Below are 56010 nucleotides of genomic sequence, written 5' to 3' on the forward strand. Positions count from 1 at the left end.
GCTATCCGGAGCGGCGCATGCGCGCCGCTCCGGATGAGTCGATCTGACTACTTGTTGTTCGATCCGGTCTTCTTGGGTCCGGTGTTGCCCGGGCCGGTGTTCTTCGGGCCGGTGTTTGTCGGTGCCGACTTCGTCGCCGAGTCCTGTTTAGGTGGCTTCGCTTTCGTGGATGCGGCCGGCGCCACGGCGTCCCTCTCGGTCGTCGCGGATACGGGCGGCAATGCCTTTGGTGTCAATGCCTTTGGTGTTGTCGAGGCTGAAATCGGCGTGACGGGGGCGGCGGGGGTGGCGGGGGTCGCCCGAGTTGCCGGAGTGGCCGGGGTACCCGTGGTGGCCGGGGTAGCGGCGGTCGCGGGGGTTGCCGGCGTGGCCGGCGTCGCCGGGGCGGCTTTGACCGCGGCTTCGACGGCGGCTTCGACCGGCACGGTGGCCGCAACGGGTGTTGCCGTCGCGGTGGGCGTGGCAGTCACCGGGTCTGCCGTGCCAGCGGTCTCCGACATGCCGGCCAGCGACATCACGGTCGCCTGTGCCGCCGACAAGGTCTGTGTGGCAACGGTTTTGGTCGTGGCGCTGAGTGTCGTGAACGCTGTCGTCGGACTCGGAACTGCCGTTGGCGCCGGCGGGTCGAGTGGCGTCTGCGGATGCGTCGCGGTCCACTGGGCGATGACGTTCGCGGCGGGCTTCGGTGTCCAATCTGTTTGGAAGACACCGAGAGTGTCCTGATCGCTGGTGCTTCCGGTGTTGCGGTCACGGGTGGTGTAGATGAACATCGGCCCGGTGTAGTTGAAGCTGCTCCATGAGTTCAGGAAGTTCGAGATGAACGCCGCCTGCGTGTTGTTGTCGACGACCGAGGTCGGTTCTCCGTATTCCGTCGCCCAGATCTGCTTGCTGCCATCACCTGCCGCGACCATCTCCTGATGGATCGTCGCGAGCTGGTTGATCGGCGCCACCGGTCCGTATGGTGTGCCGTTTCCGAACGGCACCTGGTACTGGTACGGATGGAACGAGAGTGCGTCGAAATAGCCCTGGGCGCCGTTGTCGTACATGCCCTGGACGTATGAGGCCGCGTTGATGGCCAGACCAGGGGTGTCGGTCACCCAGCCGACCACACCACCGACCACCGTCGCGTTCGGATCCGCCGCCTTGATCGCCGGATAGGCCGCCTGCAGCAACTTCGTGTATGCCGCCGGATCGGGTGTCGGGTACCAGGAAGGTGCCGCGTTGGGCTCGTTCCAAACCTCGTAGGCCGATACCTTGCCGGCGTAGCGCTGCGCTACCGCGCTGGCAAACTGCGCATACTGCGCGTTGTCCGCCGGGGGCGTGGCCACGGCCGGATCACCTGCCGGTACCGCCCACGCCGGCGTGGCGTTGAGCACGCCGAGGATGCCCATGTTGCGGTCCGCGGCAGCGTTGACCAGGGTGTCGACGGTGCTCCAGTTCCAATAGCCCTGAACTGGTTCGATGTTGTTCCACGGGATCAGGATTCGCACGTTCTGCACACCCAACGCCTGCATTTCGTCGAGCGTCTTGTTGATGTCGGCCGTCGACATCCCGATGATGTCCGAATCCGCGAACCCGACCGTCGTGTTCGAGTCGGTAATCGCCGCAGAGAGCAAATAAGGCACCGGTCCAGGACTGGTGCCTAAGCTGGTAAATATCAATCCTGCAACCCCAACGGGCAATGCCGCCGAGATTGCCACTGTCGCAGCGGTCTTGATCACCGGCCTCTTGGATTGGCCTCTCTTCTGTCTGTGCCACATCGAATTTCCCCTAGTCACAATTGATTTCGCGCCCGGCTAACTCCAACCGGGCGTCAAAGACAAGGTTTGGGTGCCCCGCGGGACGCGCGGGCAAACCCCGCTGATGTCAAAAAGCTTGGTGCGCTTGGCCGTAGGCTGGCCCCATGCGGTCCATCGGTTACACGTCAGCGCTCTTCCTGCTATCGGCATCGGCCCTGCTCACGGGGGGTTGTGGCTGGAGTCCGAAGGGGCCGGACCCGGTGCCGCAGGCCGATAAGTGCACACCAGCCGACGGGCCGGCGCAGAACGTGGTGACCGCAGCCATTTTCGCGCTGCCGGCGCCGCCGTCGGGCAAGTGGACGCAGATGAGCAGCGGCCACACCGCGAATTGTGCGCTGTACTGGGTGCAGGTCGGCCAGAACAATTCGACGCCGGACAGTCCGCAACAAGTCGTGTTCTTCAACAAGAACACGATGATCGGTACGCCGACGCCCGACGCGCGGCCGTACATCACCGTGACCGCGAGTGCGCCGGACAGCGTGACGGTTCAGTACCAGTGGCAGCAGGGCAAGGATCAGCCGGGGATGCCGACAGGTATCGGCAGTGTGCGGTTCACCGTCGACGGCGGTGCGCTCAAGGCACTCGATCCGATTCCGGGCCCGCGGTAACCACCGCGTCAGCGTGTGGCGAGCAGTCCGCGCATGATCTCGACGGCGGCGGCCAGAGTGTCCCGGTCGGTGCTGTCGAGTTCCGCCAGGAATGGGTCGATGGCGTTGCCGCGGTCGGTGCGAACCTGGGCCAGGGTGGTGACGCCCTGCGGGGTGATGCTGATGAGGACGGCGCGGGCGTCGTCGGGGTCGACCGTGCGGGACACCAGTCCGGCGTCCTCGAGACGACGGACCTGGGTCGTCATCGTCGGTTGTGAGCAGTGGTCGATCGCCGCGAGATCGGAGATTCGGGCGCGGCCCTCGGCTTCGATGGTGGAGAGCAGTCGCGCCTGGGCGAAGGGCAGCGGGAGCCGGACGCGCTGATTGGCCAAGCGGTTGATGCGTGCAACGACGGCGAGAAGATCCGAGGCGAGGGTCGTTTCGGTCGCCGGTGCAACTGTCATGTTCAACATGGTTCCATAGATTCTCTATGTAGTCGAACTGCCGCCTCGAGTGGTGACGGTCACAACACCGTCGAGTTTACTCGTCAAAACGCCTGGCAGAATTGTGCAATGACTGCAGCCGGCGCCCGAGACAAAGCCGGTCCCCTCAATCCGGGCGAGTACGCCCAGGCCGCCGTGATGGCGGCGCTGAGCGCCGCCACCGCCATCATCGCCGTCGTCGTCCCGTTCGCCGCGGGCCTCGGCATGTTGGGCACGGTCCCGATGGGACTGCTCGCTTACCGCTACCGACTTCGGGTGCTGGTGGCCGCGACCGTCGCCGGCGGCACGATCGCGTTCCTCATCGCGGGGATGGGTGGCCTGATGACGGTGGTGTTCTGCGCCTACATCGGCGGCCTGACGGGCATCGTCAAGCGCACGGGCCGCGGCATCGTCACGGTCCTGTGTGCGTCGGTGGCCGCGGGCGCCGCGTTCGGCGCGTACGTCATCGGTGTCCTGCTGTTGGTGGGACGGCTGCGGGAGCTGATCTTCGCGTCGATGACCTCGAACATCAACGGCATTGCCAACATCATCGGGGCGGTTCCCGGCGGGGAGCGGGCTGCCGAGGATCTACGTACCGGGTTCGCCGCGTTCCTGCACTACTGGCCGGTGCCGGTGATGCTCTCGATGATCATGCACATCCTGTTCGTCACCTTGCTGGGCTGGTGGGCGCTGTCGCGGGTGCTGAAGCGGCTCTTCGGGATTCCCGATGTGCACAAGCTCGACACCGTCGAGTCCGCCGGCGTGGTGGCGCCGGTCCCGGCACGCCTGCGCGATGTCCGGTTCCGGTACCCCGGTACCAATCGCGACGCGCTCGGCCCGGTCAGCATGGACATCAACGAGGGCGAGCACGTCGCCGTCACCGGTGCCAACGGATCGGGCAAGACCACGCTGATGCTGACGCTCGCGGGCCGCGCGCCGACCGCAGGCACCATCGACCGTCCGGGTGCGGTCGGCCTCGGCCGGGCCGGTGGCACCGCGGTCGTCATGCAGCATCCGGAGAGCCAGGTGCTCGGCACCCGCGTGGCCGACGACGTGGTCTGGGGTCTGCCGTCAGGGACGACCATCGACGTCGAACAGCTGTTGAGAGAGGTCGGCCTGAGCGGCATGGCCGACCGCGACACTGGCGGGCTGTCGGGTGGCGAGCTGCAGCGCCTTGCGGTGGCGGCTGCGCTGGCGCGTGAACCGGCGCTGTTGATCGCCGACGAGGTCACCAGCATGGTCGACCAGGAGGGCCGCGATGTACTGCTCTCGGTATTGTCCGACCTGACCCGTCACCACCGAACTTCACTGGTGCACATCACGCATTACAACGATGAAGCGGACTCGGCCGACCGGGTGGTCCGGCTGGACGGCGCCAGCGACAACATCGAGATGGTCACGACCGCGCCGGTGCCGATCGTGGCGGAGGACATCGAACCCGACGGTCCGGCGGTACTCGAGGTCCGTGGCATCGGTCACCAGTACGGCAGCGGAACACCTTGGGAATCAACGGCATTGCGCGATATCAGCTTCACCGTCCACGAGGGCGAAGGTGTGCTGATCCACGGGCTCAACGGCTCCGGCAAGTCCACGCTCGCCTGGATTCTGGCCGGACTCACCGTGCCGACCACCGGCAGTTGCCTGCTCGACGGCAAGCCGGTCTCCGATCAGGTTGGTGCCGTGGCCATTTCATTCCAGGCGGCGCGGCTGCAGTTGATGCGGTCCCGCGTCGGCGCCGAAATCGCCTCGGCCGCAGGATTCTCGAAGCGCGACACCACCCGCATCACCGAGGCACTCGCGATGGTCGGGCTCGACCCCGAGCTGGCCGACCGCCGGATCGACCAGCTCAGCGGCGGCCAGATGCGCCGGGTGGTGTTGGCCGGGTTGCTGTCTCGTCGTCCGCGCGCCCTGATCCTCGACGAACCGCTGGCCGGGCTGGACGCCGCCAGCCAGCGGGGTCTGGTGGCGTTGCTCGTCGAACTGCGCCGGACCACCGGCCTGACGGTGGTCGTCATCTCGCACGACTTCGCGGGGCTCGACGAGTTGTGTCCGCGCATCCTGCACCTGCATCGCGGCGAGCTCGCCGAACAGTCGGCGGAAGCGCCGCTCACGGCGGGAGGACGATCATGACGGCTCCAGCCGCCCAGCGCCGGTCGATGGTGTTACTGCGTCCCGTGCCGGGGACGTCACCCGTTCACGAACTGTGGGCCGGCACCAAACTCATCGTGGTGGCGCTGATCGGCGTCGTCCTGACGATCTATCCCGGCTGGGTGCCGATCGGCTTGGTCGCATTGCTGGTGATGCTGACGGCGTGGCTGGCGCGCATCCCGCGCAGCGTGCTGCCGTCGGTGCCGCGCCTGGTGTGGGTGCTGCTGTTGCTCGGCGGTGGAACGGCTGCCATGGCCGGTGGCGAACCGTTCGTAGACATCGCGTCGGCGCATCTGGGGCTGGGCGGCCTGCTGAAATTCCTGCAGGTCACGGTGCTGTCCATCGTGCTGCTGGGGCTGGGCGGGCTGGTCTCCTGGACCACCAACGTCGCTGAAATCGCCCCGGCGGTGGCCACTTTGGGCCGGCCACTGAAGTGGCTGCGGGTACCGGTCGACGAGTGGGCCGTCACGCTGGCCCTGGCGCTGCGCGCCTTCCCGATGCTGATCGACGAGTATCGCGTGCTGTTCGCGGCGCGCCGGTTGCGCCCCAAGGTGCGGCCGGAGACCCGCCGGGAGCGCAGTCGCCAACGTCGCGCCGAGATCGTCGACCTGCTGGCGGCCGCGATCACGGTGGCGCTGCGCCGCGGCGACGAGATGGGCGACGCCATCACCGCGCGCGGCGGAGTGGGACAGATCGTGGCGAGTCCGGCACGGCCGGGACTCAAGGACGCGGTGGCGCTGCTCCTCGTCGTCGTGATGTGCGCGCTGTCGGTGTGGATCGAGGCGTTCACCACACTGGCGACCAGCAAGCTTTAACGGGCGGCGGCGGCGTTGGCCGCCCGCTGGGCGTCGGCCAAGGTCGATGCGACGGGCGCGCGGCCGAGGAACATCTCGTCGAAAAGCGGCCTGATGGCGAGGAATCCGGCCGGGAAGCCCGCGCCGCCGGGAGCCGGGATGCGCGGGCCGTCCAGCACGCGAAAGAACGGCTGCACGTCGATACCGCGCCGTTCCCAGTAGTCGAAGTAGACCCGCTGGGCAGCCAGCACCGCGGGCACCGCCGCGCCCGTCGTGCCCAGGAACGCATTGCCGTCGGGGCTGCCCATCCACTGCAGTACGGCCCCCACCGCATCGGGATGACGCGTGGCCGAATTGGCCGCGGCGGCAATGCCGTTGGTGACGCTGACCCGGCCGGCGGGGCCGCTGGGCAGCATCGCCACACCCCACCGGAAGCGGGCTTGATCGGCGATGGCGGCCAGGCTGTAGGTGCCCGACTGGAACAGCGCCATGCGGCCCTGCAGGAACTGGTTTCGGGAGAAGTCGCCGTTGCCGTTGGTGTCGGCGGCCGAGGGGGATACGTGATCGGTGTTGATCAGTCGCACCAGGTACTCGAAAGCCTGTCGTGCGCCGGGATTGTCGAACGTGAACCGGTCGCCGTCGCTGAATTGCCCGCCGGCCGAGCCGATGTAGTTGAGGTAGATGCCCTGCAGATCGTTGGCCGCGTTGTAGCCCCACTGCCGTACCTGCTCGGCGTCGAATCCCGCTGTCCCGGCGTGTCGTCCGTTTCGATCCAGGGTCAGCCGGGCCAGCAGTGGCCGGAGCGTGTCATCGGTGCCGGGGGACCAGTGCAGCGCATCCAGGTCGGCGGGGTCGATTCCGGCGGCCGCCAGCAGGTCCGCGTTGTAGTACACGGCGATGCCGCCGTCGGTCAGTTGCGGTACCGCCCACAGCGTCCCGTTGCGGGTGAACTGCTGGTTCGCCGACGGGTCCCACGCGTCGGCGGCGCCGTCGCCCAACAGCTTTCCGATGTCGAGCAGGCGGTCGGTGTCGGCGTAACCGGCGAGGTAGGCGTTGGACAGCCAGAAGATGTCGTCGGCGCCACCGCCCGCGACATCGGTGCGCAGCGAGTCGAAGTACGACGCGTAGGCGACGACGTCGACCCGGACCTCGATGTCCGGATGCCGGCGCGTGAACTCCGAGAATGACGACCGGTACGCGGCCGCGACTTGCGCGTCCCACAGCCGAACGGTGACAACGGTTTTCCCGGTCTCCTGCGTCTGGCCCATGAGTACGGCGGTCACCAGCAGCACCACCATGGTGGCGGCGAGGGCCGTGACGAACCGCGTCGAGAACTTCATTTCATGCCGGTGACGACGATGGAGCGCACGATGTGCCGGCCCAGCACGCTGAACAGCAGGATCAGTGGCACGATCGCGACGGTGGTCGCGGCCAGCACGACCGTCCACTGCGCGTCGAACTGGGACTGCAGGCCCGCGGTGGCGACGGTCAGCACCCGCCAGGATGAACCGCTGGTGATCACCAGCGGCCACATGAAGCTGTTCCATTGCGAGACAACGGTGATCAGCCCCAGCGTGACGAGGATCGATCGGCTGGCCGGCAGCACCACATGCACGATGACGTCGAGGGTGCTGGCGCCGTCGATGCGGGCAGCGTGGATCAGGTCGGCCGGGATGGACCGGAAGTACTCGCGCAGCAGGAAGATCGCGTAGGGCGAGCCGAACATGAACGGCAGCACCAACGCCCAGAAGGTGTTACGGAGGCCGGCCTCGGCCATCATGAGGTACAGCGGTACGACGGTCACCGTTGCGGGCACCATCAGGGTGGCCAGGTACACCCAGAACAGGGTGTCGCGCCCCGGAAATTCGAGCCGGGCGAAGGCGTAGGCGGCCGTCACCGAAAAGGTCAACTGGCCCACCAGGATCACCCCGGTCATCAGGGCGGTCACCAGCGCGGCCCGGCCGAAGCCGGCGTCGGTCAGGGCGGTGTAGTTGGCCAGCGTCGGCGGGTTGGGCAGGGACAGCGGCGATTCGGTGTTGAACTGGCGGGCCGAGGTGAACGACGTCAGCAGGCCCAGGCCGAACGGCAGCAACGTGATCGCGGCGGCGAGCACCAGCACCGCATAGATGAGCGCGTTACGTGAGGTCATAGCTGACCCGCCGGCGGAAGTAGGTGTGCTGCACCAGCGTGACGCAGAGCAGCAGGACGAACAGGATCAAGGCCATCACCGCGGCGCGGCCCACCGCCGCCGAGCCGAACGCTTCGGCGTAGATGCGGTGCGCGATCAGATCGGTGCGACCGTCGGGGCCGCCGCCGGTCAGCGCGTAGACGGTGTCGAAAACCTGTGCCGCGCTCACGATTCCCGTCACCAGGACGAAGAACATCGTGGGCCGCAGCATGGGGAGGGTGATGCGACGGAACCGCTGCCACGCTGTCGCACCGTCGATCCGTGCGGCATCGTGAACGTCGCCGGGGATGGCCAGGATTCCGGCGAGGAAGAACAGTGTCACGTAACCGACGTTGGTCCACACGGTGACCGCCGAAACGAGCGGCAGCGCCAGGCTCGGGTCCGTCAGCCACTCGATGCGGTGTCCGAGCACGGTGCTGACGGCGCCGTCGGTGGGGCTGAGAATCCAGCGCCACAACACCGCGATGGCCAGCGGCGAACAGATCCACGGCAAGACGTACAGCGTGCGGAAGAATCCGGTGCCCGGCAGTCCGCGGGCCAGCAGCGTGGCCGCGACCAGGCCCAGAACTGTTTGGATGGGGACCACGAGCGCGATGAAACCGAACGTCACAGCCATCGAGCGGCCGAACGTCGGGTCGGTCAGGACGGCGTGCCAGTTGTCGAACCCGACGAAGCGGATGGCTCCCAGGAGATCCCATCGCTGCAGGCTGAGCCAGCCGACCACCAGCATGGGCAGCAGCAGGAACATGACGACGCCGAACAGGCTGGGGGCAAGCAGCGCGTAGCCGGTCAGGGTGTCCCGAAACCTGCGGCGTGCCACCGGATCATTAAAGCGTGTGGTGCCACTACGGTGTAGCCGTGACTGCGCTGCGACGGGTTGACGCCGACTTCCTTGCCTTGCCGCGCCATTTGCTGGCCGAGGCAGCGGTGTCGGCCGCGCTGGCCGCCGGTGCGAGCTACGCCGACCTCCGGGTTCACCGGATCACCACCGAGCACATCCAACTACGCGATGGCGAGTTGGAGACGTCGGTGGTGACGCGGGAGATCGGGCTGGCGGTACGGGTGATCGTGGACGGCACGTGGGGTTTCGCGTCGCACGCCGAGCTGAACCCCGAGGTCGCGGCCGAGACCGCCCGACGGGCCGTGCAGGTGGCCGTGGCCCTGGCGCCGCTGAATGCCGAACGCATCGAGCTGGCGCCCGAGCCGGTCTACGCCGACGTGTCATGGGTGTCGCCGTACCGCATCGACCCGTTCGAGATCACCGCTGCCGACAAGATCGCGCTGCTGGGCGAGTACTCCGGCCGGTTGCTCGCGGCCGACGGGGTGGATCACGTGTCAGCCGGTCTGCAAGCGGTCAAGGAGCAGGTGTTCTACGCAGACGCATTCGGCTCGTCGATCACGCAGCAGCGGGTGCGGGTGCAACCGATGCTGGAAGCCGTCGCCGTCGACAGCGCTGCCGGCTCGTTCGAGAGCATGCGCACGCTGGCTCCGCCGACCGCCCGCGGCTGGGAGGCCGTCGCCGGTGACGAGGTCTGGGACTGGACAACCGAATTGACCGAGCTGCCGTCGCTGCTGGCCGAAAAGGTCAAGGCACCCAGCGTGACAGCCGGTCCCACCGACCTGGTGATCGATCCGACCAACCTGTGGTTGACCATTCACGAATCCATCGGTCACGCCACCGAATACGACCGCGCCATCGGCTACGAAGCGGCCTACGCCGGCACGTCCTTCGCCACCCCGGACAAGCTGGGCACCATGCAGTACGGGTCGACGATCATGAACGTCACTGCTGACCGCACCGTCGAACACGGCCTGGCCACCATCGGATTCGACGACGAGGGCGTCCGCGCCCAGAGCTGGGACCTGGTGCGCGACGGCGTCTTCGTCGGGTATCAGTTGGACCGGGTGTTCGCGCCGAAACTCGGCGTGGCGCGGTCCAACGGCTGCTCGTACGCCGACTCACCACATCACGTGCCCATCCAGCGGATGGCCAACGTCTCACTGCAACCCGGTACCGAGGACCTGAGCACCGACGACCTGATCAGCCGGGTCGAGAATGGCATCTACATCGTCGGCGACAAGTCGTGGTCAATCGACATGCAGCGGTACAACTTCCAGTTCACCGGCCAGCGGTTCTTCAAGATTCGCGACGGCAAGCTGGACGGCCAGGTGCGGGACGTCGCCTACCAGTCCACCACCACCGACTTCTGGGGCTCGATGGAAGCTGTTGGCGGACAGTCGACCTGGCGCCTCGGCGGCGCTTTCAACTGCGGCAAGGCCCAGCCCGGCCAGGTGGCCGCCGTCAGCCACGGCTGCCCGTCCGCGCTGTTCCGCGGAATCAATGTGCTCAACACGCGAACTGAATCGGGGCGTTGATGCTGAATAATCCTCCCGGTCGCTACGCTCACCCCGGTGCACCGCAGGTTGTCGACCTGGTGCTGACCGAGGCCGCCCGCCGGGGCCGGGCCGACGAGACCATCGTTCTGGTGACCGACCGCTCCACCGCATCGCTGCGTTGGGCCCGCAACACCATGACCACCAACGGCGAATCGGTGAGCCGCGACACCACTGTCATTTCGATTGTCCGACAAGGGGATAAGGCCCGGGTCGGTGCAGTGAAGTCCAGTGAGGTCGATCCGTCGACCATCGCCGGTCTGGTGGCGGCATCGCAGGATGCCGCACAGGCGGCGCCAGAGGCACGCGATAGCGCACCGGCATTGAGCGGGCTTGAGGTTCCGGACGACTGGGAGACGCCCTCGCCGCTGACCGGTGCCGCGGTGTTCGGCAACGTCGCCGCCCGTCTGGTCGACGGCTTCCACCGCAGCGACGCGCTGTACGGGTTCGCCCGGCATGAACTCGACACCACCTATCTAGCCACCTCGGGCGGTATCCGTCGGCGGTTCACCCAACCGACCGGCTCGGTGGAGATCAACGCCAAACGCGCCGGCGCCAGCGCCTGGGCCGGGGTCAGCACTGCCGATTTCGTCGACGTGCCAGTGGATTCCATGCTCGACGACCTCTGCCTGCGTCTCGGCTGGGCATCCAGGACGGTCGAGTTACCTGCCGGCCGGTACGAGACGCTGATGCCGCCGTCGACCGTCGCGGACATGATGATCTACCTCGGCTGGAGTATGGACGGCCGCGGCGCGCAGGAGGGACGTACCGCGCTTTCGGCGCCGGGCGGTACCAGGGTGGGGGAGAAGCTGACCGACCTCGGTCTGACGCTGTACTCGGATCCTTTTGCCGCGGGGCTGAAGTGCCTACCGTTCGTGGCGACGTCGAGTTCGTCGGAACGGGTATCGGTGTTCGACAACGGGCTCGACATCGGCCGCGTCGACTGGATTCGCGACGGTGCGGTGAACGCCTTGGCCTATCCACGTTCTGCCGCAGCGGAATTCGACGCGCCCGTGGCCGTGCCTGCCGACAACCTGCTTATGACGGGCGGCACCGCGAGCCTGGCCGAGATGATCGCCGGGACCGAGCGCGGCTTGCTGCTGACCACGCTCTGGTACATGCGCGAGGTCGACCCGACCGTGCTGCTGTTGACCGGCCTGACGCGCGACGGCGTCTACCTCGTCGAGGACGGGGAGGTGACGGCCGCGGTGAACAACTTCCGGTTCAACGAGAGCCCGCTGGACCTGCTGCGGCGCGCCACCGAGGCCGGCGTCAGCGAAACCACGCTGCCCCGGGAATGGGGCGACTGGGCGACCCGGGCGCAGATGCCGTCGCTCCGGATTCCGGACTTCCACATGTCGTCGGTCAGTCAGGCGCAATAACTTTCAGGGCCGCGGCGACGTCGTCGTCCGTGGTGGCCCAGGAGCAGACGAACCTGATGACCGGGCGCATCGGGTCCGAGGCGTGGACGGCGAAGTATTCGCGCACGCGGGCGGTGGTCGTCGCGTCGAGGATGACGAACACCTCATTGGCTTCGGTCGGCGCTGCCAGGTCGAGGCCTGCCGCCGTCATCCCGGCGCTCAGGGCGGCGGCCATGCGGTTGGCGTGGGCAGCGGTCTGTAACCAGAGATCGTCGTGCAGCATGGCTTCGAACTGCGCCGAGATGAAGCGGTGCTTGCTCGCAAGGTGGCCGATCTGCTTCTGTACGAAGCGAATTCCCGGGAAATGTTTGGGCCGGCGGATCATTACCGCATCGCCGAACAGCATGCCGTTCTTGGTGCCGCCGACGGTGACGATGTCGGCGTCGCCGATGGCATCTCGTGGATGGACATCAAGGGCTGCAATGGCATTGGCGACCCGGGAGCCGTCCACGTGCACCAGCAGGTCGTGCTGATGGGCGTAGTCGATGAACTCTTTCAGCGCGCCGGGCGACCAGACGCGCCCGTTCTCGGTGGACTGGGTGATCGTGACGATGCGCGGCTGCGAGTGATGCACCGGGCCGCGCCGGGCGATGTGCCGATCAAGTTCGTGTGGCGCGATCAGGCCGTCATTGCTGGGCAGCGCCGTCAGCTGTGCGCCGGAGAGTCGCACCGGTCCGCCGGCTTCATCGAGCAGTGAGTGTGCGATGTCGCTACACAGAATTTCCTGCCACGGCTGCACGGCGGAGACCAGCGCGATGATGTTCGCCGCCGTGCCGGTCAGCGCGAAAAGCACGTCGGCGTCGGGGGCTTCGAAGGCCTTTCTGATGGCCTGCGCCGCGCGTTCGGTGCTGGGGTCGGTGCCGTAGGAGCTGACGGCGCCGTGGTTGGCGTTGACGATGGCCTCGATGACGCGCGGGTGCGCACCAGCAGCGTTGTCGGAGGCGAATGCGGCCGAGACGGTCGAACCCATGCGTCGATCGTCTCATCGCGACGATAATCCGAAGCGTGGAGGATCTACTGACCGCCCTGATCGCATTGTCGCCACCCGCTGATCGCCGGCTCAATGCGGTGATGCGGCAGACGTGTGCCGAGACGTTAGGCCTTGCGCCGTTGCCCTATGAAGCGGTGTTCGGGCCAGTCGTCGACGCCGAACCGCTGGTGGCTGACTTCGCCGAGCAGTTCAGCACCGATGTGTCGGTGATCTCTGAGGCGCAGCGGGGGCAGCTCACTGTCGCGTTGGGCGCCAATAGTTTTCGCATCGTGGCGCTGATGTTCATCGCCGACTTCGTCCCGCGCGTGCGGGCCGGATTCGCCGCTCTGGGGCTGCCGCCGGTCGCCGACCCCGACGGCTGGGACCACGACACCGATCCGGTGGACCTGCTGTTGAACCGCTTCGCAAGCTCGGTCGGGGCGCGCCGCGAGCTGGACCCCGTGATGACCGAGGTGGTGCGGTTACGTGGTGCGGCTGCGCACAACTGCCGGCTGTGCAAGTCACTGCGCGAGGGGACGGCGCTTGATGCCGGCGGCAATGAGTCGCTGTACTCCGAGATCGAGCTGTACGAGTCGTCGTCGTTGCTCGACGAGCGGCAGAAGGCCGCGCTGCGCTACGTCGACGCTCTGGTGTGGACGCCGTCGCGGATACCGGCAGAGGTGGCCGCAGGGATGCGGGCGCACTTCTCCGACGCCGAGGCCACCGAGATCACCCTCGACGTGATGCGCAACGGCATCAACAAGATCGCCGTCGCGCTGGGCGGCGATGCGCCGCGGGTCAGCGAGGGCACCGAGCGCTATCTGCTCGGAGCCGACGGGCAGCCGGTGTTCTCGTAGCGGTTCGCCGGAGCCTCTGAAAAAACTTTGGTCACTTTGTTTGCGCTGGTCACGGTGGACAACTGGGGCCACATTCGGCACAGCGAATTGTCGGTACTTCGAACTAGTGTTCGATGCATGGGTAGTGATCGGGCCGTCATCGAGCAGGCGTACATCGCGTACGAAGCTGCAGCGGTGCGGATCGCGTCCCTGGACCACACCGGCCTGGACGTGCGCACCCTGTTGGAGCTGCAGTCGCGCCGCGAAAAGTTGAAGTGCGCGGCCGAGGCGGTCGATCAGCAGATCCTGGCCGCTGCCCAAACCCAGGCCACCGCCAAAGAGATCGGGGCCAAGGACTGGCCCGAGGTACTGCATGTGCGGCTTCGCATCAGCCGGGAGGAGGCTCGCCGCCGGGTGCGGGACTGCGACAACCTCGGTCCGCGCTCGGCCATCACGGGCGAACCGTTGGGCCCGGTGTGGGAGTTGGTCGCCGCCGCCCTGGCCGAGGGTGCGATCAACACCGAGCACGTCGCGGTGATCACCAACTTCTTCACCAAGGTGCCGCTGTGGGCGGCCGATCCGGTCACCATGGCCCAGTGCGAGGCCGATCTGGTGGCCGACGCGAGGGTCAAGACGCCCGAGGACCTCCGCAAAGTCGCAGCGGATTTGTTGTATCGGCTGGATCAGGACGGGCCCGAACCCAACGACGATGAGCCCGACCCGAAACGCTCGTTCGTCATGGGCAAGCAGCGACCCGACGGCCGCACCGACGTCACCGCCGAACTGGATCCGGAAGGCCGTGCCTACTGGGAAGTGTTGTTCGAGAAGTACGCCGCCCCGGGCATGTGCAACCCCGCCGATCCGCAGCCCTGCTTCGCCGGGACACCGACGCAGGAACAGATCGACAACGACACAAGAACTGTGGCCCAGCGGCAGTACGACGCCTTCAAATTCGTGGGCCGGATGATGCTGGCCACTGGGACCTCCGGGGTGCACAACGGCTTCCCGGTCGCGGTTCTCGGCACCTGCACCGTCACCGACCTGGAGAAGCGCACCGGAATGGCGCTCACGCACACCGGCACGAAACTCCCGGTCAAAGACCTGGTTCAGATGGCCGCCGCCGGAGCCGACCACTACCTCGTCATCTTCGATGACCACACCGAACAACCGCTGTACATGGGCCGAGCACGTCGCACCGCGACCGTCGCTCAACGTTTCGCCCTGTTCGCCCGCGACCTGGGCTGCACCAAACCCAACTGCACTGCCCCCGCATCCCGCTCCCAGGCCCATCACGTCAACACCAACTGGCGTGATGACGGCCCCACCGACATCACCAACCTCACCCTGGCCTGCGGACCCGACAACCGCCTCGCCGACACCGGCGGCTGGACCACCACCATGGGCCCCGACGGCCGCACCCACTGGACCCCACCACCACTACTGGACGTCGGCCAACCCCGCACCAACCGCTACCACCACCCCACGCTCTACCCAGTAGAGCGCGGCGACGCTGATGGCGGCGAAAGTGACAGTGCCGCAAACTGATCCGGCATTCCGCCGCGGCATCCAAAGCCGCGACGGCAGTGCCGCGTGCGCCGCTACGAGTCACCCGTTGGCGAAGGCTTCAGCCCTTGAAGTACACGATCTGGTGGGTGCTGGCGAGCAACGCGCCACCGCGGGACCACACGTGGGCGCTCTGGTCGAAGTATCCGTCCGAGAAGCGGTTTGCGTGCGCACTGCCCAACACGTAATCACCGCCGATGCTCTCGAGCTCCTGCCCGTTGGCATGGAAGTACGTGGTCAGTGAGATGGTCCCGGCCGGAAAGAACCCGCCGCGCCGCAGGAAGACCCGGGGATAGAAGATGTCGGACATCGCAGCCAGGGCGGCGAAGTCGAGGCCACGCTGGTTCGCGTCCCGCACCCACAGCGTCGTCAGGGACGACTCACTGGGCTGGGCATCCTCTGCGGGAAAAGGGTTTTCGACGAAACGCATGTCGTACTGGCTGACCCATGGCAGGGGCGGGCCACTGATTTCGAGCCCGTCGGGTCCGGTCACATTCGGCATGCGGGACTCGTCATCCGACCAGGTGTCGCGGCGGATGCCGAAGACCATGGTGGCCGTGGTCTTGATGTCGCCGTCCTGGCTGAGTTCGGCGATCCAGTGCTGGTTGGTGCGGTTTGTCCGCGCGGCCTTGAGCGCGATGTCGAACTCACCGTCGGCGATGGGTGCCGCGAAGTTGACCGTGAGCGCCAGCGGTTCGCCGATGCGGTCCGGCCGCAGCTCGACGGCATGCAACAGCGCCGCGGCGGTGATCCCGCCGAACGGGCCGACCATGTTCGCCCAGTCCGGCTGAGTCCGGCCACGCATGCGGTCGGCATCGACGGGCTGCAGGTCCAGGGCTTTGTCGAACGAATGAGAGCCGGTCACGCTCAACATGATGCCTGGTGCCCGTTGAGCACCCTCAGTGTGTTGCCGCGCGGCTGGACACCTTGCCTGTCGCATCGCTGCGGAAAAGGGCGTCGTTGTAGTGGCATCCCGCGGGAATCCAGCCGAAGGTCTTCTCCTCGGCGAACTTGTAGTACAGGACTCGGCGCCCGGCATTCGGCGCTGTGGGCGGGGGAGTGCTGTGCATGATGTCGCCGTAATGCAGTGTGAGATCGCCGGGTTCGGTGTCGAGCTTGACGACGGGCAGGTCTCCCTCATGCCCCCACTGGAGCCAGTGCTTGGTGTAACGGTGCGACCCGGCCAACACCATCAACTGGCCGTTGGCCGCGTTGGCGTGATCGAGCTGGATGCCCGCCTGGATGAGGGGGCACATGACGGGGTGCCCGCCGATGCCGTCGTCGACGTGCCAGCCCAGGTCGCCGTCGCCCTTGACCACGGCGGAGTTCTTGATGAAAACCATTGGGCCGTCGAGTCGGTCGTCGCAGACCCTCAGCTCGGGCCCCGCCAGTCGGGCGTACGCCGTGGTTCGTGGTTCTGTGCACAGCGCCTGCAGGACGTCGGAGTAGCGGCCCAGATAGTTGATGCGCGTGACGATTTCGGTTCCGCCGGAGTTCAGTGACCACCACGAGAACGGATCACCGGGAGTGGTCATGGCTCGGACCTTCTCGACTTCTGCGCCCCACGCGGCGATCTCGTCGGGGCTGTAGACGCCGCGGATGTGCAGATAGCCGGCGACGTGGAAGAAGTGGCGCAGGTCGTCGAGGTCGTCGCCGGCGGTGAAGGTCCGGCGCAGATCGAGCGGCCGGCCGTCCCGGTCGACGAGAGTGTCGCGTACCGCGGCGGTGTAGATCGGGGTGCCGGTCAGCAGGGTCTGGATGGCGGGTTCCCAGCGCTGCCAGTCCTGCAGTGTGCCGCGAACCGGCCGTGCGCGGTCGGTTCGGACAGCGCCGGAGGCCGACAGGAGCCGGTTCAGGAACGCCGAGAATGTGGTCTCGTCGAGCTCGACGAGGGTGACGCCGGTGTCACCGCTGGTGGCCTCGACTCCTGTCGGTGTTGTGTGCCAGGTGTAGGTCGTGCCGTCCGGGAGGCGGAACGCGAGCGGCGGGACCCCGGCGAGGTCGTCGACGACGAGGGCCCCGTGCCGGGCGTTGAGGGCGGGGAGGTCGCGGGTGTGGAACTCGAGGAACGGATGCCGCGGAAACGACGCCGCGATGGCGTCGACCCACGGCAGTCCCGTGCCCAACTCGTCGGTCGCCATGCGGTTCCTTCCCTACGACCCGATTATCAGCCCGTGGCGCGTCGTCCCGCGGCGCCATGCGACCATGGTGGCCGCGATCTTCGCGATGGGGCGGTAGCTCAGTTGGTTAGAGCCGGGGACTCATAATCCCTTGGTCGCGGGTTCGAGCCCCGCCCGCCCTACTCAGAGGCTGCATTGTCGGCTGATGGCCGCCACTTCTATGTCGGGTGATGACTGACAGCGTTTCGGCAGATGCTTTACAGCTGCTTCGGTTGATCTTTGACACTCCCTGGTCGAGGGCTTCGAGCGTGCGGCATTGAGCCGTTGTTTGGCGGTTGCGCAACGCGTCGCCGGGAAATGTGTGCAGTGCGACCGTTTCGGCTCCCGGCCGTGAGGGTAGTCACATCCGCAGCCAGCCGTCGGTGCGAGAGGTGGCCACATGCCGGAACGTGGGACACAGGTCCAGATGCCGCGCGTAGCGCGCATGGTGCTGCGCGGTATGGAGTACTTCACCTGGCCACTGAAGCTCGACGACTATCTGGAGCTCATCACCCCACTCTGGTCCACCGAGGAGCTACGTGGCCGGATAGCGCGAGTGCATCGCGAAACCGATGACAGCGTAACGGTATTCATCACACCGGGCTTCCGCTGGCGCGGACATGTTCCCGGGCAGTACCTGCGCATCGGCTTCGATATCCAGGGCAAACGGCACTGGCGCGCATATTCGCTCAGCAGCGACGCAGCGCGGCCCGACGGCCAGCTGACCATCACCGTCAAACAAACGGCGGACGGCGTCGTGTCGCGCTTCTTGAACTCGACTCAGGCACCGGGCTCGGTGGTCACCCTGGGCGAAGTGGAGGGTGAGTTCACGCTCCCCGACCCGCCGCCACCCAAGTTGCTGTTTCTCACGGCGGGCAGTGGCATCACCCCGGTTATGGCCATGCTGCGAGCGCTCGACCGCCGCCGGGAGGTGCCTGACGTCGCTCACGTCCATTCCGCGCGGACGGCAGCCGAAGCGATCTTCGCCGGAGACCTCGCCGGGCTCAACGACCGCTATGACAGTTATCGATACAGCCTGCGCGAGACGAGAACAGCTGGACGCCTGCTGCCCGAGCATCTCGACGAGGCGTGCCCGGATTGGCGGGAACGCGAGACCTACGCGTGTGGCCCTGGAGCCATGCTCGAGGCGCTGAGAGAACACTTCGCCGAAGCGGGCCTGGCTGACCGGCTGCATGTGGAATCGTTCGAGCACTACGTCGGCCTCGCCGTCAGTGGGCGCGGCGGCACCATCGAGTTCACCCGATCCGGGACCACCGCCGACAGCGACGGAACGACGCCGATTCTCGTGGCCGGCGAAGAAGAAGGCCTGGATTTGCCGTACGGCTGTCGAATGGGGATCTGCCACACCTGCACCGGCAAGTTGGCCGCGGGATCGGTGCGTGACCTGCGCACCGGCGAACTGACGCATGCCGGCGTGGAGATCCGTACGTGCATCAACTGCGCCGACGGACCCGTCAAGATCGACCTCTAGAAAGGTTTCCGACACGATGAGCAGCCCGATGATCGAGAGTCCGCTGGCACGACTCACACCGAGTGAGATCGAGGCGATCGGCAAGGAGTTCGATGCCATCCACGACGAAGTGTTCGGCAGCCTCGGCGACCGCGACGCCCACTACATTCGCAGCATCATCGCGCTGCATCGCGAACTGGCACTGCTCTCACGGGCAATCTTGCTCGGCTCTCGATACCGGCCGGCGTGGCTGCTCGGCACGGCCGTGCTCGCCATCGCAAAGATTCTCGAGAACATGGAGATCGGTCACAACGTTCTGCACGGCCAATGGGATTGGATGCAGGACCCGCGGATCAACTCGGCCACGTGGGACTGGGATACCGCGTCGCCTGCCGACGCGTGGAAGCACTCTCACAACTACGTCCACCACACGTACACAAACATCCGGGGCAAGGACAAAGACCTGGGCTACGAGATCATGCGGATCGATCCGCACCAGAACTGGCACCCCATCTATCTGCTGCAACCCTTCTACAACCTGATCCTCGCCGGGTTCTTCGAATGGGGCGTCGCCCTGCACGACCTCGACGCCGAAGCCATACGCAGCGGCACCAAGAGCAAAGAACAGTTGCGAAAAGAGTTGCGCGGCATCGGTTACAAGGGCTGGCGCCAGATCGTCAAGGACTACATCGCATTCCCGGCACTCTCCGGGCCGAAGGGTTTCAAGCGCACCCTGAAGGCAAACTTCACGGCCAACTTGATTCGCAATGTCTGGTCCTACGCGATCATCTTCTGCGGACACTTCCCTGATCAGACGTACACGTTCAGCGAGGAAGAAGTCGAAAACGAGAGTCGCGGCGGCTTCTACCTACGCCAGCTGCTGTCGGCAGCCAACATCGACGGGTCGCCTGTCTTCCACGTGCTGTCGGGGAATTTGGGTTACCAGGTGGAGCATCACCTCTTCCCCGACATGCCGTCGAGTCGGTACGCGGAGATCGCGCCCAAGGTCAAAGACATCTGCGAGCGCTACGGGCTGCCGTACAACACCGGCCGGCTGGGTAAGCAGTTCGGCAGCGTTCAGCGAACGATCCTCCGGCTCGCTTTTCCCGGCGGCAAGCCGGCGCCCAAGCCCGGTCCCTACAAGCCGGTCGACGACGACCAGATCACGCGCCCCCTGGTTGCGGTCTGACTGCTTTTCGGTAGGGAAGACGGCCGCTGACACTGGCACTTTCAGTGCCGGTACCGGTAGGGGTGGCGTGCCGGTACTACTTCGGATCGTCATTCGCGGGAACAACGAACTCGAGTGAGCCGGGGAGCTGATGAGAGTGCGTCGATCAGCCGACACAGGCTGATGCCGCAGAATTGGCCTGTGCAGTTATTGGCGGCGGTGCGGAGAGCGAGTGTCCTCAACGCCGCCGACCCCGGACGCATTCGGTTGCGTAGCGCGGCGGCGACCACCTTCTCGCTGCTGCTGGCGATCGGCGTGATGCTGGCGTTCACCCGCGCCGCCGGGCAACCGGTCACGGTCGCGATGCTCGGCGCCGTGGTCGCGATGCAGGCGTCGGCTGCGGTCAGGGATCGCGACCAGCGCAGCCGCAACATCACCACGGTGCTGCTGTTCTTCCCGGCGATCGTGGCCATGGCCCTGGCCGCATTCCTGGCTCCGCACGGAAAGATCGTCGACGTCGGCTTCATCGCCGTACTCTTCGCCGCGGTGTGGGTCCGGCGGTATGGTCCGCGCGGAAATGCGCTGGGCATGGTCGCGTTCATCTCGTACTTCTTCGTGATGTTCCTGCGGACCCCGGTGCATCAGATTCCGGTGCTGGCAGTCGCGGTGGCGGTGGGAATCGCCTCGTCGCTGCTGGTGCACGTGGTGTTGTTTCCGGAACGGCCACGCGTCGAGGCCCGCCGCCTGCTGTCGGCGCTGCGGGCTGCGTCGCTCTCCACGCTGGATGTCGCCACCAAGCGCGGGCAGGTCAGCATCGAAGTGGCGCGGCACCAACTCGACCTACTGGGTGAGACGGCGCTGCTCATCGATGACTGGCTGGATCGGCATGAGGCCGCGAAATCGCTCAGTGTCACCAGTAAGGACCTGGCGCTGCGGGTGTTCGAGGCGCAGATCATGCTGGAGCAGGCCGCGTCGTTCCTGTGGTGGCTGGACCGGGACGAGCCGTGGCCCGAAGGTCTGGTCGATGCGGTTGCCGCGCTGCGGATCTGCCTGGACAACAACCCCACCGACGACCAGCTGCGGCAGGCCCGCCGCATGGGTGCTGCCGCGGCTGACAAGGCCGACCTGTCCACCTCGGCGGGCGTCGCGACGGTCACCGCGTACCGGGCCATGCAGGCGCACTTGGCAATTCATCACATCACCACCAACGCCCGCGGCATCAGCGACGACGATATCGCCGCCGCCCGGGCCGACGATGACGACGATGACAACGCACCGTCCGGACTGAATCCCAGCACCAAAGCGGCGATTCAAGTCGCGGTGGCGACCAGCGCGGCAACGGTTTTGGGCAACGTCATCTCGCCCGATCGCGGGTATTGGGCCGTGCTGACGGCCTTCCTGGTGTTCACCGGTGTCACCACACGCGGCGAGATTCTTTCGCGCGCGGGCCATCGCATCGTCGGCACCATCGTCGGCGTGGTGGCGGGCGTATTGCTCGCCGCGGAGATCGGGCACAATCCGGCATTGCAGATCGTCGTCCTGGTGGTCTGCGTGTTCTTCGCGTTCTACCTGGCCACCGTCGCCTACTTCTGGTTGACCTTCTTCGTGACGGTGTTGTTGGCGATGTTGTATGGGCTGCTCGGCAATTTCAGTGCCCAAGTGCTCGAAGTGCGCATAGCTGAAACAGCCGTGGGAAGCCTGGTGGGTATCGCGTCCGCGTACTTCGTGTTCTCCACCAAGACCCGCGCCACGTTCGCTGAAAAGGTCACCGACTACCTCGACCGCCTGGAGCAGGTGATCGAGGCCGCCGTCGCGGCGGTACTCGCGGCCGGCGGCGCCGACGACCTCGTTGCCGATACCCGCAAGCTGGACAATGCGTTGAAGGAAGCCGTCACGGCCGGTAAACCGCTTCAGATGGGCCCACTTTCGGAGCTACGGCACGGGGTCCGGCGCCTCATGCGCGGCCTTCAAGTTGCGAACCGTTCTGCCCACGCGTTGGCTCGTGCGGGGGTCACCGCGTCGCATGGTGTGCAGGCCCCCGACGGCTCCGACGACGCCCTCCACCAGGCGGCGGCGCGTGCCGGCGCCGCGGTGGCCGGTATACGGAAACTGGTCGCTGGTGACGACGCGGACCCATCTGACAAGCGCGGCGAGACAGCCCTTTTCGATGTCGGCCTCCCAGAGATGCGGCCGGGCCCGGTACGCGCGGCCGTCCGTGCGCTGAATGTCATCGACCGTGCGCTCAATGAAGTCAGTACCCGGGTGTGACGCCGCCGGTGTTGACGTCCGATGCTGGATTAGCTGAAGCCTTCCATCTCCGACGCAGCCTGGTTCACCCGGTACAGCCGCCAGTTCGGTTGATTGTCACCGTTGTTCGGTATCTCCAATTCGAGGGTTGCAATGTCCGCGCCGGTGTCATACAGCGTCGGGTAGCGGAGGTTGAGTGCATCGACTGCGCCACGCCCAACCGGGGGCACGGCCAACAAGTACTTGATACCGTTTTGGGCTGGCTTGTTGAGGTCCGTAACGAAATCCAAATCTGACGGTACGACAAAGGCTTTCGGGCGGTGTGATGCCGCGACAATGGCAAACCCGTATTCGGTGTCGACGATCACGGAACCCTCGGGTAAAGCCAATTCGTCCAGGTGATGCGCGATTTCACGTTCAGTCGAGAAGGTGGCGGCGATGCTGAGCTCAGTCGCCGCGCGATCGCTGACATCGTCCGGTCGCGGTGAGAGTACAGCTCCGAGTGCGTATTCCTGCGGTGCATACTTCGGCTGGCCCATGCCCCATACCGTCACCGGAATCGACGTCGCGAACACTGCGGCAACCGCGACCGGAACTGCCGCCGAGGACCGCCGGGCAGCCAGGTCTGGTTGGGGCGGCGCCGGGGCGTACTTGCCGCGACGCTTCACGGCGGCGCCGGTCTGATCGGGGACGGCGAGCATCGCCAAGCAAGCGGTGAATGGAATTGCGACGATATAGAACCGCAGAAAAGGAAATGTCGAACCCATTGCGTAGCTGAGGGATTGGAAGCCCAATGCGGCGCCGTAGATGGCGACGGGCGGCAGGATCGCGGTCCAGCTGGGATGCCGCCATCGGCGTGACACGGCGCAGAGCCCGATCGGGATGAGTGCCGGTGCCAGCAGCATGATGCAGGTGGCCGCGAACTCGAGGCCGTGACCGAACGTCGGCCTGGTTTGCCCCGACTGCGCGAGGATTGCGGTGTTGCCGTACTGCGAGGTGAATTGTGCGAAGGCTTCACCGGTGATCAGCCAGCTGATCGTCGCCCATCCGAGGAATGCGACAACGCCGGGTCCGCTGACCATCAGAAGATCGAGGATCGCTCGCCGCGCGCGCGGTGCCGGACGCGCCCGCAGATATGTGGTGGTCCCCACCAATGCGCCCGCCGCGGCGATGCACGCCAGCGCGTCATAGCGCGTCAGGTACGCCAGGCCCATCGCAATGCCCCCAGCTGTCACCAAGTGATGAACGTCGTCGTCGCGCATCCACAGAATCAGGCGCCTGACCGCCCAGGAAATGAAGAAGATGAACGGCGCCTCGCTCATACCGTTGCTGCCGTAGAACAGGATCATCGGATTGACTGCGAAGAGCAGGGTGATCGCCAGCGCATAGGGCCGTGCCAGTCCGCGGTCGGTGCCCATGCTGAAGATTTGGACCGCTGCGCCGGCCATGAAGACCGCCGACATCAAGGAACCGGAAAATGCACGTTCGGTGATATAGGGCCACAACTGGCCGAGCGCAATTGCCGGGATCTGGAGCAAGGCAGACAGCGGCGTGAAGATGAAGCCGATTGCGGCCAGATGCGGATCGCGACTGAACAGCACGGACTGTGCGGCTGAGACCCGCGATAGCGCGTCCCCGAGGATGAAGCCCTGCTGAACCTGCAGCCAATAACCGACTGCTGAGTATGCCGTGAACGTGGTGAAGAAGATCAATGCCTTCAGGCCGCGCCCGGAAGGCGGACGGGTCATGACGTGTCCACCGACACTGCTGAATGCGCGGGCGCGTCAGCGAGCCCGTGAAACGTCTTCTCCCAGTAGGACGGACTGCGAATCAGCTGATACAGCCCCTTGGCTGCGGCGACGCTCATCATCGCCCAGAACACCGGGACGGTCAGCGCGGCCACGAGCAGGTCGGCGCGGTCGTCCTCGCGTAGCGCCACCAAGTTCATGTAGAGAGTGGCCCCGTTGCCGAGGATCAATGCGATGAGGGCGGGAAAGTACACGTACCAAGGGAAGATGTCCTCAACCAGGGCGGGTTGGCCAAGGAACCAGAGGACGGTGATGAGCCAGAAGACCAGGTTCAAGACCGCCACAATGGGTGTGCCGCCCAGCACCAGGTTGAATCTCAGGAAGCTGCGGGGTCCGATGGTTCGGAATAGCCGCACCGGTCGGCGCACCTGCACCAGCCAGGTCTGCAAATAGCCTTTGTACCAACGGGAACGTTGCCGAATCCAATTGATGGCGTCGCTGTTGGCCTCCTCGAGAGTGCTCGAATCGATCACCGCGGTGTGATATCCGCTGGCAGCGATGCGCAGTCCCAGGTCGGCGTCTTCGGTGACGTTGTGGGGATCCCATGCGCCGATCTCGTCGAGCACGGCACGTCGCAGATGGTTTGATGTGCCGCCCAAAGGAATTGGCGACGTGGATACCATCATCCCGGGCAGGAGGTAGCCGAACCATAGTGCGTATTCGGCAGTGAACCATGCGGTGAGCATGTTCTGGTGGCCGTTGTGGTAAGCGAGTTTTGCCTGTACACAAGCGACGTTGTCCGGTAGCTGCCTGAAGGCGGCCGCGACCCGCCGAAGCTGAAGTGGTTCCGGCATGTCTTCAGCGTCGTAGATCGTGATGATGTCGCCGCTGGAGAAATGCAGGCCGTAGTTGCAGGCTTTTGGTTTGGTGCGGGGTTCGGCGGGCGGAACCAGAACGATGGTGATCGCGCTGGAGTCTGCGCAGCCCTGCGCAGCCGCGATGGTCGCTTCATCGTCGGCTTCCAGCAATAGCAGGACCTGAAGTTTGTCGGGCGGGTATTGGAGCGCGGCCATTGACCCGATGAGATCACCCACCACCTCGGGTTCGTGATACGCCGGAACGAGGATGGTGTACCGAGGTAGGTCCTCGGGTGGCAACTCCCGGGCTTCTGCGTCGCTGATGACAATCGCGCGAGATGCGAGCCCCTCGCGAAAGATCAGGACTCGGTCCACCATCGTGAGCAAGTACGCGGCTGTGCAGACGGCGACCAGCACGACGGTGGTGGTCAGGGGTTGCCATATCGCGCAGCCGAGAACGATCACCAGAGCAGACCAGATCAGCATTCGCTGCCATGGCACCACGGACACTGATGCCGACCGAATCGGATCGTCTTCGCGCAGACCGTCTATCGCTCGCCGCAGTGCATACGCACGTTCTTCCGCGTCGTTGAGGTCCGGAACTGATCGATACGTGTCTGGTCTCATGGGACTGGTTCCGCCGTTCCGAGTTGGGTGGCGACCAACGCGCTGCCGAATTCAGAGAGCAGCGTCGCGTCTTTGAAACTCGAGCTGCGTTCATCGAGTACCGCATTGCCCCGGATCAGCATGGTGAAGAGGGTTCCCATCGCGGACAGCAGTGTCTTGGATGGCTCGGGGAATGGCGCATCGGGATCGTGATTGTCGACGGCGAAGATCGAGATACGTTGTGCGATATCCGAATCGCCCCATGCGAGTCGCATCGATGTCCAGGTGATGAGACGCTTCTCGTCGACAATCGTCTGCAGCTGGCCGGCCACGCCATGTCCAAGGTCAACGGTTCGCGGTTGGCTCATTCGCGCTTGGGCCAGCCCGTAGAGCACACGCGCCGGATAGACGTCGAATGCGAACGGCCGCCGGCTGACGAGACTGTACACAACGAGAGTGCGCGGGCGGCCGAACTTGTCGAAGCGCCTCTCGCCGGTCCCCGCAGTCACCTGCTGGCGGACGAGCACCGAGTCGTCGCCGTAGAACCGGTGCACCCATGGGTAGTCGCGGACGTCAGTCGTGCGCCAACCCCGCGGCGTCGCAAGTGGGCGGCCGATCACGAGTTGTGTCGCAGCCCGGCGAGAAATGATCGTCGACGTGGCTTGTGCGGGCAAGGGGATCAGAGCCAGCAACACCGCAGCGGCGACTACCAGAATCGTTGCCCCCCAAACTTGATTCGATGCGACGGGTGCAACCGCGCGATCGAAAAGCTGCTTGGGCTTGCCGCGGCGTCCGCTCAGGAACATGAAGATGCTCGTGCCGACGATCGCGGTCAGCGTCGGCACCAGCTGATACGCGAGTAATGGAGCCTCCGGTAGTTCCGCGGTAAGTGCGCTCAGGACGGCGAGGCCGATGATCCAAGAGGTCACCGAACCGATGAATCCCCGTCGGATCGTGCGCCCCACGGCGATGCCGGTCCCGACCCCCGATACGACGAGTGCTGCTGCGCCGGCCGCGAAATGGCCGCCTCCCAGGATGACAACCAGCAGGAAGTAGGGCAGTGGGAAGACCAAGAACAGCATTCCCCAGACCCACCCGAACCGGGTCACCGGCCGCAGGCCGAAAAGGAGCACGGCCGCACTCAAGGCGAACAACCACATCGCCACCAGATCCAGGCGCAGCAGGTGGTAGTAGAGGTTGAAGCGCGGGAGCAACACCGCTTCGACGAGCACCGCCAGGACGATGCCCATCGTTCCGATGATGATGTCGGTCTGTCGATCGTGGATTGGCAGCTCGCCGCGCCGACGTCGAGACACCCCGATCGCCACCAAGACGGCGGCGATGGGAACGGTCCAGACATAGCCGGCCAGCCCCTGCCGACGGGTGGTCGTGGCGAGAACGTCGACGCTGTCATAGAAGGCGACAGCGATACAGATCGCGATGATTGCCCAGCGCTTGGTCAACCGATAGGCCGGAGGCCGAGAACGCCACCACTGCGTAAGCTTTCGGCGGACCGGCGCAGGGCGCATGGCGGAGTCATCCGCTGTGGTGGCTATGGCAGTCATGGCTCGCAGCGACTTCTCGCGCGACGCCGAACGACCAGGCCGACGGCGAGGAGGACGAGAGCGACCGCCGCGGCGTCGATCAGCCACCGTGCCTGGAATCGACTCTGGGTGATCTGTGCGTCCATATTCCGCGGGCTTTCGGTGCCCACCACCACCGGGTCGCGATCGGATATCCCGACGAGAACGGCTCCTGTCACCCGGGACCAACGAGGCACGTCGGCATTGATCCACCCCAGCAGGTTGTCCAGTAGATCGGGTGCATTGTTCGACGTGGCTATGAGCAGCATCCGATTGCCGTCGTACTTGGTTTGCAGCGATGCGAATTTCTGTGTGGGCTCCAGCGTCAGCGTGCCGTCAGCAGGCGTGCCGTCGACGTGCTCGACAGTGATCTGATTGGCAGAGCCGGTAGAAACAGGCAAGGTTATGCGCCCGTCTGACCACCCTCCTGCGCTGATCAGGATCGCGGAGCTGGGGGAGTTGATTGCTTCGGTCAGCGACGTCGCGGTGATGTCGAACGGGAGCGCGCTCAACCGCTGTAAGGCCACCACGATCGCGATGGCCCGGCGGGTGTCATCGAATCCGTCGTTGAAGCCGATTTCCACACGTGGCATCAGCGTCTGCGGGATTGCCTGAAAGCCGCCGGGCAGCGGAGACTGTGCCACGCCGCTGTCGATTTGGCTGTTTCCGTTGACTGTCAACGTGATTGGCTGGAATTCGCCGCAGCGGCCCGTGTCTCCTGAGATATCGACTGCGACGACGAGATTGGTGTAGCGCATGAGCAACTCGTCGGGAATGTTGACCCAGCGATCGATCGATCCGGACTTATCGACCGGCCATCGGTCGATAATCTCACCGCCGACAGATGCCACTACCTGGCCGCCGACAGCTGGCGGCAGCGGGGTATGGGATCCGCGTAGGTGCACTCGTACTCCGTGCACGGCTCGACCAAAACGCGTCTGGTCCAATCCGATCGATACCTGCGGCGCCAGTGCGGTGGCGCGGATTCCTGGCTGGCCCAGATCGCGCAAGGTTGTCACCTTCGGCGGGAGCAACGGACTCGGGCGAAGCGGGCCGACAACGGCTTTGGAGCTCACGGCGAGCCGACCCATTTCACTCGATAGGAGTCGCCCCTGGTCGATCAATCGATCCGCCGGGCCTGACACCAGGAGGGAGGGCACCCCCGCCTCGCCCTGGAGGGTGATGCCCGAGTTCGGAGACTCCCGGAATACGATCTGGCGCTGCAATGGGACCGAGGCTTCCGGCGGTGTATCGAGGCCGTCGGGCAGGGCCGTTACGGTTACCTTCGGATACTGCTTCCCATAGTGGGCGACCACCGCTTGCGCGAGGCGCATTGCCGTCTCCGACTCCGCCCGGGTCGGACTGCGCGGCAGGAACACGGCCAATTGAGTGAGTACCGGTGGCAGGAAGTCAGCAACTGCGCGGGGAGGCGACTCTTGTCCGAGATAGCGGATGTTTGCGTCGACGAGTCGCAGCGGATTCGATGGATCAGGGCAGTAACCCGGGGCTGCGGTCAGATAGCCGTGTAACGTCACCGCGACCGCGTTTTCCGTTATTTTCGCGTCCCGCAACGGGATTGAAATGGCTCCGCCGCTCGGCGGCAGATCTACCCGGGACAGGACGCGATCGTCTTGCACAGTGGTGACGGTCGCGGCGGAGACGTTCACCGGCATCTCGACGACCGCGTCCAAGCTCTCAACGGCCATGCCTTTCGGCACCGGGATCGTCAGGGAAACGGTTCCCTGGCCGCCGTAGAACAGCAGCGTAGGTTCGGCGCCCAGAGCGGCCAGACTCAAGGTCATCCCGTCGGCTGCCGGCCCGCTGTCGTCGGGTGCCGACCGCGCCACTGCTGACGAGCAAACAAGCGCGAACCATAGCGCGCATATCGCTGCGACCAGGTGCCGGCGGCGCCGCTTCGATGCGCTCATGGCCAACGAGTATGCGCCGGACACACGGCAAAAATTGTCGGTTCCGGAAATTATTATGGAGTTCCGGGCTGCAGGTCCCAATAGTGCTCCACCGAGGGGTGCGGCGCCCTTGGTTTGGCGTCGGGTTGCACACGATGAATCAGATTTGGCAAATGACTTTCGGCCCTACGCCCGGCGCCCGCGACGTCATAGGGTTTCTTCACTTGCACGCTGAGGAGGAGTGTCATGGACCACGAAATGACGATGCGTCTGATCGTTTTCGGATTTGTGGCCGCGCTTTTTCTGGTCGGCTTCGCCATGAGAGTCGACAGCGGCGGCGGTCGCACGGCGTCCGACGCCGTGGCCATATCTGGAGCGCGTGGCGGCCGGCGGCCGCGGGCGTCCGTGAGGTCCGGGCACCGCGCCGGCCCTGGGCGCGTTGTCACAAATGCCACGAGCGGTCACCAGGCATCCCGGCTCCCCGACTGACTCGATTTCCTCGGAGGGAGCCCTGCCTACCGGCGGCCTACGCGCCGCGTTGACTGCCGGGACCGCGCTCTCGGTCCACACCCCAAACCCCAAACCCCAAACCCAGAAGGTCGACATCGGTTGCGGCGCTGACTGTCTCAACGTCCATCGTCGTCGTGCTGGCCGGCGGAGTCATCCAGCGCCTGGCGGCCAGAGGCGGACTAGTGCAAACCGTTCTTGATCGCCGCGGCCTGCTTCTGGCTGACATCGGTGACGAAGTCCGGCGGCGCATCGGCACCCGCGGGGCCGTCGAATTCGAGAGTGACGAAGGCCTTGCCCTCGGTGAACAGCACGACCGTCACCGATTTGGTGCCGTCGGGGGAGTTTCCTGATACCGACGTACCGCCGGCGCCGACGTTCATCGGTGCGGGTGTCCCGCCGGTGACGTTGTTGCCGAGCGCGCCCTTTGCGGCCTCCAGGGCACTTGCCGCAGCGGCGGGGTCGGACAGGATCAGGATCGTGTCGCCGACGACATGGGTGCCGTCAGGATTGCTGAAAGCTGTTGCGACGCCGGGCTGGCCGTTGGGATTCTGCGTCGGCGCGCTCGCGGTGAACACCTCCGGCGCGACCAGGTCGGTGCCTTTGATCAGCAGCGCGGAGTAGTCGGCGGATTGGGCCGCAGCTGAACTCGATGCTGAACTCGATGCCGAACTCGCCGAGGAACTGGCCGACGACGACGCGGACGTCGACGACTCCTTCGACTTGGAATCGCTACTGCAGCCGGCGGCTGCCAGCACGGCCAACGCGCTGGCGCCGATTGCGCCGGCGACCTTCACTGAAGTCTTCATGGCCTCGAGCTCCTGTCCGGCGAATCCGCCGCTCGCCTTGTGGCGAGCGGCGGAATGGCTGGGCAAGACTCTAACGCGAATCGATGATGCCAATAGGCGTTTGGCGCGGAATGCTGGTCAGTTCAGCGGACCGTCCGCGGCCGGTGCGTTGCAGCGCGCGCGGAAGTCGGCAGCCGGTTGGCGGATACCTTCGATTTCGTTCTTCACCTGAACGTTCGCATCCATGTACGCGGTGATCTCGGTGCGCATCTGGTCCCGCGTCTTGCCCTTGAGACCGGTGAAGAACGCGTTCACGTCCGGGTGGGTGAACAGGTACGACGCGGTGGCGGCGTTCACGCCGGACATCACGTTGGCGAGGTCGCCGGCGGTGCAGTCCGGTGGGTCGGCGATGGCAGTCGTGGCCGTGCCGAGGAACGTCGCACCGGCAAGCACACCGGCGCCGATGATGTTGCGGATCTTCATGTGGGTGGCTCTCCTAAAGATTGTTGGAATTACGGGTGATCAGCGTCGCGGTCCGATACCGCCGCCGCCACCACCGTTGGGCGGCCGGATGGGGCGGATCGGGACGTTGATATCGATGCCCCAGCCGTCGTCGCAATACCAGGGGTCGGCACAGTACGACGGGTAGGCCGCGGACGGCGGCGTGGGGCCGCCGCCTCGGACGTCACCCTGGGCGCACACGGTGGCGTATCCGGCACCGGTGCAGTCGGCCGACGCGGGGGCCGCCGCACTGAGACCGATGGGCACGAACGTGAGCGCCAGACCCAAACTCAGGGAGCGCTGCTTCAGTCGCATGGTCTTCTTCCTTAGGACGGCCGGTTCGCGGTGGTCGGCAAGGCGCCGGTGCGCGGAACCAGTGTCGGCTGAGCATAATTGGGCGTTGCCGCTCAAGCAGCGGTTGCGCGATTATTGCTGTGTTCGGTCTTTGTTAATGATTTGGTGCAGTTCGCTGAGCGACCGTGCCGCTATCGCCGCGCGAGGCATGACGGCGGTGGTACCGTCCGTCCCTGTCGAGTATGCGTTACGAAGGGGTCAATATGAGCGAGAACAGCCACGATTGGACCAAGCCGGCCGCCATGGCGATCCCCAAAAATGGCTACGTCGGCGAAGAAGTGCGCGGCCGGTTCGGCCCGGTTTTTCCCAGAACGCCTGCCTGCTACGGCTTCTCGATCATCGCGAAGATCAAAGAGGGCCGCGAAGACGCGGTACGTGAGCACGGGAAGGTGCTCGAGGCTGCTGTCGCAGCCGACCCGACTGTTTTGGACGTGCTGAAGCTGCACTATCTGCGCTGGCAGGTCTTCCCGATCGGCGATGATCTGTACTTCCAGTACCAGGGCATCTTCGACACCGATTTCGACAAATACACCGAAGATGCCGTTGCGCTGTTCAGCCAGACCGGTATCGACACCGTGTTCACCAACCTCGAGGGCTTCCCTGAGGATTGGAAGACGAATCCGGCGTCGTTCGTGCAATTCGTCCGCGACCACCATGTGCCGAGCTTCCTCGAGTACGGCGAGTACCCGTATGTGACCGCGGACGAGATCAAGAAGGCACTGCGCCTCAAAGCAGCGTTCTCCGACATGCTCGACCAAATGCAGTAATGCTCGAGTTCGACGACATCCAGCACATCCTGCTGACTCGAACCCCGGCGCTCACCGGGCGCTACGAGTTCCTGACGTTCGACACCCCGGCAGGCGGGCGCGCGTGGTTGTCGGCGTTGCAGGACAAGGTGCAGTCGGCGACCGACGCCAAGGCCTCGATGGACGAATCCGATCGCTGGGTCACGTTGGCGTTCACCTGGAACGGCTTGCGCGCGTTGGGGGTACCGGAAGAATCACTCGCGACCTTCCCGGACGCGTTCCGGGAGGGGATGGCCTCGCGGGCCGCCATTCTGGGTGACACCGGGCGTGCCGCGCCGGAGCATTGGGTGGGCGGTCTGGCGGGCGACGACCTGCACGCCATCGCAATCTTGTTCTCCCGGACGGACGAACAGAATGCGAAGTCCATCGCGGCGCATGACGACCTGCTCGCACGGACCGATGGCGTGCGCAGCCTGTCGTATCTCGACCTCAACGCCACGCCGCCGTTCAACTACGCCCACGATCACTTCGGCTTCCGGGACCGGCTGTCGCAACCGGTGATGAAGGGGTCGGGCGAGGAACCGACGCCGGGCTCCGGCGACCCGTTGGAACCCGGAGAGTTCATCCTCGGATATGACGACGAGAACGGTCCGGTGGTGAATCTGCCTCAGCCCGAGGTGCTTTCGCGCAACGGCAGTTACCTGGCGTACCGCAGACTCGAAGAGCACGTCGGGGTGTTTCGCGATTACCTGAGCGAGAACGCGGACACTCCCGAAGGTGAGGACTTGTTGGCCGCGAAGTTCATGGGCCGCTGGCGCAGTGGCGCCCCGCTGGTGCTCGCGCCCGACAAGGACGACCCCGAGCTGGGTGCGGATCCGATGCGCAACAACGACTTCAACTACAAGGAAGAGGACCCGTTCGGCTACGCGTGTCCGCTGGGAGCGCACGCACGGCGGCTGAATCCCCGCGACACCGCGCACTACATGAATCGTCGCCGGATGATCCGCCGTGGTGCGACGTACGGTCCCGCCCTTCCCGAGGGCGCCCCTGATGACGGCGTCGACCGCGGCATCGCGGCGTTCATCATCTGCGCAGATCTGGTGCGCCAGTTCGAGTTCGCGCAGAACGTGTGGATCAACGACAAAGCCTTCCACGAACTCGGCAACGAACACGATCCGATCTGCGGCACCCAGGACGGCACCCTGGACTTCACCGTCCCCAAGCGGCCGATCCGCAAGGTGCACAAGGGACTTCCGGCCTTCACGACCATGAAGGGCGGTGCCTACTTCTTCCTGCCGGGCATCGGCGGAATCCGCTACCTGGCGTCACTGGGGGACTGAGCGCACGCGGGCTCCGGACGTGGCGATGTTTCGCCCTGGGTTGTCGGGGAACCCTGACAGTGACGGCCGAATCGCACGACCGTCGCGAACCTACGACCGGAAAGAGGAGCTCATGTCCGAGAGCGGTCCGGAAGAAGCTGCCAAGGGTGTCGTCGAAGGCATCAAGGGCAAGGTGAAGACGTTGGTCGGTGCTCTGGTCGGGCGCGATGATCTGTTCCGCGAGGGGCAGGCGCAGCAGGACAAGGGCGAAGCGCAGCGCGACGCGGCGAAGCGGGAAGCCGAGGCGGAATCCGCCCGGGCTGCCGCGAAGGCGGCGGAAGCGCGGGAGCGAGCGAATCAGTCAGATCAATAGTTGGCGCCATACCAGAGAGGCACACGGATGACCCGGTTCGGGTACACCCTCATGACCGAGCAGTGCGGCCCCAAAGAGCTTGTGAGACATGCAGTTCGGGCCGAAGAGCTGGGCTTCGACTTCGAGGTCTGCAGCGACCACTATTCGCCGTGGCTCGTGGAGCAGGGGCACGCGCCCAACGCCTGGCTGGTGCTGGGCGCGGTGGCGCACGCGACGAGTCGCGTCGAATTGTGTTCGTACGTCACGTGTCCGACGATGCGTTACCACCCGGCCGTCGTCGCTCAGCAGGCCGCGACGGCGCAGATTCTCGCGGACGGGCGGTTCCTGCTCGGTTTGGGGACCGGCGAGAACCTCAACGAACACGTCGTGGGGCAGGGTTGGCCGGCCTACGAACGGCGGCTCGACATGCTGTGCGAGGCAGCGAAGGTCATTCGCCTGCTCCTCGATGGCGCGGTGGTCAACCACAAGGGCGAATACTTCCAGGTCGATGCCGGCCGCCTGTGGGACCTGCCGGCCGACCCGATTCCGATCGGCGTCTCGATGACCGGGGAGAAGGCGGTACACCGCCTGGCAGATTTCGCGGACTTCATGATTGACGTCGCTCCAGACAAGCCGATCGTCGACCAGTGGCTGCACGAGCGTCGGGTCCAGGGCCTGGACACCACGGGGCGGGCGGTGGCGCAGCTGCCCATCTGCTGGGACCGGGATCGTGACCAGGCGGTGAAGCGCGCGCACGAACAGTTCCGGTGGTTCGGCGGCGGCTGGCCGACCAACGCGGAACTGCCCAACCCCAAGTCTTTTGACGCCGCGACGCGATTCGTGCGACCCGAGGACGTGGCAGAGCAGATCCCGTGTGGCCCCGACATCGATGCCGTGGTTCAGGCGGTGCGCCCCTACCGGGAGGCCGGATTCACCGACATCGCGCTGGTGCAGATCGGCGGCGAATCGCAGGACAGCTTCTTCGACGAGGCGGTCCCGGCGCTATTGGCGGCACTACGCGCCGACGCGACCTGACCGGGCTCGCGGCGCCGCGGCGCGGCACGGTCTCACGCGCGATCCGAGCGACACGCGCACGGCGCGCCGTGGTTTGCGACATGTGATGCAGCCGTATCCAAAATGTGACGCTTGTAGACCAGTGTGATCAGAGTGGCTTGAGGGCAGTCAGGCCATTCGGTTCGTGGTTGGGAGCGTCAATGTCTACAGCTCGCATGTCTACAGCTCACAAGGTGGAACGCCTCGTCGCGCAGGTGGCCGCCGTCGTCACTCGTCGTCCGGCTGACGACAAGGCCTATCGCGCCGAGATGGAGCGATTGGTCACGGAGCAGGAACTCGCCCTGCTCAGTAGCCGCTGAGTAGGTCGCCGCTGAGTAGGTAGCCGATCCCTGACCGTCAGCGGAAGACGCTCAACAGCGTCCGGCACAGGAACGGCAGGTTCGACAGCGGGATGAACTGCACCAGGGTGCGGCACACGTTGGGTGCCTGAGCCTGCCCTACCGCGCTTCCGCATACCGGCCAGGCGCCAATTCCCTGAGTCTTCATGACATTTCGGGCCACGCGGATCTGTTCGCCGCGGCTGGCCGCTGACGGTGAGCCGATGCCGCCGTTCGCGGTCCAGGTACCGGGACTGAATTGGAGTCCGCCGTAGTAGCCGTTGCCGGTGTTGGCCGACCAGTTGCCACCCGATTCGCACTGGGCGATGGCGTCCCAGTTGGGTTCGGCGTTGGCCTCGGAGATCGCCAACGACAGTTGGGAGATCGCGAGTACGCCGGATATGGCGACCGCACGAACAAATAGGTGCCCGCTCATACCCACCTCGATCCTGTTTGTGCGAACGGTCTGATTCCGCCCGCAAAATGGTTCGCAATTGACGCGTGGTGCTGTCCATACAGACGTTAAACCTGATAATCAGCTGTGCTAATGGGGTAATTGTTATTCTTCGAGTAATTTTAGTGTTTCTGCATATTTCTGATGCAGAAGAGACAGCACTGACTGTTGTTATCTAGCGTGTCGCTGCAGGTCAGTGAGCTGTTACGGGACTATTGTTTACCGTGTGGTTATAGGTGCTCATGGTGCCTGTGATTCTTTTGTTATTAGTGATTCAATCGCGCTCAGTGATGCAATTGTTATTGAAGTGATCTGAGTTGCTAATACACATTAGAGTTTCCTATGTGGCACCTGTGACTGGTGTGACTAGAGTGAATTCGGCCGCGAGGTGTCGATCGGGAGTCGCCCTGGCATTGCGATCGGCCGGGGCGCAAACTGCTCATGAGGCCGAAATCGGTGTGGCTCGACAGCCGGGGCGAGCAATGACGAACGCAATCCACAAGACCGCGCGGCGGCGTCTGCTGGTAGTCGCGCTGCCGGCGTGTCTGACAGCCGCGGGTCTGACAGCCGCGTTTCTGACAGCGCCATCCGCGGCCGCCGATCAGCCGGCCACCTGCCAGAGCCGGCACGTCGACGGCGTCGAGGAGGATGTCTGCGTCGGCATCCCGGGGCAGGCCCGCGGCGCCGACCCGCGCGACCTCTATCCGGGCGTCGTGCCCGAACTGTATTTCGGGGTGGGGATCGGCTAGGCCGGAAGCTCACGAGCCTCATGCGGTCAGCACAGCCGGCGCACAGCTACCGCCACCATCATCGAATTCTGTGACGACGACGCTCCTTGCCGACGCCCCCGGCGGCCCTACCGCCCCGCCGCTCCCGCCCGTTGTCGCTCCCAATCACCACGGACTGTCCCTGCTCTACGGCTGGCTGCCCGTCACCATCCAGGTGATCGCCGCGATCGTGCTGCTCCTCGCCATCGGATGGCGGGGGCGTCGCTGGCGTTACCTGTGGTTGCCGGTGTGCGCCGTCATCGGCATCGCTGCCGCGTCATGGGCGAACTGGTTCACCACATCGCAAGGCTTGGCGGGGAACCCGGCACCGGCAGCGCTGTGGTTTTGGGTGGGCCTGTCGGGGCTGGCCCTGGGCGTGCTGGCGCTCGGCTGGCGCGGCGCCCAGTGGTGGCGTCGCGGCGCCGCGGCCCTGGCCGTGCCGCTGTGCCTGCTCAGTACCGGCGTCGCCCTCAACGACTGGGTCGGCTACTTCCCGACGGTCCAGACCGCCTGGGGCGAGCTCACCGCCGGACCGCTGACCGACGAGACCGAGATGTCCAGCGTCACCTCGATGAAGGCCGCAGGTGTGGTCCCGTCGCATGGCGCGGTGGTCGAGGTGGACATCCCGGACACCGCGTCGGGCTTCAAGCACCGCACCGAGGTCGTCTATCTGCCGCCCGCATGGTTCGCGCGAAGTGCCCCGCCGCTGCCCACTGTGATGATGGTCGCAGGCGAGTTCAACACCCCGGCGGACTGGCTGCGCATCGGCAACGTCGCGAATTTGTTCGACAACTTCGCCGCTGTTCACGGCGGCAACGCGCCGGTATTCGTCTTCGTCGACGCGGGCGGTTCGTTCAACAACGACACCGAGTGTGTCAACGGCCCGCGTGGCAACGTTGCCGACCACCTCACCAAGGACATCCCGCCCTATATGGAGTCCACGTTCGGTGTCAGTGCCAAACCCGCCAACTGGGGGATCGTCGGCTGGTCCATGGGCGGGACCTGCGCGGTGGACCTCACCGTCATGCACCCCGAACAGTTCGGGACGTTCGTCGACATCGCCGGGGACATGGGTCCCAACGCGGGTACCAAGGAGCAGACCATCGCGCGGCTCTACGGCGGCAGCGAAACGCAGTGGGCGGCCTTCGACCCCCGCACGGTGATGGCCAAACACGGCCCTTATCAGGGTGTTTCGGGCTGGTTCTCCATCTCGTCGGATGCCCCGACCCAGTGGAAGGGGGCCAAAGCGCACCCCGACGCCGTCGGTCTCGGCGGCCGCGATGGCGCCGGCAACCCCGGCGACCAGACCGAAGCCGGCAAGACGCTGTGCGCATCGGCTCGCCAGGTCGGGATCGACTGCGCCGTCGTCGCGCAGCCGGGAAAGCACGACTGGCCCTTTGCGGTGACGGCGTTCCAGGCCAGCCTGCCGTGGTTGGCCGGACGGGTCGGCACGCCGGGAGTGCCGGTGACGGGGTTCCCAGCCGGATCTGCGGCCCCGGCATCGCCCGGTGGCCCGGCCGCGTCGGTCGCGGCCGGAACAAACCCGGGCAAGTAGACGTCGGATGTAACACCGAGCCCGTCTAAGTAGATGGACTCGGTGAGACGTTGCGACACAGCAGGGAGTCGATGCGCGATGGGTACTCGAACCGATAAAACCGATAACACAAATTTTCAACAGGGACGCCGTCAGGGTCGGCTCGTAGGAGCCGTCGCCGCCGGTGTGGCGACGACGTTGACCGCGCTGACGGTGGGCGCGGCGCCGGTGTCCGCCAAGCCGAGCGGTGATTCAGACAGCTCGAGCACCACCACGCTGGTGCCGAAGCCTCCGCGGCAGGATTCGTCCTCGGCGCAGGACGGCTCCGGTTCCGGTGGCGGCTACGGGCAGGACGGCGGCCAGCGGGGACGCAAGCAGCGCGAGCAGACGGCAGAGGCCGAAGCGCCGAGCCGGCAGGCTCCTGCCGACGTTCCGGCCGTCCAGGCCAAGCCGCCGGCCGACCCACCCGCGGCGCCGGTGACTCCGGTGGCTCCGGTGGTGACCGCGCCAGAGAACAAGGCCCCAGAGAACAAGGCCCCGGAGAGCAAGGCCCCAGAGAAGACGCCGCAGGCTCCGGCGACCACGACGCCGCCGGTCGAGACGCCCGTCGTCGCGGCTCCGCCGTCGCAAACCGAGGCCCCCGCGCCGACCACGAAGGTCACCAAGGCGCAGGAAGCGCCCGCTGACCCGACGACGCCGGCACGTCCGTCGACCGCCGCAGCCGAGCCGGCCCCATCGGCCTCGTCTGCTCCGTCGGCGACGTCGGTGACACCGGGCCCGACCACCGCGCTCGCGGAGCGCCCGTCGCCGGCCGGTGCCGTCCAGTCGGACACCTCGACGGCCCCCACTGATCACGCGGTGGCAGAAGGAAAGCCGCTCGCGGGTCTGGAAGGGCAGCTCGGCGAGCACGCGGCCGTCGAGGCCGGTCCCGGTCGGGTCGAGGCCTCCGCCACGGCGTCGGCCACGGTGACGGCAGGGTCCTCGAAGTCCGCATCGCCGTCGACCGCCGCGGCGCGCGAGGCTCGTGACGTGCGGCCGATCGAGCTGCTCAAGCCCGAGACGCTGACCGCCCCGGTCGAGGATGTCGCGACCGCCAAGGCCGCAGCGGCGGTGGATGTGAAGCTGCCGGCGCCGGCCCCGGTGCAGGACATGGCGGATCTCGCGAAGGTCGTCAACGTCGCGAACTTCCAGTTCGACAGCCGTGCGGACTGGAACGTGCAGGCCAACCGGCCCGACTGGGATCGTCGCGACAACCGGCCGGACTGGGAGCGCCGCGACAACCGGCCGATGGGCCGGGACTGGGACAACCGGGTGCGGCAGTGGCGGCCCGACTGGGTGCAGTACGACGACTACTACCGTCCGGTGCTGTTCAACCCGTACCGCGATCCCGTGCGGGTCGTGTACGTCTACCGGAACGCGCCGCGCATCGTGTACATCCCGCCGCTGCAGCGCATCGTCATGGAGGTCGCCGACCTCGCGGCGTACAGCTTCACCGCCGTCGTGGTGAACGCCGTAAACACGGCGGTCAACGTGGCAGTCGGCAGCTTCTTCGGTGGCGGCTACTACCCGGGTGTCGGCGTGCCGCTGCCCCCGCCGCCTCCGCCGGTGCTGAGCTACGCGAATGTGCCTGTGCAGGTTCGTTATTCGGACGCGGTCTACCAGCCGTTCCGGGTGCAGCGCATCGTCGACGCCGGTGACGACGTGCAGTACGGCGAACGCCGTGTGCTGCTCGACGGTGTCACCCCGGCGTGGGGTCAGTGGACCCAGAGCCCCAGCGGCGAACGGCAATTCGAGGTGCACCGGACGCAGCAGTTCCCGGGCCTCGACGAGCCGCGTGAGGCTCCGCTGCCCGGTGACTACAACCTGCAACTGGTCAACGACCAGAAGGGGCTGGAGAACCCGAACAAGGCGCTGACCATCGCCGCGGTGACCTGCGGCCTGCTGAGCCTGGGTGCCATCGGCCTGAGCGTCTACATCGGGCGTCGGCGCCGCGAGCTGGTCTAGACGTGATGTCCAAGTACGTTGTCCCCGCGGTCAGTCGCGCTGCTCGAGCCGGCTGCCGTGGGGAAACGTGACCGACATGATGTCGCTGGGGCGGGTCAATGCGATGCGGTGCCACGTCCCGCGCGGCACCACCATCGCGTGCCCCGTCGTCAGTGTGACGCCGGGGTCGTCGGCCTCGGCGGCGCGTAGACAGAGCCGTATCTCCCCGGAGACGCAGACGACGAGTTCGTCTGCCTCCGTGTGGATTTCCCAATGGTCGGCGTGTACCTCGGCGTCGGTTTCCGCGTGGAACGTCATGACGTGCCACCCTGGCTCGCCAGAGCCGAAGGTGCGCTCGGCCGGTTCGATGCGGCCGTCGTCGTAGAGGTGTACGAACGACGTGAAGAGGTCGACGGTGGTGGTCATGCGGACACCGCCCGAAAGTCCGCGGCGTCGGCTGTCAATGCGCGGCGCAGCGCGCCGCTGATCTCCGCGAGTTGGCGTTGCGAGACATCGGCGCCCAGGATCACCTGCGATCCGTGGAACGTGCCCGGCCACTGGTGCAGCTCCACTGAAACGCCGGCCCGCAGCAGCCGCAGGCCGAACTCGAGCGCCTCGTCGCGGTTGGGGTCGAACTCCGCGGTGGCGAGGTACGTGGGCGGGAGCCCCGACAAATCTTCGGCCCGGGCCGGTGCGGCGTACGCCGACGCGGGTGCGCCACCGAGGTAGTGCCGCCAACTCGAGGCCACCTTGGCTCGCGTCATGAAGACGGTGTCGGTGAAGTTGCACGCCGACCAACTGCGCTGCCGGTCATCGAGCGGTGGCTGGTTGAGCAGTTGAAAGGCGATCCGCGGGCCGCCTTCATCGCGTGCCCGTAGGGCGACGGCCGCGGCCAGGTTCGCCCCCGCCGCATGACCGCCGACGGCGATGCAACCCGGTTCGACGCCGAGCTGCGGTGCCGTGGCGGAGAGCCATGTCAGTGCCTGGTAGACGTCGTCCAACGCTGCGGGATAAGGGTTTTCGGGTGCGCATCGATATCCGACGGACACCACGACGGCATTCGTGGCCTGGGCGATGCGGGCGGCCCACGGGTGCTCGGTGTCGAGGTCGCCCATCACGAATCCGCCGCCGCGCAGCCAGAGGACCGCGCCGACCGGCTCCGCGGGTTGGTACAGGCGTACCGGAATGTCGGGGTTCCCGGGGACGGTGCGGTTGCTGATCTGGAGGCCGGTGGTGTCGGGAGCGGGCACGGCGGCGGACAGTTCGGCGAGCCGCCGGCGGGCATCCACGGGATCGTCCAGTTCGGCTCTCGGAAACAGGGAGACGAAGGGCAGCAGCTCGGGGTCCATGGCCACCACAGTGACGCTCCGTGCGCAGTGGTGTCTTGGACGAATGTTCCCCTTACCGCCAGGCCATGTCGTCGACGTCTAGCCACGCTGCCGCGGCGACGGCGGCCGGCGTCAACCCCGCGAACAACCGGGCGTCGCGGTGCAGATGCGACTGGTCGGCATAGCCGCAGGCGGCGGCCACCACGCTGGGTGCGATGCCGGTGGCGAGGCGGTGCGCGGCATCGTCGAACCTGACCAGCTGCGCGGCGCGTTTGGGCGGCAGGCCGATCTGCGAACCGAACCGCGACCACAGTCGCTTGCGGCTCCAGCCGATCTCGTCGGCGATACGTTCGACCCGCACCCGCCCGTGGGTGCGCACCATCCAGTTCCACGCCGCGGCGACCTCGGGGTCCACGGCGGAGCCCGCTTCGCCGCGCCGCACGAATTCCGTTGTGGCGACGGCGAACCGCTCGTCCCATGACGAAGCCGCGTGCAGTCGCTCACACAGACGCTCCGCAGCGCGGCCCCAGACCGCATCGAGGGCCAGCACCCCGGTCGCGTCGCAGTCGCCGAACACCGTGTGGGCAAGCAGCGGCGAGAGCCGGATCTGCAGGCAGTCGACGCTGCGGCCGACCGCGGTCACCGTCCCGGGCGTCAGGCCGACGAGACCGCCACCGGTGTGCCGCGCGCCCATGGCGTCGATGAGCACGCCGTCGCCGAACTCGATGAACACCGTGACGGCGGGGTAGGGAACGAGTTGCAGTGCGAGCTGCGTCGGCGCCTGGCCGCCGAACCCCGCCATGGCCAGGCCCGGCTGCCGGTGTGCCGGGATCGCGAGGTCCCACACGGCGGCACTCAGGCGCCGCGTGCTCGCTTCCATGTCTCGATGGTAGGCGCGGCGCGAACTTGCCGAGGGTTGTCGACACAGTCGGATCCGGACTCCGTAAGGTGACCCTGTAACACTGTTACGGAACACCGGATCAGCAGAGGCGGACAGTTGAGAACCGTATTGATCGACGCCCCGGGCAACGTCTACGTCGACACCGTGCCCGACCCGGTGCTGCCCGGACCGGACGGCGCCGTCGTCCAGATCACCACGGCGGCCATCTGCGGATCGGACCTGCATTTCTACGAAGGCGACTACCCGTTGGCCACACCGCTGGCACTCGGCCACGAGGCCATCGGCACGGTGGTCGAGGTGGGTCCGGAGGTGCGCACCGTCAAAGCCGGTGACCCGGTGCTGATTTCGTCGGTCGCGGGCTGTGGCCACTGCGTCGGCTGCGACACCAAGGATCCGATCACCTGCGTCTCGGGTCCGCAGATCTTCGGCTCCGGAGTGCTCGGGGGCGCGCAGGCCGAACTGCTCGCGGTGCCGTCGGCGGACTTCCAGTTGCACCGGCTGCCAAGCGATCTCAGTACCGAGGCGGCCCTGCTGCTCACCGACAACCTCGCCACCGGCTGGGCTGCGGCGCAACGTGCCGATATCCCGGCCGGCGGCACCGTCGTCGTCTTCGGTCTGGGTGCGGTCGGCCTGTGCGCGGTGCGCTGTGCCATCGCGCAAGGTGCGGGTCAGGTGTTCGCCGTCGACCCGGTCGAGGGCCGCCGCGAGATGGCGGCCCGCAGCGGCGCCACCGCGATCACTCCGGAGGAGATCGGCGTCGTCCACGAGGCGACGGGCGGCAGGGGAGCGGCGTCGGTGATCGACGCCGTCGGCAACGACACCACCATGAACGCCGCGCTGACCACGGTGCGCGCGGGCGGCACGGTGTCGGTGGTCGGTGTGCACGACCTCAATCCGTTCCCGTTCCCCGCGACGCTGTCGCTCATCCGCAGCATCACCCTGCGCATGACCACCGCGCCGGTGCAGCAGACCTGGCCGGCGCTGATCCCGCTGCTGCGGTCGGGCCGGCTCGACGTCGACGGCATCTTCACCCACGCCATGTCGCTCGATGACGCGCCCAAGGCCTACGCCGCGGTCGCGGCGCGGACCGCGGACTGCATCAAGGTCACGCTGACCCCCTAGTGATGATGGCCAATCAGGAGACCCTGGATCTCACGCTGCCACGCCTGCGGATGCGGGCGCTGGCGTGGGGACCGGCCGATGGGCGATTGATGTTGTGCCTGCACGGTTTTCCGGACAGTGCACATGGCTGGCGCCGGGTCGCCCCGCTGCTGGCGGCGGCCGGCTACCGCGTCGTGGCGCCCTTCATGCGCGGCTACGCACCGAGCGGGGTGCCGGCCGACGGCAACTATCACGTCGGTGCCCTGGTGTCCGACGTACTGGACCTCTATGACGCACTCGGCGGCGGACCCGACGCCGTGCTGGTGGGCCACGATTGGGGCGCGTTCGCCGCCAATGCCGTTGCCGCGTACCCGAATTCGCCGTTCGGTGCGGTGGTGTCGATGTCCGTCCCGCCGTTGGCTGCGATGAGCCAGGCGCGGTTCGGTGCCGCCCGCACCGCCCGGATGAGCCTGATCCAGCTCCGAATGAGTTGGTACATCATGTACTTTCAGCTGCCCGGCCTGCCGGAGCGCACGCTGCACCGGGTGATCCCGCGGCTCTGGCGCGACTGGTCGCCGGCCGGGACCGATGTGGCCGACGACGCCGCCACCACCCTCGCCGCGCTGCCGACTCCCGAGCATCGTGCGGCCGCCGTCGGCTACTACCGGGCGCTGCTTCGCCCGGGCGGCATCGGCGCGCCGTACGCCGAGTTCGAGCGGTATCTGCAGGAGTTGCCGTGTGCGCCGATCCTGTATCTGCACGGTACGCAGGACGGCGCGATGCAGGTCGGCTACACCGAGCAGCTGCTGGGCGCCTTGCCTGCCGGTTCGGTGGTCCGAACCATCGATGGCGCAGGGCATTTCCTGCAGGTCGACCGTCCGGTAGAAGTGGCCGCGGCGATTCTGGATTACCTCGAAAGCTGAACGGAGTGGGATCAGGTATGCGCGTACAACTCCAGATCGACGGTGCACCGCAGCGGGCCGCAGGGCATGCTCGCGAGTTGGCCGGCCTCGGCGCCGACGGGGTGTTCACCTTCGAAGGCCCGCACGACGTGTTCCTGCCGCTGGTCGCGGCGGCCGGTGCGGCCGAGGTGGACCTGATGACCAACGTCGCGATCGCCGGTCCGCGCAGCCCGCTGCACCTCGCGCACGCGGCCTACGACCTGCAGGTGTACAGCGGTGGGCGGTTCCGGCTGGGCCTGGGCTCACAGATCAAGGTGCACATCGAAAAGCGTTACGGCGCACAGTGGGCCAAACCCGCCGAACGGATGGCCGAGACCGTCACCGCGATCAAGGCGATCTTCGACTGCTGGGAAGGCAAGGCGCCGTTGAATTTTCGCGGCAAGCACTTCACCCACACCCTGATGCCGCCCAACTTCAACCCCGGCCCCAATCCCTTCGGGCCGCCGGCGGTGCTCATGGGAGCGCTGGGTCCGATCATGACCCGCACCGCCGCCGAGGTCGCCGACGGCCTGCTGGTGATGCCGTTCCACAGCGCCCGGCATTTCGCCGACCGGACCCTGGTGGCAGTGGGGGAGGGATTGCAGCGCGCCGGGCGTGCGCCGGCCGATCTGCAGATCATCGCCCAGGCCATGGTGGCGGTGGCACGCACCGAAGAAGACCTGACCGCCGCGATCAACGGCGTCGCCACCCTGATCGCGTTCTACGGCTCCACGCCCGCCTACCTGCCGGTGCTGGAGACCGAGGGGTGGGCTGATCTGCAGCCGGCGCTCAACGCCATGTCCAAGGTCGGCGACTTCGCCGGCATGCGGGCTTTGATCAGCGACGACATGGTGCGGACCATCGGCATTGTCGGCACCCCGGAGGAGTGCGCCGCCGAGATCGGACGGCGGTTCGGCGCACACGTCGACGAAATCTGTTGCTACTTCCCGGGCTACGAACAGCGACCCCAGGACGTGCGGGACCTGGTGACCGCACTGCACGCGCAATGAAAACGGCGTGGTTCGTATCGCTGAGCGATGCGAACCACGCCGAAATCGTCAGGAACGCCTAGGGCGCCTGGACCCAGTTCCAGACGTTCAGGTCGCCCTTGGGGTAGCTCTGGCAGACGTCGGTGGCCTTGGCGACGACGCCCTTGTTGTTGAAGAAGATCTTGGCCCAGTTGCCCCAGTGGGTGGCCACCTGCTCGTAGTAGACGTTGGTGGCGGTGTCCTCGGAGTACTGCCGGCGGCCCACGGGATCGAGCGAGAAGAACCAGTGGATGCGGTCCTGCGCCATCTGCTGGATGTCGGCCGGCCGGTTGTGCATGTCGATCATGTAGCGCGAGTAGTAGACCGGGCTGGTGTCGCGGGCGGCGGCCAGGTACTGCTCGGCATCACACGTGGTGACGATGATGCGGTGGGGGATCGGGTAGTCGTCGGAGGCATCAGCGGCCGCCGGTCCGGCGAGCGTGGTTGCGACCGCGCCCAGGGCTGCGACCGCGGTACCGGCGCGCTTCAGGCCACGCGTGATCTGGACCATAGTCTTTACTCCTGTTTCCTAGATACCTGTGTTGCTGGAGGCTGATTGCAGTTCGCCGCTCTGCTTGGGCTGCGGCCATGGCTCGGGCACCGGACGTTGACGCACCCGCTGCGGCCACCAGAACCACTTGCCCATCAGGGCGGCGATGGCCGGCGTCATCAGAGATCGGATGATCAACGTGTCGAACAACAGACCCAGACCGATGGTTGTTCCCACCTGGCCGACCACGTGCAGCTCGCTGACCGCCATGGACATCATGGTGAAGGCGAAGACCAGGCCGGCCGAGGTCACCACGGAACCGGTGCCGCCCATCGACCGGATGATGCCGGTGTTGAGGCCGGCGTGGATCTCTTCCTTGAACCGGGCGACGAGCAGCAGGTTGTAGTCCGCGCCGACGGCCAGCAGGATGATGACCGCCATCGCGATGACCATCCAGTGCAGGTTGAGCCCGATCAGGTGCTGCCACAGCAAAACCGACAGACCGAATGATGCGCCGAGCGACAGGACCACGGTGCCCACGATGACCGCCGCGGCCACCACGGATCGCGTGATGATCAGCATGATCGCGAAAATCAGTGCGAGGGCGGAGATTCCGGCGATCAGCAGGTCGTAGTCAGCACCCTCCTGCAGGTCCTTGAAGGTCGCCGCGGTGCCGCCGAGGTAAATCTTCGAGCCCTCCAGGGGAGTGCCTTTGATGGCCTCCTTGGCGGCGTTCTTGATCGCGTCGATGTGCGAGATGCCCTCGGCGCTCATCGGCTCGCCCTCGTGCGAGATGATCAGCCGTACTGCTTTGCCGTCGGGTGAGATGAAGTTCTTCATGCCGCGCTTGAATTCGGCGTTGTCGAAGACCTCAGGCGGCAGGTAGAACGAGTCGTCGTTGCGGGAGTTGTCGAACGCCTCGCCCATGGCGCTCGCGTTGTCCTGCTGCGCCTGCATCTGATCCTGCAGACCCTTCTGGGTCTGGTACATGGTCAGCATGTACTGCTTCATGTTGGTCATCGTCGAGATCATCTCGGGCATGAGCGCGACCATCTGAGGCATCAGCTTGTCGAGCTTCAGCATGTCCGGCATGAGGGCCTGGATGTCGTCGGTCATGGTGTCGACGCCGTCGAGGCTGTCGAACACCGAGCGCAAGGACCAGCAGACCGGGATGTCGTAGCAGTGCGGTTCCCAGTACAGGTAGTTGCGGATCGGCCGGAAGAAGTCGTCGAAGTCCGAGATGTGGTCACGCAGATCGGCCACGTCCAGGGTCATGTTGACCATCTTGGTGACCATGCTGTGCGTGGTGGCCGCCATCTGGGTGGTGATGCCCTGCATCTTCTTCATCGTGTCGATGTTGGTCTGCATGTCGTTGGCCTGCTTGAGCATGTTGGCCATCGAGTCCTGGGCGTACTTCTCGTTCATCTTCTGCGAGGTGCCGCTCATGCTCATCAGGAACGGGATCGAGGTGTGCTCGATCGGCTTGCCTTCAGGGCGCGTGATGGTCTGGGACCGCGAGATGCCGGGGACCTTGAAGATGGCCTTGGCGATCTTGTCGATCACCAGGAAGTCGGCGGAGTTCCGCAGATCGTGGTCGCTCTCGATGAGCATCAACTCGGGGTTCATCCGGGCCGGCGAGAAGTGGCGGTCCGCCGCCGCATAGCCCTCGTTGGCGGGGATGTCGGCGGGCAGGTAAAGGCGGTCGTTATAGGCGGGCTGGTAGCCCGGCAGCGTCAGTAGACCGACCAGGGACAGCGCGATGGTGCCGACCAGGATGGGCGCCGGCCAGCGGACCACGACGGCGCCGATCTTGCGCCAGCCGCGGACCCGCATCGCGCGCTTGGGCTCGAGAGTCTTGCGGAACCGGCTGGCCAGCGAGATCACGGCCGGACCCAGGGTCAGGGCGGCGAACACCACGGTGACCATGCCGATGGCCAGCGGGACGCCCAGCGACACGAAGTACGGCATGCGGGTGAAGTGCAGACAGAACGTGGCACCCGCGACCGTCAGGCCGGAGCCGAGCACGACGTGGGCGGTGCCCTCGAACATCGTGTAGTAGGCGTCTTCGCGGGACTCGCCCGCGCCGCGCGCTTCCTGATATCGGCCGATCAGGAAGATGGCGTAGTCGGTGGCCGCCGCGATCGCGAGCGTGACCAGCAGGTTGGTGGCGAAGGTCGACAGGCCGATGATGTCGTAATAGCCCAGCGCCGCGACGACGCCCTGCGCCGCGGACAGCTCGAGCACCACCATCAGCAGCGTCAGCAGCACCGTGATGAATGACCGGTACACCAGCAGCAGGGTGACGATGATGACCAGGAACGTGACGCCCTCGATCATCTTGACGCTGCGGTCACCGGCGATGTGCTGGTCCGCGGCGAGTGCTGCCGGGCCGGTCACGTAGACCTTCAGGCCGGGCGGCGTCTTGATGCTCTTGATGATGTCCTGCGCGGCCTGAACGGATTCGTTGGCCAGCGCCTCACCCTGGTTGCCGCGCAGGTAGACCTGAACGTAAGAGGCCTTGCCGTCATTGCTCTGCGAACCGGCGGCCGTGAGCGGGTCGCTCCAGAAGTCCTGGATGTGCTCGACATGCGTGGTGTCGGCCTCGAGCTTCTTGATCATCTCGTCGTAGTAGGCGTGTGCCTCGGCGCCGAGGTGTTGATCGCTCTCCAGCACGACCATCACCGAGCTGTTCGACTTGAACTCCTGGAACACCTCACCGACGCGCTTCGTCGCGATCACCGACGCGGCCTGGTCCGGTGACATGGAGACCGAGCGCATCTTGCCGACTTCGTCCAGTGAGGGGACGGCGCTGCCGAGGAAGATGATGACGCCGATCCAGAACAGGATCACCGGGATCGCGAAGGTGCGGATCAGCCGGGCGATCAGGGGCCGATGCGGCGGCTGCCCGGCCTTCGGGATGACAGCCGTCGGTTCATCGGCCGTGTTGTTGACGGGATGGCTCATGCAGATTTCACCAGGCAGAAGGTCTGGGCGTGCACGCCCGTGGAGGTTCGGGTGTCTTTGAGTTCGTCGTCGACGTGGACGGTGCAGGTGATGGAGTCGCCGTCGCCCTGGGCGACGATGTTGGGCGACGCGGCCGGTGCGGTGGTGGACAGGACGAGTTTCCAGGGCAGCATGGCGTGGTCGACGCGTTGCGGTTTGGCGTCCAGGTCGAGGTAGTTGATGTCGGCGTAGGCGCCGGGTTCGCCGGTGATCTCGTAGGTGACGACCTTGGGCTTGAACGGTTTGGCGTCGTCGGCGAAGTTGCGTGGGGTGACGATGACGGGGTTCTGGCCGAAGTAGCCGCGTACGCGCTGCACGGTGAAACCGGCGACGAGGGCCACGGCGAGGATGAGCAAGGGAATCCACGCCTTCTTGAGCGCATTGCCGATCACGCTGCGGACACCATGGTCGACTGCACTTGCTGCTCCCCGCTTCCCGAACCCTGACCGCGACAGATTAGGTCATTTAAGTGTTAGATTAGACCAGTTAAGTTAATCATGGGAAACCTTCGCTGTGGGTGGCTCGTATCACCGTAGCCGGTAGTGCGCAGCGGATCGAACCAAATACGCGGCAGTTCAACGGGATTGAACGGGCGGCGACGATTGTTCAGGGAGCATGGGCAACATGGCAACCAGCACGAATAGACTCCGTCACATGAAGGCACGCACTCTGGTCGCAGTTGCGGGTGCCGTGGCGGCGGCAGTCACCATGGCGGTCCCGGCGCAGGCCGACCCCGACACCGATTTCGCCAACCAGCTGCACACCTACGGGATCTACGGTCCCAAGGACTACAACGCCTGGATCGGCAAGATCACCTGCCAGCGGCTCGACAACAACGTCGACCACAACGCCACCGACTCCGCGGCGTTCCTGAAGAAGAACCTGCCGCGCAACAGCAGCTCGGAGCAGCAGGTGTACCAGTTCCTCAACGCCGCGTTCGACACGTACTGCCCCGAGAAGCACGACCTGCTGGTCGCGCTCGCGCACTAGTCGTCAAGGTTGGCCCGGCCCGACCCGCGGTCAGGCCGGGCCTTTGCCGTTGTCGACGCGGTACACCGAGCCGTGGATCGCGGCGGCGTCGTCGCTGGCGAGGAACGCGATGACGTTCGCCACGTCACGCGGCTCCATGAAGCCGCGCGGTGCGGCGATCCGCATGATCAGGTCCCAGTCGGCATTATCGGGCGCCGCGAACTCGGTGACCTGCGCGGTCAGCATGCCACCCGGGCACACCGCATTGACGCGCAGTTTTTCCTTGGTGTACTCGACGGCCAGCGCCCGCGTCAGCCCGATCAGACCGTGCTTGGCGGCGCAGTAGCCGGCTGAATAGATCTCGCCTTCGACACCGGCGATCGACGAGACGTTGACGATGTTGCCGCCGTTTTCCAGCAGCTGCGGCAGCGCTGCCCGGGTCAGGTAGAACGGGCCGTTCAGGTTCACCGCGAGGTCGCGGTCCCAGTCGTCGTCGGTCATCGACAGGGTGTGCCGCATGACGTGGAATCCGGCGACGTTCACGAGCACGTCCAGCCGGCCGAATTCGGCGATGCAGTCCTCGACCGCCTGTCGGCAGGCGTCGGCGGTGCTGATGTCCACGGGCGTGAATGCGCCGCCGGGCGCGTCGCCGTAAGCATCGGCGAACACCGCCGCCATCCGCTCGGCGTCCCGCGCGATACCGAAGACCGACGCGCCGCGTTCGGCGAACACCTTGACCGTGGCTGCGCCCAGCCCGGCCGAAGCACCGGTGACCAACGCAACTTTCCCGCTGAGTGAACTCATACGGTGACTTTCTCACGCCGCGGGCGAGTCGCCTGCGATACTCGAGCGGTGAAAATGAAACGTGTTCTAGCTATGGTGTCGAGTCTCGGTTTCGCCACAGCGGGCGCACTCCTCGGGACGGCGACGCCGGCGCAAGCCGACATCCGGCTGCCCGAGGGCATCTACACCTTCATCCAAGAGGGCACGCCGATCAGTGTGTGGACCATCTATCCGGTTTGCGCTCCCACCGTTGGCGATCTGCGCAACAACATGGAACTGCCGGTCGGTTGCCTCGTGCACATCGGTAGCGACCAGTACGGCGGTACCTTGGGCGGCGACGCCCGCCAGACCGGCGGCGAGGGACACTGGATGTTCACTCAGACCGACCTCCAGGGCTTCACCTGCCCGGACGGCTCGAAGGCCAAGCTCATGGAGACCTACGAGTTCGAAGACGTCAACTGGACCGGTACCCGCACCACCACCAACAACGAACAGTGCGGCGTGCAAGCCTCGATGACGAAGAAGTCTTTCCGGCTGGAATTCCAGAAGCCGCTGCCGATTCCGGTGCAGCAGTACCCGTTGTTCTGTGACCCCAACGACGGCCTCAAGCGCTGCCGCTGACGGATCGATCAGTCCGAGTCCGGCTCATCGGCGACCGCGGCGGCGGCCTCGTCGATGATGGCGCGCATCGCGCGTTCGGCGCCGGCCTGGTCGCGCATCCGCACGGCGCGGGCCACCTCGTCGTGCAGCGCGATGGCCGCCGGATTGGGGGAGTCGGGCATCATGCCGTGGTGGGTGCGCCCCGCCAGGATCTCCGACACCACCGCATTCAGCGCGCGGAACATCTCGTTGCCGCTGGCCTCCAGCAAGGTCTGATGAAAGACCTTGTCCGCGAGCAGGTATGCCTCGAGATTGCCGTCGCGCCCGTGTACCGCCATGTCCGAGACCGCGGCGGCCATGATGCGGCACTGGTGTGGGTCGGCGCGCTCGGCGGCCAACGCGGCTGCCACGGGTTCGAATCCGCGGCGCAGCTCCGACAGCGACACCAGTTGGGCGGCCCGATCTCCGGACTCGAGTCGCCAACGAATCAGTCTGGGGTCGAACACGTTCCAGTTGGCCGCGGGCTGAATGGTGATGCCGACCCGGCGGCGTGAGGCGACCATGCCCATCGATTCGAGGACGCGGATCGCTTCCCGCACGACACTGCGGGACACGCCGTGTTGCGCGCTCACTCCTTCGAGGGTGATCACCTCGCCGGCGACGTACGCGCCGGAGACCACCGCGGTCCCCAGTGCGCTCAGCACGTTGTCGTGCAGAGCGCTGACGTTTGTCGAGGTAGCCACGCATAACATCCTGTCATAACTCCGTTGATCTGACTTAGAACTGATGTTTTCTGTAACCCTCTTGAAAAAGTATGACTTTTGAGTCACGCTGTGTGAGTCAAACCACAGTAAGGACGGGTGCAGAAGATGCCATCACCCATCGTCGTCATGGGCGTTTCAGGATCCGGCAAGTCCACGGTCGGAGCGGCGCTCGCGCAGCGGCTCCGCGTGCCGTTCGCCGATGCGGACGACTTCCATCCCGCGGCCAACGTCGCGAAGATGGCGGCCGGCCACCCGCTGAACGACGACGATCGCCGGCCCTGGCTCGAGACCCTCGGACAGTGGCTCGGGGAACACTGTGGCGACGGCGGGGTGCTGAGCTGCTCGGCCCTGAAGTACCAGTACCGCGTTCAGCTGCGCAGCCACTGCCCGGGCACCCGGTTCCTCCACCTGTTCGGTACTCCCGAGGTCATCGGCGCCCGGCAGGCCAGCCGACCCGGCCACTTCATGCCGGCGTCGCTGCTGGCCTCACAGTTCGAAACCCTGGAACCCCTGCGCGCAGATGAGGCCGGCGTCGTCATCGACGTCGGGCAGAGCATCGATTCGATTGTCGACGAATACATCTCACGCACCGTGGGCAGCCGCTCATGACCGCCGCCGTCACCTTCCTGGCCGACGCACCCAAACTCGTCGAGCCCGTGGCCTCGGCCACCCAGCTGATTCTGGCGTTCGTCGCCGGCATCGGTGTCATCGTCGTCCTCATCACGCTGGTCAAGCTGCACCCGTTCCTCTCTCTGATCTTCGGCGGCCTGACGGTCGGGCTGGTGGCCGGCGAGAATCTCACTGCCGTCCTTAAATCGTTCTCCGACGGATTCGGCGCCACGGCGGCCGGCGTGGGCATCCTGATCGCCCTCGGTGCCATGTTCGCCAAACTGCTCGCCGACTCCGGTGGGGCCGACGAGATCGTCGACACCATCGTCGGCGCCGCCTCGCCGCGCACCCTGCCCTGGGCCATGGCGCTGGTCGGCGCGATCATCGGGCTGCCGATGTTCTTCGAGATCGGCCTGGTGCTGCTGATGCCGGTCATCTACCTGGTGTCCCGCCGCTCACAGCAGTCGCTGATCACCATCGGCATCCCGGCACTGGCAGGCCTGTCGGCCATGCACGGTTTCGTGCCGCCGCACCCCGGGCCGCTGACCGCCGTCGGGCTCCTCAATGCGGACCTCGGCGTCACGCTCGGGCTCGGTGTGCTCGTGGCCGTCCCGACGATCGTCGTCGCCGGCCCGCTGTTCGGCCGGCTGGCCGGCAAGTGGGTTGTCGTCGCGGCCCCGGACACCTTCGACACCGATCCGGAAGCCCTTCGCGCACATGGCAAACGGCCGCGCTTCAGCGTCACCCTGTTCTCGGTGCTGCTGCCCGTCGCGCTCATGCTGGGCAAGGCGCTCGTCGACATCTTCATCGACGACAAGACGCAGTGGTTCCGCCGGATCTTCGACGCGGTCGGCACGCCGCTGGTCGCGCTGCTCATCGCCGTCGTGGTCGGCACCCTCACCCTTGGCCGGGGCGCGGGCATGGACCGCGCCGCGGTCACCAAGTGCATCGAATCCAGTCTGCCCCCGGTCGCCGGCATCTTCCTGATCGTCGCCGCGGGCGGCGGATTCAAACAGGTGCTGGTGGACACCGGCATCGGCACGATGCTGGCGCGCTGGGCCGAGGGTGTGCACATCTCCGTGCTCGTGCTGGCCTGGGTGCTCGCCGTCCTGATCCGGCTGGCCACCGGCTCGGCCACGGTCGCGACCATCACGGCGTCGTCGTTGGTCCTGGGTCTGGTCGACGGGTTGGGGACGGGCGAGCTGTCGCTGGTGGTACTGGCCGTCGGGGCCGGCTCGCTGTTCTTCTCGCACGTGAACGACGCGGGCTTCTGGTTGGTCAAGGAGTACTTCAAGCTCAGCGTCGGCCAGACGATCAAGACCTGGTCGATCATGGAGACCGTGCTCTCGGTGTCCGGTCTGGCCGTGGTCCTGATCCTCGATATCTTCGTCTAGCTCAGCGCAGCTGTTTCTGAACGACGATGTGCGCCACCGGAATCGGCATCGGCCGCGGTGCAGCGGACAGCAGGTCGAGCAGCGCCGCCGCCAAGGCATCGGCAAGCTGACCTCGGCGCGCCGGCTCGGCCGGGTCCAACGCCTCCAGGAGGGTGTCGAACACCGCCGCCCTCGTGAACCCGACCCAGCTCTTCGCGAAAGCCGTTGCGTCACCGTCGTTCTGGTATTGGAGCCAGAAGCGGTCCGGTTCATCGGTAACCGTCAGATGGGTGATCTGCAGCCGCTCGAAGCGACCCGACGGGGCGAACGGCGACCGGAAGTCGGCTTCGCTGCGGCCCACGATCGGCACGTGCATACGCCGCAGTTCGTCGGCGGTGACGAGCCGTTGCGCGTGCAACTCGGACAGCGCCTGCACGAGCCCTTCGAAAAGCGGCTCGAGACCGGGGCGGCCGTCGTCGTGCTGGCCCATGGTCATGACCACGAGGCGCCCGCCCGGACTCAACTCGCGGCCGCGGAACGCGATGAATTCATGCCAGTCGTGCGCCGCCTGCCGGGCGTACGCCGAGCGCACCTGCGCGTCTGCGCTGTAGGACGGCTGGACGTGATCGGGGATGACGGCAGGCAGACGGCTGAGCCAGTGGATGGCCCATGCCGACCAGCCCACGTGCACACCGTCGGCAGGCAGGATCTGGCCCAGATACGAGCGGCCCACCGCCGAAGCGAACGTGGCCCGGTCGGCGCGCAGATAACTGAACGGGTCGTCGCGCAACGTCCGGAACAGCGCGCTGAAATCGTTGTCAGGGATGTCGGTGTGCGTCACCACGATGGGGTGCTCGGGCCGGACGCGTTTGCGTAGGGCCGCGATACCCGCGCCGATGGGCAGCAGGCCGTTGTGCGCGTTGCCCGACCCGTACTCGGCGATCACCACGGGCTGTGGTGCCGACGGCAGCGGGACCTCGGCCGCGGCCTGCTCGAAAAGCTTTGTGGCCGTGCGGAGTCCGACGGTCTGCAGGCGCGAACTCCCGAGCGGGTCGGGCTGCACCACCACACTGGACTCGGGCATGTCTCACGGTAGCGCCGCTGGCTGTGTGGCGCGCTTCGAACGCCTTGGAATCAGTGGCCGCTGCCCGATTGGCAGCTCAGCTGCTTCTGCCCGATTGGCAGCTCAGCTGCTTCTGCCCGATTGGCAGCTCAGCTGCCGCGGGCCACCCATTCGTCGTAGTGGACCAGCTCCCCGCCGATGGTGGTGGTGTCACCGTGGCCGGTGTAGACGACGGTCTCGGCGGGCAGCTTGCCGAGCTTGTCCGAGATGGACGCCAGGATGGTCGGGAAGTCCGAGTACGAGCGGCCGGTCGCACCGGGGCCGCCGTGGAACAGGGTGTCGCCGGAGATGACCGCGCCCAGCTCGGGGATGTGCCAGCACACCGAGCCGGGGGAGTGTCCTGGCGTATGGATGGCCTTGATCTCCAGGCCGCCGACGGTGAGCGCCTGGTCGTCGTCCACGGTGTGGAAACGGTTGTCCGGGTGGACATCCCGCCACAGCATCTCGTCGGCCGGATGCAGCAGCACCGGAGCGTCCAGGGCCGCGGACAGCTCCGGGGCGACGGTGATGTGGTCGTTGTGGCCGTGCGTGCAGACCACCGCGACGACGTTGCGACCGGCGACCGCCTCGATGATGGGTGCGGCGGTGTGGGCGGCGTCGAATACGACGACGTCTTGATCGTCGCCGACGAGCCAGATGTTGTTGTCGACGTCCCAGGTGCCGCCGTCGAGGCTGAAGGTGCCGCTGGTGACCACCCGCTGTATGGCGACCATTAGAGGATCACCACCGATCGCAGCACCTCGCCGGTGTGCATTTTGTGGAAGGCGTCTTCGATCTGGTCGAGGCTGATGCGTTCGGTGACGAATTTGTCCAGTGGGAGGCGGCCTTGCAGGTAGAGGCTGATGAGGGTGGGGAAGTCGCGTTCGGGTAGGCAGTCGCCGTACCAGGATGATTTGAGCGCCCCGCCGCGGGAGAAGAAGTCGACCAGGGGCATTTCGAGGGTCATGTCGGGGGTGGGAACACCGACGAGGACGACGGTTCCGGCGAGGTCGCGGGCGTAGAACGCTTGTTTCCAGGTTTCGGGGCGGCCGACGGCGTCGATGACGACGTCGGCGCCGTGACCGTCGGTGAGGTCGGCGATGGTGTCGACGGGGTCGAGGTCGCGGGCGTTGATGGTGTGGGTGGCGCCGAATTCGCGGGCCCAGTGCAGTTTCTTGTTGTCGGTGTCGACGGCGATGATGCGTTTGGCGCCGACGAGTGCGGCGCCGGCGATGGCGGCATCACCCACACCGCCGCAGCCGATGACCGCGACGGTGTCGTCGCGGGTGATGTTGCCGGTGTTGATGGCGGCGCCGATGCCGGCCATCACGCCGCAGCCGAGCAGGCCGGCGACGGCGGGGTCGGCTTCGGGGTCGACTTTGGTGCATTGGCGT

At 66.2% G+C, this 56010-nt stretch carries 52 protein-coding genes and 1 tRNA gene (1 of these 53 running past the window's edge); 26 read left to right on the top strand and 27 right to left on the bottom strand.

Annotated elements, in window-relative coordinates:
• Nucleotides 1-47: 47 nt before the first annotated feature.
• Complete coding sequence (locus ACWW1C_RS08380) at nucleotides 48-1721, bottom strand: cellulase family glycosylhydrolase (RefSeq protein WP_455982999.1); 1674 nt, start codon at nucleotides 1719-1721, stop codon at nucleotides 48-50.
• 182 nt (nucleotides 1722-1903) lie between these two features.
• Here ACWW1C_RS08380 and ACWW1C_RS08385 point away from each other — a divergent pair, with 182 nt between their 5' ends.
• A complete protein-coding gene (locus ACWW1C_RS08385) occupies nucleotides 1904-2407 on the top strand; it encodes an LppP/LprE family lipoprotein (RefSeq protein ID WP_455983000.1) in 504 nt (167 codons plus the stop codon).
• An 8-nt stretch (nucleotides 2408-2415) separates the two neighbouring features.
• Here ACWW1C_RS08385 and ACWW1C_RS08390 read toward each other — a convergent pair whose 3' ends face one another.
• A complete protein-coding gene (locus ACWW1C_RS08390) occupies nucleotides 2416-2859 on the bottom strand; it encodes a MarR family winged helix-turn-helix transcriptional regulator (protein WP_455983001.1) in 444 nt (147 codons plus the stop codon).
• A 99-nt stretch (nucleotides 2860-2958) separates the two neighbouring features.
• On the opposite strand from ACWW1C_RS08390, the gene ACWW1C_RS08395 reads away from it, so the two are divergent.
• Nucleotides 2959-4998, top strand: coding sequence for an ATP-binding cassette domain-containing protein (locus ACWW1C_RS08395; RefSeq protein ID WP_455983002.1), 2040 nt, complete (start codon nucleotides 2959-2961; stop codon nucleotides 4996-4998).
• Nucleotides 4995-5831 (top strand): CbiQ family ECF transporter T component, encoded by an 837-nt coding sequence (locus tag ACWW1C_RS08400; RefSeq protein WP_455983003.1) that lies wholly within the window; start codon nucleotides 4995-4997, stop codon nucleotides 5829-5831. The genes ACWW1C_RS08395 and ACWW1C_RS08400 overlap by 4 nt, the downstream gene beginning before the upstream one ends.
• Here ACWW1C_RS08400 and ACWW1C_RS08405 read toward each other — a convergent pair.
• From ACWW1C_RS08405 to ACWW1C_RS08415, 3 genes are read right to left on the bottom strand one after another with little or no spacing between them, the layout of a single operon-like run.
• Nucleotides 5828-7150 (bottom strand): ABC transporter substrate-binding protein, encoded by a 1323-nt coding sequence (locus tag ACWW1C_RS08405; RefSeq protein WP_455983004.1) that lies wholly within the window; start codon nucleotides 7148-7150, stop codon nucleotides 5828-5830. The two genes, ACWW1C_RS08400 and ACWW1C_RS08405, sit on opposite strands and share 4 nt — an antisense overlap.
• Nucleotides 7147-7959 carry a carbohydrate ABC transporter permease gene (locus ACWW1C_RS08410; RefSeq protein WP_455983005.1) on the bottom strand — a complete coding sequence of 271 codons (813 nt, stop codon included), beginning with the start codon at nucleotides 7957-7959 and terminating at the stop codon, nucleotides 7147-7149. The genes ACWW1C_RS08405 and ACWW1C_RS08410 overlap by 4 nt, the downstream gene beginning before the upstream one ends.
• Complete coding sequence (locus ACWW1C_RS08415) at nucleotides 7946-8818, bottom strand: carbohydrate ABC transporter permease (RefSeq protein ID WP_455983006.1); 873 nt, start codon at nucleotides 8816-8818, stop codon at nucleotides 7946-7948. The genes ACWW1C_RS08410 and ACWW1C_RS08415 overlap by 14 nt, the downstream gene beginning before the upstream one ends.
• A gap of 38 nt (nucleotides 8819-8856) precedes the next feature.
• Here ACWW1C_RS08415 and ACWW1C_RS08420 point away from each other — a divergent pair, with 38 nt between their 5' ends.
• The gene (locus ACWW1C_RS08420) at nucleotides 8857-10374 is read left to right on the top strand and encodes a TldD/PmbA family protein (protein WP_455983007.1); all 1518 of its coding nucleotides are present in this window, start codon (nucleotides 8857-8859) and stop codon (nucleotides 10372-10374) included.
• Nucleotides 10374-11774 (top strand): metallopeptidase TldD-related protein, encoded by a 1401-nt coding sequence (locus ACWW1C_RS08425; RefSeq protein ID WP_455983008.1) that lies wholly within the window; start codon nucleotides 10374-10376, stop codon nucleotides 11772-11774. Before ACWW1C_RS08420 ends, ACWW1C_RS08425 begins: the two co-directional genes overlap by 1 nt.
• On the opposite strand, the gene ACWW1C_RS08430 is transcribed toward ACWW1C_RS08425, so the two are convergent.
• Entirely contained in the window at nucleotides 11758-12783 is a 1026-nt protein-coding gene (locus tag ACWW1C_RS08430) for a threonine aldolase family protein (RefSeq protein ID WP_455983009.1), read from the bottom strand. The genes ACWW1C_RS08425 and ACWW1C_RS08430 overlap by 17 nt on opposite strands.
• Nucleotides 12784-12797: 14 nt before the next feature.
• Here ACWW1C_RS08430 and ACWW1C_RS08435 point away from each other — a divergent pair, with 14 nt between their 5' ends.
• Nucleotides 12798-13640, top strand: a complete 843-nt coding sequence (locus ACWW1C_RS08435; RefSeq protein ID WP_455984199.1) for a carboxymuconolactone decarboxylase family protein — start codon at nucleotides 12798-12800, stop codon at nucleotides 13638-13640.
• A gap of 117 nt (nucleotides 13641-13757) precedes the next feature.
• Nucleotides 13758-15164: a DUF222 domain-containing protein gene (locus ACWW1C_RS08440; protein WP_455983010.1), complete on the top strand. Its 1407-nt coding sequence runs from the start codon at nucleotides 13758-13760 to the stop codon at nucleotides 15162-15164.
• Nucleotides 15165-15243: 79 nt separating this feature from the next.
• Here ACWW1C_RS08440 and ACWW1C_RS08445 read toward each other — a convergent pair whose 3' ends face one another.
• Both ACWW1C_RS08445 and ACWW1C_RS08450 read right to left on the bottom strand, forming a co-directional pair.
• Nucleotides 15244-16047 carry an acyl-CoA thioesterase gene (locus ACWW1C_RS08445; protein ID WP_455983011.1) on the bottom strand — a complete coding sequence of 268 codons (804 nt, stop codon included), beginning with the start codon at nucleotides 16045-16047 and terminating at the stop codon, nucleotides 15244-15246.
• A 34-nt stretch (nucleotides 16048-16081) separates the two neighbouring features.
• Nucleotides 16082-17323 carry a phytanoyl-CoA dioxygenase family protein gene (locus ACWW1C_RS08450; RefSeq protein ID WP_455983012.1) on the bottom strand — a complete coding sequence of 414 codons (1242 nt, stop codon included), beginning with the start codon at nucleotides 17321-17323 and terminating at the stop codon, nucleotides 16082-16084.
• A gap of 87 nt (nucleotides 17324-17410) precedes the next feature.
• Here ACWW1C_RS08450 and ACWW1C_RS08455 point away from each other — a divergent pair.
• The 4 genes from ACWW1C_RS08455 (at nucleotide 17411) to ACWW1C_RS08470 (ending at nucleotide 22248) form a co-directional block, all read left to right on the top strand.
• A tRNA-Ile gene (locus ACWW1C_RS08455) sits at nucleotides 17411-17484 on the top strand.
• Nucleotides 17485-17741: 257 nt separating this feature from the next.
• Complete coding sequence (locus ACWW1C_RS08460) at nucleotides 17742-18833, top strand: ferredoxin reductase (RefSeq protein ID WP_455983013.1); 1092 nt, start codon at nucleotides 17742-17744, stop codon at nucleotides 18831-18833.
• Nucleotides 18834-18849: 16 nt separating this feature from the next.
• Nucleotides 18850-20001: a fatty acid desaturase family protein gene (locus ACWW1C_RS08465; RefSeq protein ID WP_455983014.1), complete on the top strand. Its 1152-nt coding sequence runs from the start codon at nucleotides 18850-18852 to the stop codon at nucleotides 19999-20001.
• Between the two features lie 162 nt (nucleotides 20002-20163).
• Nucleotides 20164-22248 (top strand): FUSC family protein, encoded by a 2085-nt coding sequence (locus tag ACWW1C_RS08470; RefSeq protein ID WP_455983015.1) that lies wholly within the window; start codon nucleotides 20164-20166, stop codon nucleotides 22246-22248.
• A gap of 29 nt (nucleotides 22249-22277) precedes the next feature.
• Here ACWW1C_RS08470 and ACWW1C_RS08475 read toward each other — a convergent pair whose 3' ends face one another.
• The 7 genes from ACWW1C_RS08475 to ACWW1C_RS08505 form a co-directional block, all read right to left on the bottom strand.
• Entirely contained in the window at nucleotides 22278-23975 is a 1698-nt protein-coding gene (locus ACWW1C_RS08475) for an ArnT family glycosyltransferase (protein WP_455983016.1), read from the bottom strand.
• Entirely contained in the window at nucleotides 23972-25459 is a 1488-nt protein-coding gene (locus ACWW1C_RS08480; RefSeq protein WP_455983017.1) for a glycosyltransferase, read from the bottom strand. Before ACWW1C_RS08480 ends, ACWW1C_RS08475 begins: the two co-directional genes overlap by 4 nt.
• The gene (locus tag ACWW1C_RS08485) at nucleotides 25456-26901 is read right to left on the bottom strand and encodes a hypothetical protein (protein WP_455983018.1); all 1446 of its coding nucleotides are present in this window, start codon (nucleotides 26899-26901) and stop codon (nucleotides 25456-25458) included. The genes ACWW1C_RS08480 and ACWW1C_RS08485 overlap by 4 nt, the downstream gene beginning before the upstream one ends.
• A gap of 98 nt (nucleotides 26902-26999) precedes the next feature.
• On the bottom strand, nucleotides 27000-28949 hold the full coding sequence (locus ACWW1C_RS08490; RefSeq protein WP_455983019.1) for a hypothetical protein: 1950 nt from the start codon (nucleotides 28947-28949) through the stop codon (nucleotides 27000-27002).
• 668 nt (nucleotides 28950-29617) lie between these two features.
• Nucleotides 29618-30244, bottom strand: a complete 627-nt coding sequence (locus ACWW1C_RS08495; protein ID WP_455983020.1) for a hypothetical protein — start codon at nucleotides 30242-30244, stop codon at nucleotides 29618-29620.
• A 117-nt stretch (nucleotides 30245-30361) separates the two neighbouring features.
• Complete coding sequence (locus ACWW1C_RS08500; protein ID WP_455983021.1) at nucleotides 30362-30706, bottom strand: heme-binding protein; 345 nt, start codon at nucleotides 30704-30706, stop codon at nucleotides 30362-30364.
• 39 nt (nucleotides 30707-30745) lie between these two features.
• Nucleotides 30746-31039: a hypothetical protein gene (locus tag ACWW1C_RS08505; RefSeq protein ID WP_455983022.1), complete on the bottom strand. Its 294-nt coding sequence runs from the start codon at nucleotides 31037-31039 to the stop codon at nucleotides 30746-30748.
• 242 nt (nucleotides 31040-31281) lie between these two features.
• Here ACWW1C_RS08505 and ACWW1C_RS08510 point away from each other — a divergent pair, with 242 nt between their 5' ends.
• The 5 genes from ACWW1C_RS08510 to ACWW1C_RS08530 all read left to right on the top strand — a co-directional run bounded on the left by ACWW1C_RS08510 (nucleotide 31282) and on the right by ACWW1C_RS08530 (nucleotide 34868).
• A complete protein-coding gene (locus tag ACWW1C_RS08510; RefSeq protein WP_455983023.1) occupies nucleotides 31282-31845 on the top strand; it encodes a hypothetical protein in 564 nt (187 codons plus the stop codon).
• Nucleotides 31845-33164, top strand: coding sequence for a Dyp-type peroxidase (locus ACWW1C_RS08515; protein WP_455983024.1), 1320 nt, complete (start codon nucleotides 31845-31847; stop codon nucleotides 33162-33164). The genes ACWW1C_RS08510 and ACWW1C_RS08515 overlap by 1 nt, the downstream gene beginning before the upstream one ends.
• Nucleotides 33165-33276: 112 nt before the next feature.
• Nucleotides 33277-33516 carry a microaggregate-binding protein 1 gene (gene mbp1, locus ACWW1C_RS08520; RefSeq protein WP_455983025.1) on the top strand — a complete coding sequence of 80 codons (240 nt, stop codon included), beginning with the start codon at nucleotides 33277-33279 and terminating at the stop codon, nucleotides 33514-33516.
• A 27-nt stretch (nucleotides 33517-33543) separates the two neighbouring features.
• Nucleotides 33544-34530, top strand: a complete 987-nt coding sequence (locus tag ACWW1C_RS08525) for a TIGR03557 family F420-dependent LLM class oxidoreductase (protein WP_455983026.1) — start codon at nucleotides 33544-33546, stop codon at nucleotides 34528-34530.
• Nucleotides 34531-34724: 194 nt separating this feature from the next.
• The gene (locus ACWW1C_RS08530; RefSeq protein WP_455983027.1) at nucleotides 34725-34868 is read left to right on the top strand and encodes a hypothetical protein; all 144 of its coding nucleotides are present in this window, start codon (nucleotides 34725-34727) and stop codon (nucleotides 34866-34868) included.
• Between the two features lie 37 nt (nucleotides 34869-34905).
• On the opposite strand, the gene ACWW1C_RS08535 is transcribed toward ACWW1C_RS08530, so the two are convergent.
• Nucleotides 34906-35322: a transglycosylase family protein gene (locus ACWW1C_RS08535; protein WP_455983028.1), complete on the bottom strand. Its 417-nt coding sequence runs from the start codon at nucleotides 35320-35322 to the stop codon at nucleotides 34906-34908.
• Nucleotides 35323-35822: 500 nt separating this feature from the next.
• Here ACWW1C_RS08535 and ACWW1C_RS08540 point away from each other — a divergent pair, with 500 nt between their 5' ends.
• From ACWW1C_RS08540 to ACWW1C_RS08550, 3 genes are all read left to right on the top strand, one after another.
• Nucleotides 35823-36089 carry a hypothetical protein gene (locus tag ACWW1C_RS08540; RefSeq protein ID WP_455983029.1) on the top strand — a complete coding sequence of 89 codons (267 nt, stop codon included), beginning with the start codon at nucleotides 35823-35825 and terminating at the stop codon, nucleotides 36087-36089.
• Nucleotides 36090-36159: 70 nt separating this feature from the next.
• Complete coding sequence (locus ACWW1C_RS08545; RefSeq protein ID WP_455983030.1) at nucleotides 36160-37662, top strand: alpha/beta hydrolase-fold protein; 1503 nt, start codon at nucleotides 36160-36162, stop codon at nucleotides 37660-37662.
• A 165-nt stretch (nucleotides 37663-37827) separates the two neighbouring features.
• Entirely contained in the window at nucleotides 37828-39645 is a 1818-nt protein-coding gene (locus ACWW1C_RS08550) for a hypothetical protein (RefSeq protein ID WP_455983031.1), read from the top strand.
• A 30-nt stretch (nucleotides 39646-39675) separates the two neighbouring features.
• Here the strand turns inward: ACWW1C_RS08550 and ACWW1C_RS08555 are convergent, their stop codons facing one another.
• The 3 genes from ACWW1C_RS08555 to ACWW1C_RS08565 are packed head-to-tail and all read right to left on the bottom strand — an operon-like array spanning nucleotide 39676 to nucleotide 41832.
• Nucleotides 39676-40050, bottom strand: coding sequence for a cupin domain-containing protein (locus ACWW1C_RS08555; RefSeq protein WP_455983032.1), 375 nt, complete (start codon nucleotides 40048-40050; stop codon nucleotides 39676-39678).
• On the bottom strand, nucleotides 40047-40973 hold the full coding sequence (locus tag ACWW1C_RS08560) for an alpha/beta hydrolase (RefSeq protein WP_455983033.1): 927 nt from the start codon (nucleotides 40971-40973) through the stop codon (nucleotides 40047-40049). Before ACWW1C_RS08560 ends, ACWW1C_RS08555 begins: the two co-directional genes overlap by 4 nt.
• Nucleotides 40974-41025: 52 nt before the next feature.
• A complete protein-coding gene (locus ACWW1C_RS08565; RefSeq protein ID WP_455983034.1) occupies nucleotides 41026-41832 on the bottom strand; it encodes a helix-turn-helix domain-containing protein in 807 nt (268 codons plus the stop codon).
• Between the two features lie 117 nt (nucleotides 41833-41949).
• On the opposite strand from ACWW1C_RS08565, the gene ACWW1C_RS08570 reads away from it, so the two are divergent.
• From ACWW1C_RS08570 to ACWW1C_RS08580, 3 genes are read left to right on the top strand one after another with little or no spacing between them, the layout of a single operon-like run.
• A complete protein-coding gene (locus tag ACWW1C_RS08570) occupies nucleotides 41950-42975 on the top strand; it encodes a zinc-binding dehydrogenase (protein ID WP_455983035.1) in 1026 nt (341 codons plus the stop codon).
• A gap of 5 nt (nucleotides 42976-42980) precedes the next feature.
• On the top strand, nucleotides 42981-43877 hold the full coding sequence (locus ACWW1C_RS08575; protein ID WP_455983036.1) for an alpha/beta fold hydrolase: 897 nt from the start codon (nucleotides 42981-42983) through the stop codon (nucleotides 43875-43877).
• Nucleotides 43878-43894: 17 nt separating this feature from the next.
• Nucleotides 43895-44905 carry a TIGR03617 family F420-dependent LLM class oxidoreductase gene (locus ACWW1C_RS08580; protein WP_455983037.1) on the top strand — a complete coding sequence of 337 codons (1011 nt, stop codon included), beginning with the start codon at nucleotides 43895-43897 and terminating at the stop codon, nucleotides 44903-44905.
• A gap of 58 nt (nucleotides 44906-44963) precedes the next feature.
• On the opposite strand, the gene ACWW1C_RS08585 is transcribed toward ACWW1C_RS08580, so the two are convergent.
• From ACWW1C_RS08585 to ACWW1C_RS08595, 3 genes are read right to left on the bottom strand one after another with little or no spacing between them, the layout of a single operon-like run.
• Nucleotides 44964-45434 carry a DUF5078 domain-containing protein gene (locus ACWW1C_RS08585; protein WP_455983038.1) on the bottom strand — a complete coding sequence of 157 codons (471 nt, stop codon included), beginning with the start codon at nucleotides 45432-45434 and terminating at the stop codon, nucleotides 44964-44966.
• Between the two features lie 18 nt (nucleotides 45435-45452).
• Nucleotides 45453-48377, bottom strand: a complete 2925-nt coding sequence (locus ACWW1C_RS08590; protein WP_455983039.1) for an MMPL/RND family transporter — start codon at nucleotides 48375-48377, stop codon at nucleotides 45453-45455.
• Entirely contained in the window at nucleotides 48374-48808 is a 435-nt protein-coding gene (locus tag ACWW1C_RS08595) for an MmpS family protein (protein WP_455981832.1), read from the bottom strand. The genes ACWW1C_RS08590 and ACWW1C_RS08595 overlap by 4 nt, the downstream gene beginning before the upstream one ends.
• A 262-nt stretch (nucleotides 48809-49070) precedes the next feature.
• Between ACWW1C_RS08595 and ACWW1C_RS08600 the strand changes: the two genes are divergently transcribed.
• On the top strand, nucleotides 49071-49406 hold the full coding sequence (locus ACWW1C_RS08600; protein ID WP_455983040.1) for a DUF732 domain-containing protein: 336 nt from the start codon (nucleotides 49071-49073) through the stop codon (nucleotides 49404-49406).
• 30 nt (nucleotides 49407-49436) lie between these two features.
• Here the strand turns inward: ACWW1C_RS08600 and ACWW1C_RS08605 are convergent, their stop codons facing one another.
• Nucleotides 49437-50189, bottom strand: a complete 753-nt coding sequence (locus ACWW1C_RS08605) for an SDR family NAD(P)-dependent oxidoreductase (RefSeq protein WP_455983041.1) — start codon at nucleotides 50187-50189, stop codon at nucleotides 49437-49439.
• Between the two features lie 72 nt (nucleotides 50190-50261).
• On the opposite strand from ACWW1C_RS08605, the gene ACWW1C_RS08610 reads away from it, so the two are divergent.
• Nucleotides 50262-50789 (top strand): hypothetical protein, encoded by a 528-nt coding sequence (locus tag ACWW1C_RS08610; protein ID WP_455983042.1) that lies wholly within the window; start codon nucleotides 50262-50264, stop codon nucleotides 50787-50789.
• A gap of 8 nt (nucleotides 50790-50797) precedes the next feature.
• On the opposite strand, the gene ACWW1C_RS08615 is transcribed toward ACWW1C_RS08610, so the two are convergent.
• Nucleotides 50798-51520, bottom strand: coding sequence for a FadR/GntR family transcriptional regulator (locus tag ACWW1C_RS08615; protein WP_455983043.1), 723 nt, complete (start codon nucleotides 51518-51520; stop codon nucleotides 50798-50800).
• A 117-nt stretch (nucleotides 51521-51637) separates the two neighbouring features.
• Between ACWW1C_RS08615 and ACWW1C_RS08620 the strand changes: the two genes are divergently transcribed.
• Nucleotides 51638-52141 carry a gluconokinase gene (locus tag ACWW1C_RS08620; protein WP_455983044.1) on the top strand — a complete coding sequence of 168 codons (504 nt, stop codon included), beginning with the start codon at nucleotides 51638-51640 and terminating at the stop codon, nucleotides 52139-52141.
• Complete coding sequence (locus tag ACWW1C_RS08625; protein ID WP_455983045.1) at nucleotides 52138-53535, top strand: GntP family permease; 1398 nt, start codon at nucleotides 52138-52140, stop codon at nucleotides 53533-53535. Before ACWW1C_RS08620 ends, ACWW1C_RS08625 begins: the two co-directional genes overlap by 4 nt.
• A gap of 1 nt (nucleotide 53536) precedes the next feature.
• On the opposite strand, the gene ACWW1C_RS08630 is transcribed toward ACWW1C_RS08625, so the two are convergent.
• The 3 genes from ACWW1C_RS08630 to ACWW1C_RS08640 form a co-directional block, all read right to left on the bottom strand.
• The gene (locus ACWW1C_RS08630; protein ID WP_455983046.1) at nucleotides 53537-54598 is read right to left on the bottom strand and encodes an SAM-dependent methyltransferase; all 1062 of its coding nucleotides are present in this window, start codon (nucleotides 54596-54598) and stop codon (nucleotides 53537-53539) included.
• Between the two features lie 128 nt (nucleotides 54599-54726).
• Entirely contained in the window at nucleotides 54727-55350 is a 624-nt protein-coding gene (locus ACWW1C_RS08635; RefSeq protein WP_455983047.1) for an MBL fold metallo-hydrolase, read from the bottom strand.
• Nucleotides 55350-56010 carry the 3' portion of an S-(hydroxymethyl)mycothiol dehydrogenase gene (locus ACWW1C_RS08640; protein WP_455983048.1) on the bottom strand. Its footprint extends 425 nt past the window's final position, so 661 of the gene's 1086 nt are visible here — the last part of the coding sequence; the start codon falls outside the window, past its right edge — the gene reads right to left on this strand; its stop codon occupies nucleotides 55350-55352. Before ACWW1C_RS08640 ends, ACWW1C_RS08635 begins: the two co-directional genes overlap by 1 nt.

The organism is Mycobacterium sp. HM-7, assembly GCF_053852335.1.

What these genes read in the sequence shown, in the direction of transcription:
- ACWW1C_RS08385 (WP_455983000.1), top strand. Translation starts at nt 1,904, where the DNA reads ATGCGGTCCATCGGTTACACGTCAGCGCTCTTCCTGCTATCGGCATCG.
- ACWW1C_RS08390 (WP_455983001.1), bottom strand. Translation starts at nt 2,859, where the DNA reads ATGTTGAACATGACAGTTGCACCGGCGACCGAAACGACCCTCGCCTCG.
- ACWW1C_RS08395 (WP_455983002.1), top strand. Translation starts at nt 2,959, where the DNA reads ATGACTGCAGCCGGCGCCCGAGACAAAGCCGGTCCCCTCAATCCGGGC.
- ACWW1C_RS08400 (WP_455983003.1), top strand. Translation starts at nt 4,995, where the DNA reads ATGACGGCTCCAGCCGCCCAGCGCCGGTCGATGGTGTTACTGCGTCCC.
- ACWW1C_RS08405 (WP_455983004.1), bottom strand. Translation starts at nt 7,150, where the DNA reads ATGAAGTTCTCGACGCGGTTCGTCACGGCCCTCGCCGCCACCATGGTG.
- ACWW1C_RS08410 (WP_455983005.1), bottom strand. Translation starts at nt 7,959, where the DNA reads ATGACCTCACGTAACGCGCTCATCTATGCGGTGCTGGTGCTCGCCGCC.
- ACWW1C_RS08425 (WP_455983008.1), top strand. Translation starts at nt 10,374, where the DNA reads ATGCTGAATAATCCTCCCGGTCGCTACGCTCACCCCGGTGCACCGCAG.
- ACWW1C_RS08430 (WP_455983009.1), bottom strand. Translation starts at nt 12,783, where the DNA reads ATGGGTTCGACCGTCTCGGCCGCATTCGCCTCCGACAACGCTGCTGGT.
- ACWW1C_RS08440 (WP_455983010.1), top strand. Translation starts at nt 13,758, where the DNA reads ATGGGTAGTGATCGGGCCGTCATCGAGCAGGCGTACATCGCGTACGAA.
- ACWW1C_RS08450 (WP_455983012.1), bottom strand. Translation starts at nt 17,323, where the DNA reads ATGGCGACCGACGAGTTGGGCACGGGACTGCCGTGGGTCGACGCCATC.
- ACWW1C_RS08460 (WP_455983013.1), top strand. Translation starts at nt 17,742, where the DNA reads ATGCCGGAACGTGGGACACAGGTCCAGATGCCGCGCGTAGCGCGCATG.
- ACWW1C_RS08465 (WP_455983014.1), top strand. Translation starts at nt 18,850, where the DNA reads ATGAGCAGCCCGATGATCGAGAGTCCGCTGGCACGACTCACACCGAGT.
- ACWW1C_RS08470 (WP_455983015.1), top strand. Translation starts at nt 20,164, where the DNA reads ATGCCGCAGAATTGGCCTGTGCAGTTATTGGCGGCGGTGCGGAGAGCG.
- ACWW1C_RS08475 (WP_455983016.1), bottom strand. Translation starts at nt 23,975, where the DNA reads ATGACCCGTCCGCCTTCCGGGCGCGGCCTGAAGGCATTGATCTTCTTC.
- ACWW1C_RS08480 (WP_455983017.1), bottom strand. Translation starts at nt 25,459, where the DNA reads ATGAGACCAGACACGTATCGATCAGTTCCGGACCTCAACGACGCGGAA.
- ACWW1C_RS08490 (WP_455983019.1), bottom strand. Translation starts at nt 28,949, where the DNA reads ATGAGCGCATCGAAGCGGCGCCGCCGGCACCTGGTCGCAGCGATATGC.
- ACWW1C_RS08495 (WP_455983020.1), bottom strand. Translation starts at nt 30,244, where the DNA reads ATGAAGACTTCAGTGAAGGTCGCCGGCGCAATCGGCGCCAGCGCGTTG.
- ACWW1C_RS08500 (WP_455983021.1), bottom strand. Translation starts at nt 30,706, where the DNA reads ATGAAGATCCGCAACATCATCGGCGCCGGTGTGCTTGCCGGTGCGACG.
- ACWW1C_RS08505 (WP_455983022.1), bottom strand. Translation starts at nt 31,039, where the DNA reads ATGCGACTGAAGCAGCGCTCCCTGAGTTTGGGTCTGGCGCTCACGTTC.
- ACWW1C_RS08510 (WP_455983023.1), top strand. Translation starts at nt 31,282, where the DNA reads ATGAGCGAGAACAGCCACGATTGGACCAAGCCGGCCGCCATGGCGATC.
- ACWW1C_RS08515 (WP_455983024.1), top strand. Translation starts at nt 31,845, where the DNA reads ATGCTCGAGTTCGACGACATCCAGCACATCCTGCTGACTCGAACCCCG.
- mbp1 (WP_455983025.1), top strand. Translation starts at nt 33,277, where the DNA reads ATGTCCGAGAGCGGTCCGGAAGAAGCTGCCAAGGGTGTCGTCGAAGGC.
- ACWW1C_RS08525 (WP_455983026.1), top strand. Translation starts at nt 33,544, where the DNA reads ATGACCCGGTTCGGGTACACCCTCATGACCGAGCAGTGCGGCCCCAAA.
- ACWW1C_RS08530 (WP_455983027.1), top strand. Translation starts at nt 34,725, where the DNA reads ATGTCTACAGCTCACAAGGTGGAACGCCTCGTCGCGCAGGTGGCCGCC.
- ACWW1C_RS08535 (WP_455983028.1), bottom strand. Translation starts at nt 35,322, where the DNA reads ATGAGCGGGCACCTATTTGTTCGTGCGGTCGCCATATCCGGCGTACTC.
- ACWW1C_RS08540 (WP_455983029.1), top strand. Translation starts at nt 35,823, where the DNA reads ATGACGAACGCAATCCACAAGACCGCGCGGCGGCGTCTGCTGGTAGTC.
- ACWW1C_RS08555 (WP_455983032.1), bottom strand. Translation starts at nt 40,050, where the DNA reads ATGACCACCACCGTCGACCTCTTCACGTCGTTCGTACACCTCTACGAC.
- ACWW1C_RS08560 (WP_455983033.1), bottom strand. Translation starts at nt 40,973, where the DNA reads ATGGACCCCGAGCTGCTGCCCTTCGTCTCCCTGTTTCCGAGAGCCGAA.
- ACWW1C_RS08565 (WP_455983034.1), bottom strand. Translation starts at nt 41,832, where the DNA reads ATGGAAGCGAGCACGCGGCGCCTGAGTGCCGCCGTGTGGGACCTCGCG.
- ACWW1C_RS08575 (WP_455983036.1), top strand. Translation starts at nt 42,981, where the DNA reads ATGGCCAATCAGGAGACCCTGGATCTCACGCTGCCACGCCTGCGGATG.
- ACWW1C_RS08580 (WP_455983037.1), top strand. Translation starts at nt 43,895, where the DNA reads ATGCGCGTACAACTCCAGATCGACGGTGCACCGCAGCGGGCCGCAGGG.
- ACWW1C_RS08585 (WP_455983038.1), bottom strand. Translation starts at nt 45,434, where the DNA reads ATGGTCCAGATCACGCGTGGCCTGAAGCGCGCCGGTACCGCGGTCGCA.
- ACWW1C_RS08590 (WP_455983039.1), bottom strand. Translation starts at nt 48,377, where the DNA reads ATGAGCCATCCCGTCAACAACACGGCCGATGAACCGACGGCTGTCATC.
- ACWW1C_RS08600 (WP_455983040.1), top strand. Translation starts at nt 49,071, where the DNA reads ATGAAGGCACGCACTCTGGTCGCAGTTGCGGGTGCCGTGGCGGCGGCA.
- ACWW1C_RS08605 (WP_455983041.1), bottom strand. Translation starts at nt 50,189, where the DNA reads ATGAGTTCACTCAGCGGGAAAGTTGCGTTGGTCACCGGTGCTTCGGCC.
- ACWW1C_RS08610 (WP_455983042.1), top strand. Translation starts at nt 50,262, where the DNA reads ATGGTGTCGAGTCTCGGTTTCGCCACAGCGGGCGCACTCCTCGGGACG.
- ACWW1C_RS08615 (WP_455983043.1), bottom strand. Translation starts at nt 51,520, where the DNA reads ATGTTATGCGTGGCTACCTCGACAAACGTCAGCGCTCTGCACGACAAC.
- ACWW1C_RS08620 (WP_455983044.1), top strand. Translation starts at nt 51,638, where the DNA reads ATGCCATCACCCATCGTCGTCATGGGCGTTTCAGGATCCGGCAAGTCC.
- ACWW1C_RS08625 (WP_455983045.1), top strand. Translation starts at nt 52,138, where the DNA reads ATGACCGCCGCCGTCACCTTCCTGGCCGACGCACCCAAACTCGTCGAG.
- ACWW1C_RS08630 (WP_455983046.1), bottom strand. Translation starts at nt 54,598, where the DNA reads ATGCCCGAGTCCAGTGTGGTGGTGCAGCCCGACCCGCTCGGGAGTTCG.
- ACWW1C_RS08635 (WP_455983047.1), bottom strand. Translation starts at nt 55,350, where the DNA reads ATGGTCGCCATACAGCGGGTGGTCACCAGCGGCACCTTCAGCCTCGAC.